The organism is Ochrobactrum chromiisoli (assembly GCF_026241335.1).
In the GTDB taxonomy this organism is placed as follows: Bacteria; Pseudomonadota; Alphaproteobacteria; order Rhizobiales; family Rhizobiaceae; genus Brucella; species Brucella chromiisoli.
In genome coordinates, this window is record NZ_JAPHAV010000016.1 from 1 (window position 1) to 57,671 (window position 57,671).

A 57,671-nucleotide genomic window follows, 5' to 3' on the forward strand; every position below is an offset into this window, starting at 1 on the left:
GATGCCCCCGGACATTGCGCAGGTAAAGAAAACAAAGACCAAAGCCCCAGTTCTTCTTCGCCCTCGTTAGCCCGATCAGCAGATCGGCGATCTGCTCGTTCTCTTCGTTCAGCTTGGCGCTGTAACGGTAGCAGGTCTCGCTGACACCAAAGGTACGGCAGGCCAGTGCAATGCTGACCCCGCGTAGCGCCACGGCTTTCCTGGCCATCTCTCGGCGTTGAGATGACCGCGTCATTTTTTTCCTAGAGCCTCTTTTAAAAGCTCTGTCTGCATGCTCATCTCGGCATACATCTTCTTGAGCCGACGGTTCTCATCCTCAAGAGCCTTCATCTGGCTGATCATCGACGCATCCATGCCGCCATACTTGGCGCGCCACTTGTAGAATGAAGCGTTGCTCATTCCATGTTCGCGACATAGCTCCGGTACTGGAACACCACCTTCTGCCTGACGCAGGATCGCAAGAATCTGCGGTTCGCTAAATCTGCTTATCTTCATCAACAATCTCCTCGATAATAATGCCGAGAAAATTCTACTTTTAAAGCCTATTAATTGCCGGGGGGATTACCTGTGGACCTGGCTGCGACTGAGACCAAGCAGCGCCGCTGCATCCACCACGCGAAGGTGATTATCTCTGATTTGCTGAACAATCTTCAGCCGGTCGAGTTCTTTCTGCGACATCGAAATCAAACAAGACATGGCAACTCTCTAAAAACTGATACGTATGAAGAGCTGCCAGTCTTCCTTTCCTAGTGCGATTTGAAAAGGGCACGAGCTCCAAAAATGTCGCATCTCTAAATTGCCCATGTGTCGCATCTGTATATTGCCATTATACACGCCGGCGGCATAATTGTTATTATGGAACAGGACTTTGTGGCGACGTTGATGAAACAAATTTTTTCAGACTAATTCCTGCCATTAAAACATACGGCGGGATTCCCAGTGAATAGTGACCACAATTCAATCGTAAAACTTTCGGCTGTACGCCCGCGCTATTTAGTCGTTCCAACAGAGTAATGGATAGTTGCGGCAACACAACCTTATCTCTTTTTGCCAAAATAAACTGAAGGTTCAAATCAGGGCGGGCAAGACTGTATGCATAATTTCCCAGATCAAGCGGTGCCCAAGCCATCCTTAGATGAGTTAGGTCAATCGATGCCTCTAGGCTCTCGCGTATGGTTCGCGTTGCTCGGCCGGTCCACACCATATCGGCCAAACTCCCAGCTGTGAGAAACAGAGAGGCTTTCGATACGTTGATATCATGAGCCGCGACTAATCCTGCGACCCATGAACCTAGACTCATTCCGAGCACCGAGATTTCTTGATAACCTTCGCTTTTCAGCCATCGAATGAGTTTCTGTCCATCCCAAACGGCCTGTCGGATCGATTGGATTGTTCGTCCAAGATTTGCGCTTAGCATATGATCAGCATAGTCTGATCCCGGACGGCTTCTCTCAAAATGATAAGGCATAGCGATCTCGACAACCGTAATTCCTCTCTTCGAGAAATACTTTGCGATTTGTCGATTACGCGATGTTGCATTCCAATGGTGAAAGATCACCATGACTTTGTTGCGTGAGCCACTATCGGTTATCTTAGCCGTTACCAGATTATTTTGCTCAACGTCAGTTGATATGTCTGATGTAAATTTTAGGAAATCCCCTAGCCTGTCAAAATGATTATCGATGCTATTTGGTGCCCTATAGAATGATGGAGTGACAGCGGTCTGTTCAGCAAGCTTACAAAATTGATCGATGCTGTGAACGCTGGCAGCATTAGGAAATGCGCGTTCTGCATCAAGAATGACTGCAGTCGTCTTTTTCGCTTCTTCTCCGCGTCGTGCCCGCTGTTCATCCCACCGGTCGAGCCAATTATGAAACACTTTGATTTCTTCCCTCACTCATGCGACGCGGCCCAAAGGTTGGATCAAAAAGGCCATAAATAGCAATTAGCAGTCCTAAAAACATCAGAACCGAGAAGCCGGTGAAGGCGTCAACCGACAAATAGCTTACAAGTAAAAGCATTACTACCGCAGTCATCTTCAACAAAGGCACTTGGTACTGACTTCCCGCTCGCGCACGGATCAATCCATAAAAATAGACAAAGCAGGTTGATAATACGATAAGTAAGCTGCTGAAATGCGTAGGCATTCTATAGCTAATAAAGCTTCGCACATCGGCGCGCTCGGACAAAGCTGACATCAGATCGTTTATTACCCAAGCCACCACACTCGTGCCATTTGAGGCAAGATAGGAGCTCTGTAGTTTCATCACGGTCGCGATCGAAATTCCTAAAACTGAGCAGCGAAAAACCCAACGCATGACCCAGAAAGCGGCTTTGTTTAAGTCGCTATCATGTCCAGCATGTGTCTGTGTTTTTGAAGCTTCGCTCAGTTTCCCAAAATCATTTATGACGGAATAAAGCAAAATGAGACCGGCGAAAAAGAGATAAAACGAAAGACACATATAAAGATAAGCAAATAATGTAAAAGCGATCGCAACAGGTATCGTCAATACTTCAGGTCGTATTATGGCGATAGTGTCCCAATCAGTTGCGTAATTGGCGCCCCCATTCATTAGGGGTACCAAACAAACGCCGATCCACTGAAACACACCAGCAAATAGCAGACAAATTAGGAATACCGCCCAAAAAGAACCTGATGAGGCCTCTATAATTTGCCACCAAGCACACTTGCTGTCCTCGTGTGCGTCATCTAGAAACCGCCTGCGTTCTTCGTACTTCCACGTATTTACGAGCTCAAAGACGAAGGCCAGAAATAGCGGAAGGAACACCATTAACACAAGTGTCCAGTTCGCCGTCCAAAGAAAGCCGACCTGCTTGATGACGCCATCGGACCGGGTGAATTTAACGTTGTGAATGCCGATGATGTACGACAGGAACCCAAGAGCGGACATTCCAGCAAAAACCAAAGCAGGCAAATTAAGAGGAGACCCTTCGCTAAAAAGCTTCTCCGTTCGTCTGGCAAGTGTTGATCGCTGAATTTGGTTATCGCCCGTGATTGGCGTTTTTACTAGTGCGGGGGCGATATCGGTGACGTCCTGGGTAAACTCGGTCGCTGTAATGACTTCCGCTTTTTTCAGCTCGCGCCTTCTTGCAACTAACCGCGATTGTGCAGCGCTGAGCTCAATAACCCATGCGCTTGTTGCAGACTTATCACCGCAACTTAAAACCCTCGCCAGCAGTCCGATATTGGTAGTGCTAATTCCCTTTTCATTTTCCTGAAACCAGATCTGTACCGTTCGAAGATCAACGCCCATTCGCTTGGGATCGACAAGGGTAATTGCCTCGGCAAGAAGTTCGGGCGACCATGGACCTGCTGGAAAATCGTCCGCGCTCACCCGGCGACCAGCACCTGACGCGACGATACGTTTGAATAATTCCTTTAAATCACTCCCATCATTTGGGGGTGCGAGAAAAAACTTTCCGTTTTTTATCAATATCTTATCGACTCAAATTTCGTTTCTCTTCGTAGTGTTTCGTATCCTAACGCACGTTATCCGATAATCAATATCTTTATCGGTTAGATTTTGGGATGACAGTTTTGCAATGAAAGCGCTTTGAGGAGGCGAAAAACGGAACGATGGTCGGCTCATCATAAGGATCTAGTGAATATCCTCATTCGATCTACCATCATTCGCATCCGCTTAAATATTTGCATTTCAAAGCGTCCCTTATCTTCTGAAAATTATTTTTGGAGGTAAATATGGTTTTCATTGGTGATGAGGTGAACTGGCGGGATAGAGATGGCGCGGATGAGTCATGCGACGCTAGCCCGACCACACGGCTGCTTGAACTATCCACATTGACTGGAGACCCACGCAAGTTGGTCGATTATGAGCCGCGAGATGTTGATGACGCTATAGGAAAATTGGTCTACCTCGCGGCCTACATTATCTCCGGGCGGATAACGCTCACAGAATGCGAAGTGGCGGCTGTTCTGAAAAGCGTCGATAAGAAAATCTGATTGCAATAGAAGCCCGGGCTTCTGTTGTTTCCGGTGAGCCGCAATCCATTCGCTGGGTGATTGATCTTTGGCAAATTCAACCATCCTTTGCTTCAGCTTGGGTTGGAATATCGAGTTTGGCGCTCAGCGCCGGCTCTTCGGGGACAAGACAACCTGACGGGTTTTCTTTGATGACTGCAACGATATTGCCCTTTGCAACTGCTTTTACGTTGCTCGAAGCTTTGGAGACCGTGAACTAGGTACCGCCCACACGACTGCTATGGCGACACTAACTGCCAGTACGAGTAATGCGTTCTGATTCATTGGAGTTCCTTAAAGTTTCAAGTTGAACCAAAAACGCCCCTTAAAACCTTGATAATCGGGAATGTCAAAAAAGTAGGGGTCTTTTCGCATTGGACGAGCAATGGAGACAACCTTTCGACAACTATTTCCGCGATCCGAGTTGCCAATGTCTCGATATTGAATATCCTTGTACTGCTGAAGTTCTTTGTTCTGTTCCCTGATCTTGTTGGTGCAGGTGTTGATTGTCTTTTCGCAGCGGTTGGACAGCATTGCGCCGCGATCACTCATGTTGCTGGCTTCCTTGAAACCAGATGGGCAATCCTCGTGAGGCTGATATCCAGGTTTGCCAGACTTAGCTTCATGGCAAATGGGCCATGAGAAGCCCGGTTTTGCCATGGCCTTGATCAACTTGGTCATTGGCGGCACGCAATAAGGGACACCATGCCACGAAGGGTTTGATGATGCTGCGCACAAAAGGACTTGGCAGCCCCAAGATGGCGTCCCTCCCGTGTCCTGCGCAATTGCAGCGGATGGCATCACGGCGATAGTGCCAAGGCCAGCGAGTGCAAACAGAAACTGCTTCATTTCAGGTCATCCTCCTGTTGTAGGTGTTGAAACCAACCCGGTAGGCAACACGTCTCGCGCGTGTAAGGGGGACCGTATGACGAGATCTCCGGCCGCGTAGCTGCATAGGGCGATAAGTGTGAACGCAGAAAACCAGTAAATTCCAACGCGATAGACCAAGAGCTGATTTGGAATATCGTGGCATACCGCTGGACAGGCAGAGACGCCGATCAAGAACGCATCGAACGACATTTGCCGTTGTTCGTGGAAAAACAACGATACGGTGAGGAAAAGGGCCTCGATTGTGCCGTGGACCAACCAGATTTTCAACGACAGGATGATAAGCGAAAACAATAGCACGATGGCCAGCAACAAGCAGGCCATGGGATCGCGCGCAAAATTGAGCGCAATATGAGCGATCTCCGCCAACTATCGGTCTGTCCTTCTTGGTTTTCTGCGCGCGTCGGCAAACGGGGGAGAGATCTCGCTTTTGCGCTCTAAGAGCAGGTTGAAATCCGCGATTGGCTGACGATCGAGCGTTTTGTCGACGGCCTTGCGCCGCCACTCATTCATATCCAGAACGTAAGCTCCCCACATGCCATATCGCGCCGACATGGCGGCACGCTGATAGCCTAGATATTGAGGGTGGCTGAGGTAGGGTGAATCCACCCTCGCCCAACCCACGCGAAGCATTTCGAGAGCCAGGTCGCGTCCCCGTGATGTGCATCTCGCTCGTGCCATGCCCTCAGCATCATAGCCGACAACAGCGCAGGAGACGGCGGACGCTCCGATCGTTCTTTTGAGCCAAGCTTTTGCAATGGGGCCACAGGGTACAGGCGGCGGTGCTTTGGTGACGTCCCTGTTAGTCCATTTCGGATCAAGCGCCCATTGAGGCAACTCACACGCGTCAATATCCGCGAGCCGAACTCGTTGGGCATAAGTGGGAAACCAGAGGGTCCGACCATCAAATACTGCGACACGCCCCTTGAAAATTGGAAGCGGTGCCGGCTGGCCAGGTTGAACCGATACGCTGGCAGCTGGCGCGCTTTGAAGAGCATCAGCTGCGAATGCTGGTGTCGATGCGAGGGCAAATGACATTGCTACGATCAGATATTTCATTGTTGGGAATTCCTCGTCCGTTCGTTTGCCGATTTGCTCAACAGGATGGCAGGATGCTGAACGTCTTCGAATTGCCATAGGCCTGCCCGCTTCTCACGAGCTTCATGTTCCGCCACTGCGTATGCTGGATAGTAGGGAAGACCGTCAGCCTTCAGCGCGGCAAAGGCATAACCGCTCATTATAAACATCGTCGCCAGATCGAGGCGATTGCCGCCGATTGTGGCGTAGCAAATGACATAAGAAGTATCGGCAGTTTGCGCTACGGCAGCGCACACCGGTTTGGTGTCTTTGATATAAGCGGCGAATACGGCAAGCGACGCCTCACCGCAGTCCTTCTTTCTTCCGGTCGTATCAGTGAAAGCAGTTCCTCGAAGGCATGTTTGAACACCATAGAGACGATAGCGCTGACCTTCAAAGACCCACGTATCGCCAGATTCCAAAGTAACGCCCTGCTGGAGGTCAAAATATCCCTCTGGCGCAGCAATTGCCATTGGCGAGAATAGGGCCAGACCTAGCGTTATAAGCGCGTGCTTCATTGGCCTTTCACCCGCGGATCGGCCCACATTCCATAAGAGCCGTCTTCTCCGATCTTCTGCGCCTTCTCCAGATCCGGACGCTCCAGCTTCCCATCTTTCGTTTTTGCGATGCGGAGCGCGCCGAGAGATAGCATCTGCTCCTCAAGCATATCAACCGTGTCTAGGCTTCCGGGATAATTGTAATAGCCGTAGCACGTTACATTTTGTTTGGGTGCGCTCTCTTCACTTACAAATGCCCGACAAAAGAGAACCTTCGGCGACTGCAACATGATCTGCAGCTGCTGCTTGGCGTAGTCAGTGCAAGAACCAGCAAAATCATCCTTGCGATTGACCATTTCACCTTTGCAGGCTTCTAGCCCGTACAGATTCAGAAGGGTCTTATCATCAACCCTAAATTCGGTCGGTGAAGTTGCCTTATAGCCCGAGGCGGATGCAAACCCCTTCCGAGCCGTAACTTTTCCGTCTCCGTCATAATACTCAATGACAAGCACGGTCTTACCCGGCGATGCCAGCGACTTGATGTAATCCTTGTTGATTGCAGGCGCGGCGATTGCGGCTGTTGCCAACATACAACTGCTCATTGCGATTGCGATGGTTCTCTTCATTTTCTAGCCCTTACCGTATTGCTTATTCGTTTTCCCTGTTCATAGGGGGTTTATGATTTGCAAAAAAGCATGTATCACTTAGCCAAATCGGTATTATATTCTTGCGAACTTAATCTGTTTTCGTTGGAACCTCAACAGCGTTTTTGAGGCCTGCGACAGGCGCTAAAGGGCTAGAATGGAAAAGTTATCAATCAACGCGCTATTGCTAAGCACCACACTGTTCGCCCCGATTGGGATTACCGCCGCCTACGCAGATGAAACAGGCAAAATTGCGCCTTTTTCCCAAAATAGCGACAGCAATTCCACGACCCAGAACCCATCCGGTTCGCCTTCGGGTGTGACAGTATTCAACCGCCGCTGGGCAAGCGAGAGCAAAGGTTTTGTCGTGGGTACTGATGGCGTCGCTTCCGCTGAGGATAAAAGTGAAGGCGATACTAGAATGATTAACCATATTGGTAGTACGTTGAGCACCTTTATATCCACTGTCTCACCAGATGATATTACCAAATCGGACACATTATATCAGAGTAGAGATATCCTTTTTGGTCATTTACCTCTCAACAAAAAGGCCCCTGTGAATCCCGAATGCGGCCCCTCCCCGCTAACACCAAAGGAAATCAAAGCTCTGGTCGAACAGGCTGCTCGCCGACATCAAGTTGATGCTTTGTTTGCTACCGCCATTACTTGGGCAGAAAGCCAATTCGATCGTTCCCGCAACTCAGACAAAGGCGCACGCGGGCCTATGCAACTCATGCCGGGAACCGCTGAGCGCTTCGGCGTCCTCGACGTCTGTGATCCGGCGTCAAATATTGAAGGCGGCGTTAAGTATCTCCGGGTGCTTTTGGACGAGTTCCAAAACCCCCTGCTTGTTGCGGCTGCTTATAACGCAGGCGAAGGCCGCATCTATGAGTACGGCGGCGTTCCTCCGTTTAAGGAAACCGTCGGATACGTCGCAAAGGTCGTCAATTACCAGCTTGGCGTAACTATGCCAGCGCCGAAGAAGAAGCTTGGTGGCGGCGGTCAGAGATCCTCGCCGGTGGTAGCGAGTAAAACTCAATCCGGGGTCATTGAAGTCAAGAAATCCGGCACCTTCGTTGGTGGCGTGATGCATTTTTAAGGAGAGAAGGATGATCAACGCACAGAATAAGGTTTGGCATATCAGCGCTTCAAAGCTGGCAATTTTCCTTGGGTTGCTTGCTGCCGCGCAAATTGTCAGTGCGGATTTGGCATTAGCACAGTCAGGTGGCGTTAGTGGTGCCTTCGCGCCGGTTCAGACAGTATTTCAAGCTATCGTTGATTTCATTAGCGGCCCTATTGGTCGTCTGTTTGCAATCATCGCCGTGATGGCGCTTGGCTTCCTCGCATTTGCTGGCCGACTGTCCTGGTTTCTCGCTGGCGGTGTAATCCTCGGCATTGGGTTGGTCTTCGGCGCTCCTTCGATAGTCGACGAATTAATCAGCACGGTCGGAAACTAGCGATGGCTGAATATGAGGATGTAAAGCCGCAACTGACCCCGTTGGTAATCGGGCTGACCCGATCTCCAACTATGTGGGGCGTTCCGTATATGGCGGTCGTCGTTGTTATCGGCATTACAATCATAGCATGGCTGGTCAGCAAGTCGTTCTGGACGCTGCTTCTGGCTCCGATCAGCTATGTGGTTCTGTTCTCCCTTTGCGCCTGGGACAACAAAATTCTCGAAGTTCTCGACGTCACGGCGCGAAAAACGTCCCGCACACGCAACAAGTCCTTTTGGGGAACGAACTCGTACGGACCATAGCAAATGTTGAAAATCGTCAGAGAAGAACTTGGATTTGGCAAAGTCGCTCACAATGAGCGGCCTATGGCAACACATATCCCGTATCTACGCCACATGTCCGATACTGTGATTGGCTTGGAAAACGGCGCTCTCATGTCGGTTATAAAACTCGACGGCCTCTTTTTTCAAACCGAAGATCAGGCCGAACTTAATATGCGTTCTAATGTTCAGAATACGATCATTCGAGCGCTTGGATCGAGCCGCTTTTCTGTCTGGTCGACAGTAATTCGCAGACAGATTGAGTCTGAAATTGGTGGCGCTTTCGATGACCCGTTTTGCGATCAACTAAACAGCCGGTATATGAGCCAGTTGCGCCATAAACGCATGTTCGCCAACGAAATTTACCTCTCCATCGTGCGAACCAATATGCGCGGCGCCCTCGGCCTCAGCGACGTGGTAAGCCGTGCTTTCACGCGATCCGGCGGGGCTGAGGTTCGAGATCAGCAAACGCGGGAAATAGTGACCGAGCTCGAAGAGCTCGTCGCCAATATGACCCGTGAGCTGCAAAAGTATGGCGCACGTGAGCTTGGTATCACCTATCGCGATGGGGAGCCATATTCTGAACCGTGCGAATTCATCAACACAATCCTTACCTGCGGTGTACCGCGCAAAATGCGACTGCCGCGGATGGGGATTCGAAATTACGTCGGAACATCACGCCTGCATTTCGGCAAGCGAGCAATGCAAACACAAGCTGCTGTCGATGAAGACAATCGCTTTGGCGCAATGCTCTCCATAAAGGAATATCCGCCGTACACCGGTCCGGGAATGCTGGACGGTCTGCTACAGGTAAATCACGAGTTTATACTGACGCAAAGCTTCACAATCTCGGACAAGCCGATTGCGCAAGAGCGTATTACCCGGCTTCAGCGCCAGATTGCCGCGTCGGATGAATCCGGCAGCGCGGTCGAAAGCGATATCGACTTTGCTCTGAACAGTCTCATGAACCAGGAGGCTGTTTTTGGCATTCACCATTTCTCTTTGCTTTGCCTGTCACGCGACCTTGACGGTTTGAGCAAGGCAGTTTCCGAACTCGGTAGCTGCCTGACAGATATGAACATCAACTGGCTGCGGGAGGATATGAATCTTGAAGCGTCCTTCTGGGCGCAATTGCCAGGCAACCACAGCTATCGTGCGCGTAAGGCCATGCTGTCATCGGCTAATTTCTCCGGCCTGTCATCGATGCATAATTTCGCGACCGGGCAATCGAACAATCTTCATTGGGGCTTGCCGATCACGATACTCGAAACCACCTCGCAAACACCATACTGGTTCAATTTTCACCGTCGCGATATTGGCCATTTTTTGGTCACCGGGCCAACTGGCTCCGGCAAGACCGTCGGTCTGACATTCTTGCTGGCCCAGGCAATGCGTGTCAGTCCAACGCCGAAAGCTGTCTTTTTTGACAAAGATAGAGGTGCCGAGATCTTCGTGCGTGCAATGGGAGGAGCTTACGAAGTCCTCTCACCGGGAACACCCACTGGTTTCAACCCGCTTCAGCTGGAAAACTCCGGCCCTAATCGTGATTTTCTGCTCCGCCTTTTGAAATCGATGTTGCGGTCAAGCGATCACCGCGACTTCAGCCAGGAGGACGCAGATACGCTGGAACGGGCGATTGCCCGTATCATGGAAGAGCCTGCAGCACAGCGCAACTTGCCAAACCTGTCGGGCTTGCTGGTGGGACGTTCGCGTGCGGACGCGAACGACTTAGCGTCAAGGCTACGTCCTTGGATCGACGGCGAAAAAGCATGGCTCTTCAACGCTCAGCATGATGTGCTGTCGTTTTCGGGTCGCAGTGTTTTCGGCTTCGATATGACGAGCATCCTCGGCAACGAGGATATTCGGACGCCCGCGCTGATGTACCTCTATCACCGTCTCGATGAGCTCCTGAACGGCGATCCAGTCATGTTCTTCATGGATGAGGGCTGGCAGCTGCTTATGGACGAAACATTCAGTCATTTCATCATCGACAAGATGAAAACCATTCGTAAGCTCAACGGCATTGTCGGCTTCGGAACGCAGTCAGCCGCCGATATTGCCAAAGCCAAAGCGTCTCACACCCTCATCGAGCAGTCGGCCACGAATATTCATTTCCCGAACCCACGGGCGGATGAAGAGAGCTACATCAAGCGCTTTGGATTGAGCGTTAAAGAATTCAATTTCATCAAAAACACCCCGCCTGAAAAGCGCACCTTCCTCGTCAAACACGGGAATGACTCGGTCATTGCCCGTCTCGATCTCTCAAACATGCCAGATCTCGTCAAAGTGCTGTCTGGTCGAAAAGAGACCGTCGAGGAATGTGCAGCCCTGCGGGAACGATATGGCGATGAGCCTGAAAACTGGTTGGCTGAATTCTGCGGATGGGAGAGGAATGATGCATAAGAAGTCTGCATTATGCATATTTTTGGCGTCAGCAACCATGCCATTGTCGGCGTGGGCTGGTGGCGTTCCTGTCATTGACGGATCTAATTTGTCCGAACGAACGGTCCGGGATCAAAAAACATCGGAAATCGAAAAAACGACTAGAGACAGATTTTCACTCAACAAAAGTGTGACATGTGCCGTCTACCGACCGGGGCGCAAGGACGATCCCGTTGCTGCCGCCAAAGCCAATCCGGAAATCTCCGGATTGGTCAAACGGGTAGCACACGAGGAAGGCGTGGATGAGAACCTATTTCTGGGGCTCGTTTATCAGGAAAGCCGCTTTAATCCATGCGCAAAATCAGGCGTGGGCGCTATCGGTTTGGCACAGTTGATGCCGGATACTGCCAAAGAACTAGGCGTAAATCCGCATAATATTGAACAGAACCTACGCGGTGGCGCCCGGTATTTAAAACAGCAGCTCAAGCGATATAACGGCAACGCTAACCACGCTCTTGCCGCCTACAATGCTGGTGCGGGCAACGTGAATAAATACGGCGGCATTCCACCCTTCAAAGAAACGCAGGGGTACGTCCGAAATATCACGCAAAAATGGACACCGGCTTTCGGCGGTTCAAAAGACCTGCCCATGAACTACGGCGGCGGTGACACCGCATATTCCGGTATGCGGGATTCGACCATCATTTCGATGGCAACGATGCAAGCAACACAGGAAAGTTCCGCCAACGTCGCCTCATGGCTCTCGCAGCTCGGCGGTGTGCAGTCCGACACCATTCAAGACAGCTGGGATCACAACTCTGCCGCTCGAAACGCGAACCTCGAAATGGTCAATCAGGCGATTTTGCTGGGCAATTCGTTTGCCGACCTGCTCAACAGCCGCAATACAGTTTCAGCCAGTGGCATTTCGGGCGCATCTCAATCGGCTTCGTTCAAGAAGAAAGACGACAAGCCGCGAGAAACGACCGGCGTCTGCGATCCCCGTACCGGCCTCGAATGGAATGCTGAAGAAAAAGCCTGCGTTCAAAAGCGTGAACGCGAGGCGAACATCAAACTGAACCTTGATCCTCAATAAGGGAGATAAACATGAAACGACTGATCATTTCGGCGTCAGCGATTGCCGTGGCTCTAGCATCGTTCGCTCCCACTGTAGCTTATACTGCAGGTGGCGTGCCTGTAATCGATGAATCAAATTATAAAGTGGCCAAGCAAACATCCGAAACAACGGAAAAAATCCTTGGGACAAACAACGAAATTCTCACAACCGTTGAGGAGACATTGAAGGCCGTTACCGGTGATCGTGGCGGAGATGCGAACCAGATGCAAAACCTGGCCGTTGGTAATGGCTTTAGCGTATCGTCAATGCCCTCTTTCGACAGCCTTATGTCCGGCGGAGTGCCAAATTTTGGCAGTATGGGCGGTGACATCGCCAAGGTAGCGTCCACTTTCATCAAGGGGCTTCAGCTCGTTAAGAACTTGTCGGGGCAAGCAAATAGCAGCTTCAGCGGAGACAAGTCCTATGAACAGATGGTCAACACTGTGCTTGGTGTCGCCGCACTCGTAAATGGTTCGCAACAGGCAGTAACGACGCGCCGAAGCGCTTTTGAACAGGCCGGGCAGAGTATCGGTCAGGCAAAGGACATTAAAGGTTCCATCGACCAAAACACACAGCTGCAAGTCCAAGCAGGACTGACCATCAATGAACTGATCGGCGTGATGAACGGTGCCGTGTCGTCATTACAGGCCGATAATCAGCGCCGCCTCACTGACATTTCCAATTCCAAGAAGGTGTTGACGTACAGTGCAAACTAACATCGCTAACAACTTCCTGAAGTGTTTTATCTTTGCCGCCATTGCAGCCGGCGTTGCCGGCTGCGGAACGGTCAAGGAAAAGACTGCTCCTTGCAAACGTCCCGCAAATCTCACGTCATTTGCCGAAGACATTCGGCAAGACTGTGGACCTATGGCCTTTGTTAATGGCGATCCAGCGACCGCCATTACCGCGATTAATTCGATAGCGACGGAATAATCGGGGGCCGCTATGCATGATTTCTTGAGCGATCTTTTGGAGAGAATTGATAATTCCGGCGAGAATTTTTCATCGCAGGCTTACAATATTATTGGCTCTGAAATCACGCCGCTGCTCAAGGTGATGTTCATCGCCTATGTTGGATATTACGGTATCCAAGTAATAATGGGGACTTCGCGGATTAGTGTGGCTGAAATTGTTACACGCGTATTCCGCATGGTCTTCATTCTGGCATTGATCAGCAACTGGGGATATTTCAACGATTCTTTCTACAAGTGGCTGAACAATACTCCTGAAGATGTAGGTCGCGCCATCCTGACCGCCACCGGGACGGGAATTACCGAACCGACAAATGGACTTTCCATGATCTGGAAGACTGCAAACGAGGCGGCTTCCGCGTTTGCCGAGCAATCGGGCTATTTTTCCGTTTTGCCTTCTATGGTTGGCTTTCTCATCATGGCCTGCGTGGCAATCTTCATCGCAGTTGCCCTCGCAATTCTCGTATTAGCCAAGGTGATGTTATGGGTTCTGATCGGAACCGCACCGATTTTTATCGCCTGCATGTTGTTTGAACAATCGCGCAGCCTTGGGCAGGCGTGGTTCCAACAAGTTCTTCTATACGCACTGATCCCGTTATTCGTGTTTGTCGTCGCCGCTTTCCTTATCGCTGCAATGGACCCTGAACTGACGAAGGTATCCGCTGCTGCCACGGAGCGACGCCTTACGCTGAGTGATATTTCAGCCTTCCTTCTTCTTTGTTTCGCAGGCGCTTTCGTCCTGTTGAACATCCAGGTCCTTGCTCAAGGCATTGCAGGAGGGTTGGCCGTTGGTATTGGCGCTGCCGCAACACGGATTGCTCGCATGACCGGTGTCACCGCTCCAATGCAGATTGCGCGAGCTGGCTTCAAGGGGATCGGTGCGAGCTATCGCGGCGGACGGTCGCTTTACAATCGTTTTGGAGGCGGCGGCGATGGGGGGTCGATTTCCCCGACAAGCCAGGGCGCAAAAGAAGCAATACAAAACCGAATAAGCAGCAACAGCCTGCCTCGCTGATGCTGCAGGTTCATAAGATGTCAAAGGCCAGATCATGACTAATTCCAAAGAAGCTGCATTGAGAAGTTATTTTCAGGACGGTGATCGTTGGGAGAACGAAATCGTCCGGAAAGCAAAACGTTCAAAAGCCGTGGCATGGTTCGTAACCATCATATTCGGGCTGGTCGCGCTTTTCGCATTGCTCGCACTCGTTATGCTGGTTCCGCTAAAATCTTTCGAGCCTGTGATTGTCGTCGTAGACAAGGCTACCGGCTACATCGAAACCAAAAGCGGACTGACAAAAGCGCAAAATCTGACGGATTCACGCGCAATTACACAAGCCAACGTCGTTCGGTATATCAGGACACGCGAAGGCTATGATCCTTACGCGATAGACACAAACTTTGGCACGGCGGCACTATTGTCGACAGGTGATGCCGCTCGCGAATTGCAAGAGCAATACAGCACTGCCAATCCGAACAATCCGGCCAAGGTCTATGGGAAAAACAAGCGTGTGCTTGTCGATGTGAAGTCTGTCACCTTCCCCAACGATTCAACCGCTCTTGTTCGTTTCTCAACCACTGAGAAGTCCGATACCGATGTCATCACCAAACACTACATAGCTGTCGTGCGCTATCGCTACACGGACGAACCCACCACCAATGAATGGCGGTTTGAAAATCCCCTCGGCTTCCAGGTTTACAATTACCGGCGTGATCAGGAAACCGTCACGGAAGGGAGCAAGGGATGAAAAACCGCTTGCTTCTTGCGGCGACATTGTCCGCCGCCATCCTTTCGCACGCCCACGCAGCACAGACGCCAAGGGCTGGATCGCTCGATTCACGTGTGACCAGTGTCGTCTACCAGCCTAATAATGTCGTCAAAATCTCCGCGACGTATGGCATATCGACAATGATCATCTTCGATGAGGATGAAAAGTTTGAGACGATTTCTCTCGGCGATACAGAGAGCTGGCAGGTTGCTCCAACCGAAAAAGGCAACATTTTGTTTGTGAAGCCAACGGCTAAAAACGTCGTTACAAACATGAACGTTGTCACGACCAAGCGTATCTATTTTTTGGAACTGCACGATTATGCGCCCGATGCGGGCAGACAAGTCTTTGGCGTCCAATTCACCTATCCTGAAAAGGATCTAAATTCCGCGATGCGCAAAGAGGCTGAATATCGCGCTGCCAACCCGAATATCTCTAAAATCGACAAGGCTAACGTCAATATCGACTATTCCTTTACGGGAGATACGAAACTCAAACCCTCAATGGTTTTCGATGACGGCAAGAAAACCTTCTTCAAATTCACTGGTCGGACGCCAGCAATCTTTGCAGTAAACAGCGATTTTTCAGAAACACTGCGTAACTTCCGCAAGGAAGGCGAATATCTGGTCGTGGATGGAACGGCAACTCAATACACGCTGCGCGACGGTGATCAGTGGATCTGCATCTTCAACCTTAGAAAGCCAGATTTTGGCGCATCCGATCCCGACATCATGGGTCCTGCGCCTGATCAAGTGGCAACCAAGCGGAGAAGGAGCGGCAACTGATGAAACAGTCTCCCGAACTGGAAGCACTGGCGTCTGCCGATGACGCCGGAGTCAGCAACAAGAATGCAAAGCGGAATCAGACGGCCGCTATGGGGGTATTTCTGCTTGCAGGTGTAGCTATGGCTTATTTTGTTCTCAAACAACCTTCGGAGAAACCGCGCGATCTCGTGCGCGGTGACGAGGAGTTCAGCACCACATCGTTCAGACCGCCGTCTTTCGTGCGCGACCAGGGTCAGCCTCCTACAGCAATCGAGCCCAACATCATCAATATCCCGCCACCGCCACCGGAGCCGGAGAAAGTCGACACCACGACATTTAATGTCCCTCCCCCGCCTCCGCCGACAGTCGCGGTGAAGGAACCCGATCAGGCACCCACGCCGGAGATCGTTGAAGAATTTCCAGACCGGTTCAAATCAAAACTGATTGAGATGGATCAAGCGCGATCAGGCGGAGCAAATGGGGGACTTGGTGGCGATAGTGGCGAAGGAACACCGACTGTTGCTGGCGAAGACAGAAACAGCAAGTTTCTGGCGACGGCCTCGGCAATGGCCGACCGTAATGCCAAGGCTACGAAAATCAAGCGCATCGACGCGGTTGTGCCGGAAGGAACGATGATACCCGGTATTCTCGAAACCTCGATTGTAAGCGATCTGCCAGGCCAGGTTCGCGCCATCACGTCAGAAGACGTCTACAGTTTTGATGGTCGTCGCATTCTGATTCCGACCGGCACCCGCCTCATTGGTGAATATCAAAGCGACGTCATGACGGGCCAGACCCGCGTTTTCGTAGTCTGGACCCGCTTGCTTAGGGATGATGGTGTAAGCGTGCGCCTGAACTCCGTGGGAACTGACAGCCTTGGCCGTTCCGGCCTGACCGGCATCGTCGACAAAAAATGGCGTGAACGGTTCGGCGCGTCCATCATGTTATCTGTGGTGGGCGCCGGCGCTAGCTATCTGACTGGTTTCGGCAGCGGGGAAGCCTTCGGTCGTAACAACGATGATGCGAAACGGGGTGAAGAACTAGCCCGCGAAACCATCGCCGAAACATTCTCTCAAATGGCAAATACCGCTCTGAGCGAGAACTTGCGTATCAAACCAACAATCAGCGTCCATCAAGGCGAACGTATCTTCATATTCGTGCGTCAGGACCTCGATTTTTCGGCCATGTACGACGATCCCGTAACAGAAGCGATGAAGGAAATTCAACGTGAACGCAGGGGCAAATAGTGCGGCAGCAGCCACACAAAGCAGATATTACTTTTTAGATCGAGCACTTGAGCCACTGCGGCCATTTCTCAACGATCCAAAGGTCGTGGAAATAGCCGTCAACAAACCAGGTCACGTCTATATCGAGCGACTTGGTGCCGATCACATGGAGTTCCACGAGGTTCATGCGCTTTCATCGGCGGAAATTCAGAATATCGGTGAGCGCGTTGCGGGTGCGACTGATCAGTTCATCAGTAAATCCGCGCCAATCCTGAGCGCAGCGCTTCCGACTGGCGAGCGCATTCAGGTGGTTCTTCCACCTGCTGCACCGGATGGCGGCTCGATATCGATCCGCAGGCAGGTCGTTAGCAATTTCAGCTTGGAAGAATACAGGGATAGCGGTTCGCTGGACAAGGTTTCCGTGGCTGTTGGTGGGCTTAGTGATATTGACCGACTGCTGATCGAGCATCTGAAGCAAAACAGAATTTTCGATTTTCTCAACACGGCCATTACGCAACGGGTTTCGATCCTGATTAGCGGCGGCACATCATCGGGAAAGACAACCTTTCTGAATGCCTGCCTGAAATCTATCCATCCAAGGGAACGGATAGTCACGCTGGAAGACACCCGCGAGCTGTTACCGCCCCAGGAGAACCGCGTTCATCTGGTAGCCTCGAAAGGCGGACAGGGCACGGCTGACGTTACAATTCAGCACTTGCTTGAATCGTCCCTTCGTATGCGTCCTGACCGGTTATTCGTTGGCGAGATCCGTGGTGCTGAAGCGTTTTCATTTCTTCGCGCCATCAACACCGGTCATCCAGGTTCTATGTCGACCGTTCATGCCGATACTCCGCAAGGAGCATACGAACAGCTCGCCATGATGATGCAACAAGCCGGGCTATCGGGCGGCTACTCGAAGCATGACCTCATGTCGTACATTCGAATGGTCATCCCCATTGTCATCCAGTTGCGCCGAGACGGCGGAAAACGAGGCGTATCGGAGATATTTTTTGCGCGAAACGAGGAGCCATGAGCAAGGGATACAAAGCGGTTTATCTAATATTCTGTGCTGGCATCGCATTCTTGGACTGGACCTTGGCTTACGGAGTCGTACTCGGAGTCATTTATAAAGACAGCCGAATTTTGAATATTACCATCACCGAGAATCCTTTTGCTCCGCTTCAGCAAGTCTGGGCCTATGCGTCCAACTCAACTTTGCAGCGCGTTGCCATCGGGGCCCTATTGCCTGCCATCGCAGCCGCGGTCTTTGCGGGCTATCTTGGTCTCAGGGCTCACGAAAACCCCTTGGGCGATGCAGCTTTTCAGGACGTCATGGGTCTTCGTCGCGGCAAATGGTTCCGCAAGAAAGGGCACATATTCGGTCGTTTCGGCCGAAATGTGCTGCGAGCGGCCGACAGTCGCCATCATCTGATAATCGGCCCAACACGATCAGGAAAGGGAGCGGGTTATGTCATTCCAAACGCTCTCATGCATGAAGGGTCAATGATCGTATCCGACTTGAAGGGCGAAATTTTCAAAGCGACAGCAGGGTATCGCAAGAAGAACGGTAGCCAGGTCTTCCTCTTCGCCCCCGGCTCCGAAACGACAAATCGTTATAATCCACTCGATTTTGTGCGCCCCGAGCGCGGTAATCGCACCACGGATATACAAAATATCGCCAGCATTCTCGTCCCTGAGAATCTAGGCTCTGAAAATTCAGTTTGGCAGGGCTTGGCACAACAAGTCGTAGCCGGGATTATCAGCTATGTTCTGGAGAGCCCCTATTATCACGGACGGCGCAACCTCAGCGAAGTCGTTTCCTTCGTGAACAGTGGTGTTGATCTTCAGGCGCAGATCAAGTTCATCAAGGAAAAAGAGCCTAACCTTTCAAAATATACGGTCGAAAGCTTTAACGCATTTCTTGCTTTGTCAGAGCGGGCGGCAGCATCTGCGCTACTGGATATCCAGAACGCGTTTAGACCCTTCCGAAATGAACGTATTGTAGCCGCGACAGAAATAACCGACATGGATATTAGCGCCATGAAACGGCGGTCTATCTCGATTTATCTCGCACCAAATATTACCGATATAACGATCCTGCGCCCACTTCTCACTTTGTTCGTGCAGCAGGTCATGAACATTCTGACTCTGGAACACGATCCCAATTCCCTTCCCGTTTATTTTTTGCTGGATGAATTTCGACAGCTTAAAAAGATGGATGAGATTATGACGAAGCTTCCCTATGTGGCGGGTTATAATATCAAGCTTGCAATCATCATTCAGGATCTCAAAAACCTTGATGAGATTTATGGCGAGACTTCGCGTCATTCCCTGCTTGGCAATTGTGGTTATCAGCTGGTGCTCGGTGCCAACGACCAAGCCACCGCAGAATATGCATCCCGTGCACTTGGTAAAAAAACAATCCGCTACAAATCGGAATCCCGCACCATCGAGATCCTCGGTTTACCCCGCCGTACAAAAGTAGAGCAAATCCGCGAGCGCGATTTGATGATGCCGCAAGAAGTACGACAAATGCCAGAAAACAAGATGATCTTACTCGTCGAAGGACAACGACCGATCTATGGCGACAAGCTGAGATTTTTCAATACCCAACCCTTCAAAGCCGCTGAAGCTTATTCGCAATCGCACGTCCCTGATGTGCCGATGATCGAGTATCTGCCCAATCAGCCGGTTCCGGCTCTGACAGACGAATATGCGAATGGCGGGCAACAGCCCGTTGAGCAGACCATACTCCCTCTACCCTCCCGATCTCAAAAGCATGAGGAAACTCCGCATCAAGCGGGTGCAAACAATGCTCCGTCAATTCCTAACGCTGATGACAGGAAAAAAACAAATAGCAGGACGGTTGATCTGAGCGTCAAATTACCTTCACCAGGCAGTGACACGAAGTCGGCAACTCCTCCCGCTGATATCCATGATCGGATTGAAGTAGTCGAAGCGCAGCTTAAACCGAGCGCAGAACGATTATTGAAGGCTGTGAACGAAAAAGTCGAAGCCTCGGGCGCATCGCCTCGAAAGCGGAAAAGTTATCTAGACATATTCAATGCTACTGTGCCAGACCCGGAAGATATTGGGCTGATGACCAATGTCACATTGTGAAAATAACTGCAGCACTCGAAAGAGGTGTTGAGTGAGACTCAGCAATCGCGCCGAGCTCAGCAGCACAATTGGGTATAACTTGCCTCGACGCTTCTGACCGGCCAAATTGAAAAAGCTGCCACTCAATTGGTCGCCGAATTCCGGCAGCTTTGCGCCTTAATCCTGCCGTTCGAATGACAACTTAGATTTGCCAAAAGCCGACATTGCTTATGGAGCAGCCGAGCCCCAACCGATTACTTCGGCGTATATGTTCGAATCCCGCGCGGTCCGCCAGTCAACTTATTGGAATCATTCTCTGATTCTATTTCGACCGCTGAAACGGCGCAGGACTGCGGGTTTTCGGGCCAAAGCTGTTGACTGCGCTACTTGGCCAAAACACTGATTTCCTTCTCTCTCCGCTGATATTCTCCAGACCTCCTGACTGTGCGGATTTAGTACGGAGGTGTAAGTCATTGTAAATGCGTCTTCATTTTCTTTGGTTTATCCGTACTTTTGTACGAGATAGCGGAGGGAGAAAGAACCTGCGGTCAAACTTTGCTAAAACGACTTCCACGGGCCACACATCACCATCGGTCAGTGCGGCATGCCCCCATGCCATCAGCGGATAAACTTCCCAATAGTCGGTCACAGTCGTGCAAGCGAAAGCAGGCATCAATTCCGGTTCAATCCGTGTTCGCCGCGCGTCAGAAGAATCCGTTTCCAGAATGCTTCACGCCCGAGGACGACTTCGTCGGGCGTTGGCGCGGGACGGGCTTCCAGCAAAGCGAAGCGGAACGCCTTGCGGCAATATTCCAGCGTCGGATCGTTCACGAGGGCGCGAAGCTCCACATTCCCGCCGTGGCCGCTGGTGACATAGGCACACCAACGCGACCAGATCCCCTGATCTCCATAAGCTGACCCGATGTAGCGCTTGCCCGTTGTGATATCCGAGATTAGATAAATGCCCTTGATGCTGGAAAGCGCCGCACGCCAATCGGGTCGAGAGTTGCGCACAAGCGATTCAAGTTCCTCAAAGGACAGATCGATGTCCTCGAAGCCAGGAAAGGACCGCCCGGAATAGGGTTCGCGCAAAATTTCCTGCACCTCCAGGTCGGAATAGTGATTCTCAAACTTCACCCGCGTTGCTCGCTGGCGATAGGCTGAACCCAATTTCAGCCGCCCGAGGAAGCCTTCACCTTCCTCGATAAGTTCGACCTCGTAGCGATCGCTGTGCCGTGTAACGACGCGGAACACCCCGCCAAACAGCCAAATGTCCGGCTCGTGATAGAACTGAACGAGCGAGAAAATGAAGGGCCGATTGAAATCATCCCGTGCAGGTCGATATTCTTGCCAGCCCTGCCATTCCTGTTTGTCGCGCGCCCACACTTCAAGCGGTTGGTTCTCGCCATTCCAGCGGGCGAAGTGCAGCTTGTAGTGCTCGGGCGAGGCAATCGGCCAGATATCCGCAAGCCGGATCATCGGGTAACCTCCCGCAAAATGACCTCCGCCTGCGCCAGAACCATCTGCACGGCTTCCTGCTCCAGATCGGGTGGGTAACCGTATTTCTTGAGGATCCGCTTCACCAGAACCCGCATACGGGCACGGGCACTGACCTTGTGCTGCCAGTCAACGGTAGCCGAGCCGCGCATCTGCTGGACCAGTTCGGTGGCAATGATTCGAAGCTGCTCGCTACCCATCGCCTCGACTGCGCTCTCATTTTCAGCGAGCGCATCATAGAAGGCAAGCTCCTCCGGCGACAGGCCATGCTCCTCGCCACGGGCAGCCGACGCCTTGATATCCCTCGCCAGCGCGATCAGTTCCTGGATCATCTCGACAGTTGAGATGGCATTGGCATGATAGCGCGCAACGGCCTCTTCAAGCCGTCGTGAGAAGGACTTGGTTTCCACTACATTCGCGCGGGACCGGCTCCTGATCTCGCCATTGAGAAGCTTCTTCAAAGCTTCCAGCGCCAGGTTTTTCTTGTCCATCTGCTGAATTTCAGCGAGGAACTCGTCCGACAGGATCGACAGGTCGGGCGACTGAATACCGGCAGCCTTCAGGATATCAACGATCTCGGCATTCGCCACCGCCTGGTTGAGCAATTGCTCTACCGCCAGCGATTTTGCCTGGTCGGACATCTTGCCGGTCCCTGTGGTCTTGACCAGCGCTGCGCGTACCGCCTGAAAGAAGCCGACCTCATCGCGAATGGCGCGAGCAGCATCGCTCGCCGAGGCCAGCGAATAAGCCTTACTCAGTTCCAGCACTGCATCCTGATAGCGGCGATGCGCCTTCTTCTTGTCTTCCACCTTCTCGGTTCTGGCGGCTTCGCGCTCCTGCCATCTCAGGATCCAGTCAATGGCATCAGCAAGTGCAGCCAAGCGCTGCTGAGGCTGGCCAGTGATGCCGAGGTTATAATCGTGACCGTGGAACATGCCGCGTACGACCTCATACTTTTCCATCAAGACAGCAATGGCCTCTTCCTCATCGATGCCGGTCTTGTCCTGGTCGGACCTGGTGTATTGGCCGAGTGCATTCTTCAGGTTCTGGGCAATGCCAATATAGTCAACAATCAGGCCGCCGGGTTTGTCGCGAAACACACGGTTGACCCGAGCGATAGCCTGCATCAGCCCATGACCGCGCATTGGCTTGTCTATGTACATCGTGTGCATGCATGGTGCATCGAAGCCCGTCAGCCACATGTCGCGCACGATCACCAACTTGAGTGGATCATCGGGATCACGCATGCGTTTGGCCAGATCATCGCGGCGCTTCTTGTTGCCGATATGCAGCTGCCAGGCGAGTGGATCGGCCGCCGATCCGGTCATCACAATCTTGATCGCACCCTTGTCGTCATCTTCCGAATGCCAGTCCGGACGCAGCTTGATAATCTGGTTGTAAAGGTCGACGCAGATGCGACGGCTCATGCACACGGCCATGGCTTTCCCGTTCATACCTGTGATGCGGGCTTCGAGGTGCTCGACCAGATCGGCAGCAATCAGCGACAGGCGCTTTTCTGCGCCGACCAGCCGCTCCACGGCGGTCCATTTGGCTTTCTGTTTTTCTTGCTCCGTGGCTTCATCGTCTTCGAGGATCGCCTCGATTTCAGCATCGATGCGAGGTTTCTCGTCCTCGTCCAGTTCGATTCGTGCCAGCCTGCTCTCGTAGAAAATGGGCACCGTCGCTCCATCCTCGACGGCCCGGCTGATGTCGTAGACATCGATATATTCGCCGAAGATCGCCGGCGTATTGACATCGTCGGCTTCGATCGGCGTGCCGGTAAAGCCGATGAAAGATGCGTTCGGCATCGCCTGGCGGATATAATGCGCATAGCCATAGCGACGCTGCCCAGTTGTCCTGTCGAGTTTTGCATCAAACCCGTACTGGCTGCGATGCGCCTCATCTGCCATGACGATGACATTGCGCCGAGCGGTCAGTTCGGAGAAGTTCTCCTCACCTGCCTCAGGCGAAAATTTTTGCACTGTGGTGAATATCACGCCGCCGGATGCACGATTGAGAAGCTGGTGTAAATCATCGCGACTGCCTGCTTGCTCTGGTGTCTGCCGGATCAGGTCACGACACAGGCCAAAGGTAGAGAATAGTTGGTCGTCCAGATCGTTGCGATCTGTCAGAACCACCAGTGTCGGGTTCTCCAGTTCCCTTGAGCGGACGATCAGGCCACCGAAGAACGCCATCAACAGGCTTTTGCCCGACCCTTGTGTATGCCAGATCACGCCAATCTTGCGGTCACCTTCCGGGCTTGCGGCTTCGATGGCTGCTGCCAGTGCTTTTCTGGCACCATGGAACTGGTGATAGCCGGCAATGATCTTGAATGGCCCGGCGCCCTTGTCACCAAACACGATGAAATCGCGCAGCAAGGCAAGGAAACGGCTCTTGTTGAACACACCACGCAGCAAGGTTTCCATCTCGCGGGGCCCATGCGGCTTTAACTCATCAGCGCTCGGCCGCTACCAGATCGTCCGCACCACGCTGCGGACGATCGCCAAGACGCTCAAGCTTCCGCCGTCGGCACTGTTTGATGCCGAGATGCAGGACCGATGCGCCTGCTACCTCCTCGGCCTGCGTGGCATCGACAAGTATCTGGCGGGGCGGCTCTCGGAAGATACGCTGATCAACAATCTTGCCCATGAATGGGCTTCGCTCCCCACCGCGATGGGCAAGGGTGCTTATGCCGGCCAGAACGCAGCTGTCGGTCCGGATCGCGTGCGTAAGGTGTTGGCCAAGGTCCGGCAACGTCATGGTGCCAGCCAGCCGGCGCGCGAGATTGTGGTTGAGAAGGAAGTCGACAAGCCCGTCGTTCCCGTCAGCGTCGAAGCTGAAATCCGCAAGCGCACCGATCAGTGGAGCTGGATTACCACCATCTTCGGTAGTGGTGGGGCAGGCCTTGCCGCACTCGCCGGTATGGACTGGCAGACCGTCACCGCCATCGGCGCGCTTGCACTCGGCGGGCTTATCATTGCACTGCTGCTACGGCGGCAGATCGTGTGCGCTGTGCAGGATGTGAGGAGAATGATCGAAGGGTGACATGATCAGCGGCTAATGCTTCGAACCCTACTCTATGACAATCCGATTGCCGGTTGTCGAGTATAGCCGCGAGTTCCAGGAGCGTGCAGCCGACGAGCTCGATCTGCTGCCAAAGGGGTCGGCTATCGCCGAACTGCTCGCCGACTACAGCGTCATGTGGGATCAGGCCCGCGCGTGCAAAGGACGGTGATCTGCGATCTGATCGCCGGCCGCGATATGGTCGAAGACGCGAAAGCAGATCGCCGGATAAGGCGGCGATGGCCGATAATGCCCCGCAGTCAGACGGAGGGGCGGCTGCTCGCCAAGGGTGCCCGTGCGGGCGCCGGCCGATGCTCCGGGCTCGCTTGCTCGAAGTCGCCGAGAATCGGGCAGTCGGGCCGGTGGTCGCCCGCGCAGGCGTCGGCCAGCGTCGTGAGCGTGGCGACCATGTCCTCCATCTCGGCGATTTGATGCCGAAGCTCTTTTGTTCTGGCCGACCGCGGCTCGGTGCCTGGCCGGCAGCTGGCGCCGGAGCGAACCCCGGCGCCGATCGCTCAGCGGGTCGGGCCGCCGTAGACGATGCCGTTCGGGCGATCGCCGACCGGCACTGTCTTGACCACTTCCTGGCTCCCCACGTCGATGATCGACACGGTATCGTCGGCAATGTTGGTCACGAACACGAATGCCCCGTCGGTCGATGCCGAGACGCCATGGGCGCCGCCGCCGGTGGTGAGGGTCTTCACTACCTGACCGGTCGCGGTGTCGATCACGGACACGGTGTTGTTAGGCTCCGCGTCGGTGCCCTGGTTGGCCACATAGACGTAGGCTCCATCAGCGGTCGCGAACATCTGGATCGGGTTCGGCCCCACCTCGATCCTGTTCGTTACTTGGCGGGTTGAGGTGTCGATGACCGCCACACGGTTTTCGTCGCGAAGCGAGACATAGACCTGATCGCCGGAGGGCGTGAACCCGACCTGGACCGGCGCGGTTCCGACCGGAATGCGTGCCACCTCGGACAGCGCCTGCGTGTCGATGACGGACACGGACCCATCCTCGACATTGGCCACGTAGAGCTGGGTCTCGTCCGGGCTGAGCCGCAGGCCGTGCGGATAGTCCCCCGTCGCGATACGCCCGATGACCTCGGCCTTTGCGAGATCGACCACGGCGATCTCGTCGCCGCCGGCCAGCGAGACAAAAGCGCGCCCCTGCCGGTCGGCGACCACATGGGCCGGGTGCGAGCCCACCGCGACGGTCGCCTTGGGCGCGGCGATGTTCTGCGGATCGAGAATGACCAGCAGACCCTCGGCCGCAGCTTCCTCGCCGTTTCCGTGGCCGTCGGATTCGTGATCCCCCTCGGTGGCAGGATCTCCGACTGCCAGCAACAGCTTCCCATCGGGCGTCAGATCGACGTTGTGGGGCCCGACCGGGATCGAAACGGTGTCGACCGATCCGGTGCCGAGATCGATGGCGCTGATGGAATTGCCGCCCTCATTGGCAGCGTAGACGGTTCCCCTTGTCTGGCCGAGGGCTGCCGGTGCCTCGCCAGCGTTCGTCTCCAGCCAAGCCTGCATTTCAGCGATCTCGCCTTCCTGCGCCGCGATGATCTGGTCCGCCCACGCCTTGGTCTGCGGATCGTCCCCGTATTGCTGGACGATCCTGGCCATGTCGATCGCGCCCTGATGATGCGGGATCATGCCCCGGACGAAGGCGACATCGGGATCGTCGGCCATGACGCCGTCCATCATCAGCCCGTGCGTCTCGTTCATCGCGTCGACATAGGCCTGCGTGAAGTCGGGAAGGTTACTGCTCGCCCGGGCCGCTTCCGCTTGCGCGGGCGGGCTTGCTGGGTGGTGGGTGTCATGCCCGGACTGGGCGAGGGCGGCGCCTGGCAGGCCTGCCAGGATGCTGACGGAAAGGGCGATTGCGGTTCGGTTCATTGATTTCATCCTTTGGTACGGGAGCGCCGGTCCAGATTCGCGGACGCGGGTCTCCGATATGTTCGCGTGGTCTTTCGGGGTCGCGCCGGAGCAGCCGGAGACATCTTCGTTCTCGCGGCGATCCCTGCGCCTCACGCCGCGATGAGACGTGGCGGCCTCAGGATTCCTTCAGGGGACCGATCGCGCGGGTCAGGGTGCATCAACGTGAAAGCTTCGCCGTTCGCGGCCGGGCCGAGCGTCGGCGGCTCGACGAGAACGGCGGCGGTCAGACAGGTCTGGCAGCAGTCCGCCAGATTTGGACTACCGTCATCACTCACGCAGCCTGCGAATCGATCTGCGCCATGTTCGTCCGGCATGTGATGGCGGGCGCAGTGGCTGGCCGTGGCAGCAGTCTGTTCCTGGTGGATGGCGTGTCCGGCGGGACTGGCGTGTGCCGGGACCTGCAGAACCAGGGCGCTGATGGCAAGCAGCAGGATGCAGATCGCAAACTGGCGCAATCCGCCGCATCTTGCCCTGCCAGCAACTCGCGCGCTCCCGTTCATGCGCCACCTTCCTTCCCGGTGGCACGCGAGGCCCGTGCGATGTCACGTTCACGTCGCGCGCCACCCGACACAGCAAGACCGCCCCGCTGACGGAGGCAAGCCGCCTCGGCCAGGTGCTGTTTCGGATCATTGGCAAGGTGGCCGGTCATGTGGAGACGCCTGACTCAGATTTCCTGCGCGCCGAGAAAACGCCCGAAGGGTTGGATAGTCGGGCCGAACAGGAACACTTCATACGGCTCGGGATCGACGCCCGGAAAATCCATGCCGGGCGAGCCGGCAGGCATTCCGGGAACGGCCAACCCTGTCGCATCCGGTCGTTCGGCCAGAAGGCGGCGGATCGCCGCGGCAGGCACATGGCCCTCGACCACATAGCCGCCCACCTCGGCGGTGTGGCAGGAGGCCAGTTCGGCTGGCACGCCGAGCCGCTGCTTGAGGCTGTCCATATCGGTGGATTCCACAACCCGCACCGGGAACCCCGCAGCCTCGATATGCGCGACCCAGCCATCGCAGCAGCCGCAGGACGGATCCTTGGTGACGTTCACCAGAGGCAGCGCTTCGGCATGCCCCCGGCCGATTGTAGACAACAGCAGGGGAAGTGCGCCGGCAGCGGCCAGAATGGCGCGCCGGCTGATGCGGTGATCGTTTCTCATCGTCAAACCTCGCTTCATGGATTCATTGTCTCCCCGTCACGGTCCATGTGCGGCGCACAATGCGGTGAGCAGCGAATCGAAGGCCGCGGCACCGCCATCACAGCTTCACCTTCCGCAAACGCGCGGCATTGGCGATGACACTGACCGAGGACAGCGCCATGGCGGCCGCCGCGATGATCGGCGACAGCAGGATGCCGAAGAACGGGTAGAGCACGCCCGCCGCGACCGGCACGCCTAGGGCGTTGTAGATGAAGGCGAAGAACAGGTTCTGGCGGATGTTCCCCATGACCGCTTCCGACAGCCGCCTCGCCCGCACGATACCTATAAGATCGCCCTTCAGCAGCGTGACGCCCGCGCTTTCCATCGCCACGTCGGTGCCGGTGCCCATGGCGATGCCAACATCCGCGGCAGCCAGCGCCGGCGCGTCGTTCACCCCGTCGCCCGCCATCGCCACCACCTCGCCCGCCGCCTTGTGCCGCTGCACAACCGCGCTTTTCTGATCGGGCAGAACCTCCGCCTCGACCTCGTCGATGCCGAGCTGGCGCGCGACCGCCCTGGCCGTCGTCCAGTTGTCGCCGGTCAGCATGACCACGCGGATACCTTGCGCCTTCAGCGCGGCCAGCGCCTCGGGCGTTGTGGGCTTGACCGGATCGGCGATGGCGAAGATCGCCGCCACCTGCCCGTCCACCCCCATGAAGATCGCCGTTGCCCCGTCCTCGCGCAGCCGGTCGGCCTCATCGGCCAGCGGCGCGACATCGACGCCCTGCTCGGCGAGGAACTTCGCATTGCCAAGGGGAATGCGCTTGCCCTCGACCACCCCGAGCGCGCCCTTGCCGGTGGGGGAGTCGAAATCCGCGACCGGCGCGAGTTCGAGCCCTCGCTCCTCTGCCGCCCGCACGATGGCCAGCGCCAGCGGATGCTCGCTCGCCCGCTCCACGCTGGCAGCAAGCCGCAGCGCCTCGTCTTCGGTGAAGCCAGGGGCGGGAACGATGGCGGTGACGGCGGGCCGGCCCTCGGTCAGCGTCCCGGTCTTGTCGACGATGATGGTGTCGACCTTCTCCATATGCTCCAGCGCCTCGGCATTCTTGATCAGCACGCCGGCCTGCGCGCCACGTCCGACGCCGACCATGATCGACATCGGCGTGGCCAGCCCGAGCGCGCAGGGGCAGGCGATGATCAGGACCGAAACCGCCGCAATGAGACCGAAGGAGAAGCGCGGCTCCGGACCCCATATCGACCAGGCGACGAAGGCAAGCACCGCGACCAGGATCACCGCCGGCACGAACCAGCCCGACACCTGATCGGCGAGGCGCTGGATCGGCGCGCGGCTGCGCTGCGCCTCGGCGACGAGCTGGACGATCTGCGACAGCATGGTGTCGCGGCCGACCTTCTTCGCCTCGATCACCAGCGCGCCGGACTGGTTCATGGTGCCGCCGATAGCCTTGGCACCAACCTCCTTGGTCACCGGCATCGACTCGCCCGTCACCATCGATTCATCGACGGCGCTGCGGCCCTCGATCACCTCGCCATCGACCGGCACCTTCTCGCCGGGCCGCACCCGTAGGCGGTCGCCGACATGGACGCTGTCGAGCTGTACCTCCTCCTCGGTCCCGTCGTCACGAATGATCCGCGCGGTCTTGGGCGCGAGGTCGAGCAGCGCGCGGATCGCGCCGCTGGTGCTCTCTCTCGCACGCAGTTCCAGAACCTGGCCGAGTAGGACAAGGACGGTGATGACCGCCGCCGCCTCGAAATAGACCGCCACCGACCCGTCATGCTGCCGGAACTGGTCAGGAAAGATGCCGGGCGCGAGCGTCGCCACCATGCTGTAGATCCAGGCAGCTCCGGTGCCCATCGCGATCAGCGTGAACATGTTGAGGCTGCGGTTGACGAGCGATTGCCAGCCACGCTGGAAGAATGGCCAACCGGCCCACAGCACCACAGGCGTCGCCAGCAGCATCTGGATCCAGTTCGAGGTCCGCTGGCTGATGAGGTGGTCCAGACCAAGAAGATGGCCGCCCATCTCCAGCACGAACACCGGCAGCGTCAGCACCAGGCCGATCCAGAACCGGCGCGTCATGTCGATCAGTTCCTCGTTCGGCCCGGCCTCCAGGCTGACCAGCACCGGCTCCAGCGCCATGCCGCAGATCGGGCAGGAGCCGGGGCCGACCTGCCGGATCTCGGGATGCATCGGGCAGGTGTAGATCGTCCCCTCGGGCACCGGCTCGGCCCGTTCCGTCGCGGCGGCAGGGTCGAGATAGCGTTCCGGGTCGGCCAGGAACTTCTCCCGGCACCCGGCCGAGCAGAAGTAATAGGGCCGACCCGCGTGCTCGGCCTTGTGCGCGGTCTTGTGGGGATCGACCATCATGCCGCAGACCGGGTCCTTGACCTTGTGGGCACTGTCCGCTGCGACAGCCGCGTGCCCCTGCTCATGGCCGTGGGCCGCATGATCGTGGTGCTGATGATCGTGTTCAGTATTGTTGGTCATTTTTACGCCTCCTCGGCGTCTCGTCCTCGGCCTTGCGTTCGCCGTTCTGCGCTTTCCAATCGCTAGACGGTCAAGAGGTGACTGGAAGCTGGAAAAGTATCGCCGTTTAGTGATTCCCATGGAAATTTCGAACGTTGGTCTGTTCTGGCGCGGCATGTGACCGCATGATGTCAATGTCGGCTGCAGTCTCCTCGCCATCGAGGCAGTATTCCTCCACCTGCAACGTCGAGAAGTAGATGTTGAATCGCTCGCGCAGGAGATGGTTCGCCTGCCGCAGCACCCGCTCGCCGTCTTTCCAGTTCCGAACGCAGATGTGGCTCGAGAAGACATTGCGCCCGGATGTCAGGCTCCAGGCATGGACGTGATGCACATCCGTCACCCCCTCCAATTGCCGGATGGCCGTGATTGCGGCCTCCAGATCCAGGTCTTCCGGCGTGCCCTGAAGCAGGATGTGCAATGCCTCACGCAGAATGCCCCAGGAAGCCCAGAGCAGGACGAGCCCGAAGGCCATGCCAAGCAGGGGATCAATGGCGAGGAAGCCCGTAAATCGGATCACCAGCGCCGAGATGATGATGAGGAAGCTTCCGACGAAGGTCTGGAGGATGTGCCAGTAGGCGCCGCGCATGTTCAGGTTGCCCTTCTGGCGTTCGTACAGCAGCCAGAGCGCGACAAGCTCGGTGGCGATCCCGCCGGCAGCGGCAAACAGCATCGGTGTCGTGGCCAGTTCGATCGGCTCCATGAGACGCATCGCGCCCATCCACAGCACGAAAAGAGCCATCGCGACGAGAAACAGGCCGTTGAAAAGGGCGCCGAGGATCTCGGCCCGGACATAACCGAAGGTACGTGCCGGGCTGGATTTCCGTTCAGTCAAGCGAAGCGCGACCAGTGCGATGAGCACGCCGCCCACGGCAGAGAAGGTGTGGAAGGCATCGGAGATGACAGCGACGGAGCCCGTCCAGATGCCGATTCCCAGCTCGACTACAAAGTAAAGGCCGGTGAGCCAGCCCGAGATGACAAGCGCCTTGCGATCGCCGCCCGCGGGCATGTGACCGGCATGGCCGCCGTGAGACATCGACATGAGTCCGCCTCCTTGTTGCTGAGGGAGAACGCCGGCATCCGACGTCCTCTGCCTGGCCTATGCGCTGACCGCGAATTCGGTCATCATGCCGGTCTCAAGATGCGGCATGTGGTGGCAATGCAGCATCCAGCGCGCGGCCTCGCCGGCGTCGAGCGCGATATCGACCATCGACATCGGCGGCACATATACCGTGTCGCGCAGCGCGCCCCGGACTGCACGTCCGTTCAGTCCGACGACCTGGAACACATGCCCGTGCAAATGCATCGGGTGGCCCATCATCGACATGTTGTGGAATGACAGCACGATCCGCTCACCGCTCTGCGCGGTCACCGGGCGATGCTGGCCCCAGACGGCGCCGTTGATCGTCCACACATAGGGCTGCATCGAGCCGCCCAGCATCACCATGTGGCTGCGGTCCACCGGCCGATCCGGCAAAGCGCCCGCGGCGATCAGACGCGTCTCCTGCGCAAGGTCGCTGTCGAAGGCAGGCGCTTCGGCCTCCGCCATGGTGTCGATGCGCCGTATTTCGGCGCCCTGCGTGGCAAGGATCAGCCCGGTCCGCTCTCGCGCGCCTTCCCGCAGCGCGAGGATCGGCCAGGCGCCGCCCTCCTGCGGCAGGTCGATCTCGAGGTCGAGCCGTTGGCCCATGGCCAAGCCGAACCGCGTGCCGGGGACGGGCTGAACGGCATGGCCATCGACCGCGACGAGCCGGGCCTGCGCTTCGCCAGTCTCGATCCAGAACACCGTTGCCGCGGCGGCGTTGATCACCCGCAGGCGGATGCGCCCGCCGCGCTCAACCTGCACCACCTCGGGATCCGAAAGCGTGCGGTCGTTGGCAAGATAGGCGTCCCAGTCGTAGTCGTTGAGGTCCATCGCCATGCCGTCCATGGCGCCCATTCCCGTCATGCCACCCATGGCGCCGTGATCCATGCCACCCATCGGCATGTTCCCCATCGCGCCGTGGTCCATGGCCGCCATGCCGCCCATGACCGCGCCGTGGCCGCCTCCATGACCGCCGGCGGTCCCGTGGCCGCCAAGGATCTCGGCCATCACCTCCTCGGGTGCCTTGAACGAGAAATCATGCAGGAACAGCACCACCTCCTGCCGGTCGGCGGCGACATCCTCGGCGCTGCGCACGATCAGCGGCGCGGCCAGAAGGCGCATCTCATGCAGCGGCACATGCGCGTGCATCCAGTAGGTGCCGGGCAGCGGCGCGAAGTCATAGGCGCGAGTCTCGCCGGGGGCGAGCATCGGCAAAGGCATGTCGGGCACGCCATCCTGTGCGTTGGGCGGGATCTGGCCGTGCCAGTGGATCAGCGTGTCAGTATCGAGATCGTTGCGCAGATCCACCCGGAACCGCGCGCCGGGATCGAGTGTCAGCCCCTGTCCGGCTGGCCCGGCAAGACCCCAGACGGTGGCGGCGCGACCGTCGATGTCGAGCGTCCGGGTGGCGGCGTGCAGCGACAGCGGGGCGGCGCCCTGCGCTGCCGCGATCCGGGGCAGATGCGCATAGGCCAGCATGGCGGCGCCAGCGGCAAGAAAGCCGCGTCGTGAAAGGGTATTCATGGTCGTCTCCTCGGGACAGCTCGTCCCGTTCATCAAAACCGACAGGACGCCGCGGGCCTCGGCCCGGACGCGCGATCAGAGGAGACGGTGCTTGGGAGGTCGTTCGTTCAGTCCAGGTGCCCGACCGGCAAGCACTGCACCGGTGGGCAGGTCATGGCTGGCAGGCGCGTAATCGCTGCCAGAGCTGTCGCTCGGGGAGGTCAGGAAGACCGAAAGACCGGCGCAAAGCAGCTCACAGCTTCCGGTGTCGATCGATCCGCAGTGCTGTTCGCCATCACAGGAATGTTCGCTGCCGGCCGCAACCTGCATCATCTCGCCGACATGCATCGAGTGATCCGGCTCTGCGCTCAAGCGCGCCGCATGCGCGGAGGTCACCGTCGTCATGACGGCGATCGCGAGTACGGCAAGCATAGTGACGAGGCGCGAGAACATGCCGGAAAGATAGGCGCTGGTCACGGGAATGTCAATTGCCTCCGGCGTCGCGCCTCTGGCAGAAATTCATCCTCGGCATGTAGCCAATAGAAATTCCTCGCCACCAATCATGCAACTCATGCGAAAAGAACTCCGTAATATCTTGTGGCCCGGGTTGCTCGTCGGAGGCCTGGTCATGGCGGTCTTCGCTGGCAGGCACTATGCCCAGACCGCATCCAACGCCGCGTCATCTGCAGAAGTCATCGAACAGGGCCGGCAGATCTATGCGGACCAATGTGCGTCCTGCCACGGTGCGCAGCTCGAGGGGCAGCCGGACTGGAAGACGCCCCTTCCGTCCGGGCGTCTCCCGGCGCCACCACACGATGCCGACGACCACACGTGGCACCATCCCGATGACATCCTGTTCCGGATCGTCAAGGAGGGCACGGCCGCCATCGTCGGGGGCGGCTATAAGAGCGACATGCCGGGCTTTGCCGTCCTCAGCGACGCAGAGATCCAGGCTGCGCTCGCCTATATCAAGAGCACCTGGCCGGAGCGCGAGCGGACCTACCAGGAGAATGTGTCGCAAGCACGCTGAGCGCTGATGGCACCTTCGGGATGGAGCTTCGCTGCAGGCCGGAGCTGCCCGTGCGACCGGCTGCTCAGTTTTCCGAGGCCCACCCGGTGACAGTTGTGGCTGCCGGACAGAAGCGGCATATTTGGATCAACCCGATGGCGACACCTTTGGGAGCGATGTTCGTGGGATTATTCATGGATTACTTGGCCTTTGAAGCGCGCCCGATCATGGCGCAGCGTCGGGTTTTCCCTCAATGAACAATCCCGGCTCCAGTTCATCGAAGCGGGTTCAAGACCGCACGGAGCGGCTCAACAAGAACTGCTTCTGCGTTACACTGGACCTTCCATCGCTGCGCGAGGCGCTGGAGCAGGAGGCAGGTGAGCCGGCGTTCTTCGAGACGTTCATCGGCCCCAAGACCCACCTGTTCTCGCACGTGCCGGTGTTCCTTTCGGCCACCACCGTCAATGAGATGCGCGCGATCGCAGTGGCTGTGGAGACCACCGCCCAACTCGAGGCATACAAGACCGCGGTCCTCTCCTGGGCGCCGGAAATCGCGTGGGGGGATCACGGCCCGCTCGGGGCATTGATGGGCTACGACTTTCATCTCGGCGAAGACGGCCCCCGGTTGATCGAAATCAACACCAACGCCGGCGGCGCGTTTCTCAATGCCTTTCTTGCACGAGCGCAGCGCGCGTGCTGCGCCGAAATGGATATCCCCCCGGCGCTGCCATCGTTCGAGGACGCGGCGTTTCGCATGTTCCAGAACGAATGGATTCGGCAGCGGGGAACGGGCACGCCACAACGCATCGCCATCATCGATGACAATCCGCCGGAACAGTACCTTTATCCCGAGTTCGTGCTCGCGCGGCAAGTTTTGGCGGCACGAGGGGTAGACGCGGTCATCGCCGACGCCGGTCACCTTAGCTACGACGATGGTCGGCTCAGCGTCGACGGAAAGACGATCGATCTCGTTTACAATCGGGTCACCGATTTCGCCTTTGATCAGCCCGAGCACAAGGCATTGCAGGAATCCTACCGTGATGGCGCGGTTGTCGTAACGCCGAATCCGCACAACCACGCGCTCCTTGCCGACAAGCGCAACCTTTCGCTTCTTTCGAATTCCGCGACACTTGAGGCATGGGGAGTCGACCCGGGGATTCGGGCCGGGCTTGCTGCCGTTCCACGCACCGTTTTGGTCAATCCCGACAACGCTGATGCACTTTGGAAATCCCGCAAGGACCTGTTCTTCAAGCCGACAGGAGGACATGGTGGCAAGGCGGTATATCGTAGCGACAAGCTGACGAAAGGAGTCTGGGCGGAGATCGCGGGAGGCGGATACGTTGCCCAGACGCTGGTCCGCCCCAGCGAGCGCATGATCAAGATCGACGAGACACCCCAGAGGCGCAAAATGGACGTGCGACTGTATACCTATGATGGGCAGGTGCTTCTGGTGGCCGCGCGCCTTTATCAAGGCCAGACCACAAATTTCAGGACGCTAGGGGGTGGGTTCGCGCCGGTGTTCGTGATCTGAAGCGAGAGCTGTTGGGATCTTGTATAATGAAATCAATCCCTTAAGGTGGAGAAGGTTGGACGTCAGACCCATCCCCTCCGCCAAACACCGCCGATTGCCCTCTATAGTGCGATAATGCCGCCGATCACCGCATTACATCGGATGAGATAGCAAACCGCCGTTTCTACGCCACAGCCCAATATATCTTGACCGCCCATGGCGGCTTGCGGCCCCGACTCCGTCGTGCATCTCATCCAGAATGAACGGCAGGTTGCGGGTGGGAACGGAGCCCTTCGAAACGACCTCTAGAGGGTCGAAAGCACTCATTCTAAACGTGGTGAAATTGCAGAATTAGAGAATGTCGCTCGACTTTGGCCGGTCCATGCGTTTTCCGTGACCGTCTAGAGCCTACGTCGATATGCGACAGCGATCTGACCTTTGAACTTCTCGCTTGTAATTGTGTACCACTATAACTTACCAAGTCACACGCGAGGAAGGATGACATGGCATCATACTCATTCTTATGGGTAAAACTATGCGGCGTTCTAACTTGTCAATTGACAATTTAATATGGCGGAGTATATATTTTGCCTAGAAAGAGGCACACGTCGAAGGAAATAGAAGGCGTCCTCCAGGAGCTCGAAAAGCTCGGGTGGAAGCTGATCGAGGGAAAAGGGCATTGTTGGGGTATCCTGCGTTGCCCTGCCAATGATCAGGATTGTCGCTGTGGCGAGTTTTGCCAGATGTCGGTCTGGTCGACACCCAAAAACCCTCAGCAACACGCTAAGAAGCTCCGCCAGAAAGCCCTTGCTTGCGTGCAACTAAAGAAAAATGACGAAGGAAATGTCGATGGCTGAGGAATTCGAATTCGAGTTAGTTTTCGCGCTCCCTGACGGGGAACACGATCCATTTGTGTTGTCCGACGCCATCTTCGAAGCTGGCTTCGGGGACGCCCTGGTGGGCACTGGTACGCCCGGCTTGCTCGGTGTCGAGTTAGAAGCGGAAGGCGATGACGCTGAGAACGTAATTCTTAATGCAGCACGGGCGCTGATCAAAGCGCTTCCCGAAGGCACGACCCTTCACGAGGTTCGACCTGACCTGGTAAGCCTGGCTGACGTCGCTGAGAAGCTTGAAGTGCAGCGGCAGGCGCTCCAGCAACGAAAAATGCCTCTTCCTGTCGCAGGCGGACTCTACCGGATCGATGAGATCGTTAAGGTTGTGACAGAAGCATCTAAGCCCCAGGAGGGCCGTCGGCGCCCACGCTTCAATATTGACGCAGCATCCAAGTGGTTTCGCGCTGGCGACGCGGCGCGGCGGGTGAATGCCCTCCTGACTATGAAAGAGATCGACCCTTTAACGATCGAGTTGAGGCCACGTCAGGAACGCTAGGGGAGCTCCACAGTCCACCGCCTACAACGGCCGGCTATAGGGTCGGCATTTATGCATTAGATATATTAAAGACATTGAGTTTTACACTCGGGCATCGGATTCGACTTAGCACGTTTATTCCCGCCCCATAATGTAGTTTGCTCCTGTAACTGACCCCAGACCCGCTTAAATCTCAATCCCACTTCAAACATTCCGAGCAGCAAAAGTACCCGTCTGATTAAATATTCTTTGCCGTCAAAACGGCAGAAATCCTCCAAGGAAACTGATCATATCGGTTATCCACGCGATGGCTGCATTGAACCAGCTTCTTAGGACAGTAGCTACGTACACGATCGCAACCAAACCAAGGACGAGCCAGAACAGAACCGCAAAGAATTTTGCAAAAGCATCGTCAGCCTTCGGATCGGGGGGTGAATTATAAATGTAATCGGGTCGCATGGTCATCTAACGCTCGTGTTCGTCGCGGTCCTTCTTTTCCTGTTGCTCTTGCTCTAGTTCCTGCAATCGTGCAACCTGTTGTTGCGGAGGATCTGTACGGGCAGTCTCTCCGTCCCGAACGACGGCCTTTGTTTCCATACTAGCCCGATTATCGAGTTGTTTGGAACCTTCAACTTTCTCGTCGGTCCGATCCCGTTCTTCAAGCAAGTTCGCTTCCCATGCCCGGCGATCGACCATTTGTTCGACGCGATGCTTCTGTCCGTCGATCTCCTGTATGACGGTTTTCATGACGCGTTCCGTACCAGTGGACCGCAAATGAATTTCATCGCCGATATCGGCGCCGGCGCGATGCAATGCATCTGGTAATCCGACACCCCAGACCGTGCGACTGCCGTTGGCAGTTTCAATAACAACGAACGGCGAAGGCTCGTTCTTCTCATCATCCTGATAGGCCTTCTCGCCTGTCTCGACGAGGATGCCCTGAACGCCCTCCTTATAGTCGATTGTCTTGGAGTGCGGCGCTCCGGAATTATCTGCATTCTGTTGCTCTCTATCGACCTTGATCGACCGATCCGAACCTGCAGATTGCTCCTGATCCCGGTGAGCCGCCTCCAGCGCCCTGCCCTCGATCGGAACAATTTCATTGCGCAAATAGGACTGCTCGCGACGCGCCAGATCTTGCCAATCCAGTTCCGTCGGCTGATAACCCTTCACCGAAATTCCGTGCGCCTGGCCCTCCAGCCAAGTTTCACGGCGGAACTCCTTGCTCCCCGTTATCTCGATGCTCGTCCAGCCTCGATGCGCTGCTGTTTCGATCATCAATCGAACGCCCTGAGCATCGAACGATTTTGCGCGCAGCTTCTCTCCATTGTCCTGGAACACTTCGCGCTCACCCTTTGAATCGGCAAAGACTCGCTGCGTCCCCCCGTGATCCTCACGAATATAATATCGCCTCGTGATTTCAATCGGAAATGAACGGTCCATTTCAGCCCGGTAGGATGCTGCCGCCGCTTTCTCTTCTTCATCTGCGCCGAAACGCGGGTTGCTGGCATTATCATCCGATGGCAAACCCTGCTCTGCTTCCGCAATAATATGAACCGGCTTGGCAATTTCGGAATCGGGTTCGCGAGCAATCTGCATCGACGAGCTATCCGGCTCGCTTTCTTGCGATGGTGTTTCAACGGTCAATCCACACTGTTCCGTCAATTCCATATGCTCGCGCATTAGATTGACATGTTCGCGCGTATACTGCGCTACCTGATCCAGATCGGCTTTGTCTTCCAGACCGAGATTGCGGCCAAGTCGGAACAAAGCTGTTTCAACTTCTTTCTCATATGCCTCAAAATCGCTTCTCGACATTTCGCGCATTTTTTCACCCTCCAAAATGATGTTTTGCAACTTTACCAAATTGGAACGGTATTGCGACCCGAAATCCGCATGAACGATATTAGAATTATTTACGTCCGCTTGAAGCGAAATAGTTGATTCTATTACATCTCTTTGTTGCATAGCATATGCAGAAATCTGACGATCGCCGCTTGCCATTGCGAGTTTCTCCCAACTCTGAGTTACCTTTACGGTATATTCACGGCTGCGCGCACTTCGCGCCACGCTATGACGACCCGACCGCTTGGCGTCATAACGCGACTGAGCTGCCGCACTCGTCCCCTCATGTTCCGTTCGTCCCTCGCGATTAACCGGCCGAACCTGATTGCGCGTATAGGCTGGAGCATTTGCAAACTCGCGCCTGTCGGTCATTTCCATAGCGACGCCGTGCTCGCGCGCCTTTTCAGCCATAAGTTCGCGCCACTGGCGAAAAACCTGTGGCGAGGTCTCGACCCGATCACCGGCATCCGAACGCATAGCGATAATGGCATGTGCATGGATATGCGGTCGCTTTCCGCCCTGCCCCATCTCTTTCGGGTCGCTGAACGGATCATGCATCGCAAATATGTAGCGGTGTCCTTCGAACTGCGCGGCCAGAAAATCCCGAACAGCACCTTCAAAAGCCTGAACGTTGGTGCCAGCTTTGGCAGACATAATGACATGCATCACATCCCTGCCCCTACGGCTGTGCAACTCCCGACGCCACTGCTTTTGCACCAGGTTGCCTGCGGAGCGCGCATCAGAGACAACACGCCCCTTACCATCGCGAACATCACCCTTATGATCCTCGACCAGATTTCTCAGCTTGGCAGCGCCATATTCCACGCCATTACCATACCCGGTAAAACGGAACCGCGCCCTCGCCAGATCAGACGCTGCGCTTTTGATATAACGCCTCTGAATAATGTCCGCCGCCTTCGGGTCGCCGGTCAACCGCTCCCCTTCCGCGCTGCGCAAGACCACCATGCCGTCAACTTTTAAAATTCCATGCGATGGCTGCGAAACAGCATAAGCGAAGCTGCGATTGCCGAAAGCGCTCGCCAGGCTATCGCGCACGAGCTGGTGCAAAGCTTCTTCTGTTGCGAAACCGCTAGCTTCGATCGACACTCGGAACGTACCGATATCCCTGCTCTCGGCTCGATTTTGAAACACTGGCTCCCATTCGCCACGCAACCGGGCCAGTTCCTCACGTCCCTCCAGCCGCTCACCGTTTTCCTTTTCGACGCTAATCTCACCATTGCGGGCAACATAATTCACCATTGCGCCAAGACGCGCACCGCCACCATACGACGCCAACTTGACCACCGCAGGCTGACTGCCTGTTGCAACCGCGGCCAAACGTGTTTCCATCGGCCTCGCTGACGCAACGGGCTTACTTGCAGAGCCTCCAAAGAACTGGATCCTCTGTGCCCTTGAGGATCCCGTGCGCATTTTCGGCACCAAGCCGCCACTTGCTGCAGCGGCGCCACCTGCGATCTGTAATTCGCGCAATCTCCGGCGCATTTCTTCCTCGGCGCTGCTTGCAGCACTCGAACCCAGCGAAAGCTCATGCAGCAACGCCGCTCGGCGCTGCTCCCATTCACTTTCAAAAGCTCCGAGAAAGAACTCCATTGACCGCTAATCCTTGCTACGATGTTTGTATCCTGACCGCTTCGTGATGCGGCGCAACTCGCTGAGGACGCCTACCTGCATCTTCTGAACATCACCGACCACCATACGGATCTCGCTATCCGAAACCGATTTGCCGCTATTCAGTGCTCGAGCGACCTGATTAAGATTGATGCCAATCATGCGCATATCCTCAAGCATGAGGGACAAAAGCGCTCTGTCTTCATCATTGAAGATGGGCTTTACCCCTGCGCCTTGCAGCAACACGGCCTTGAAAAATGCGCTCATCGTCATATCAGCCGCCTTCGCGGCGTCGTCGATCGCGTCATATTCGTCCGCCGAGACACGGCTATGAATGGTTTGCGGCTTGGGTTTAACGCCCCCCATACCCTCATTAATTGCTTCATTCATAGGCGTTGTTAGCTCCAATTCAGCGCAGCAATCGACAATCGCGGACGTGTTTCGCGATTGCTTAGCAAAAATGTAGCACATTTTTCCGTATCCTGCCGACCCATCTACAAGGGGAGCCATCCAATATTCGTCTAACTTGGCCTCGCTCCGCTTACCTTACGCCGGGGTGCAGCCTCGGCGCTGCAAAGAAATTACGCTCACCAAGGTTCACCACCAGAACGCTTTATTCGCCTTTGTGTACCCCTCGTACTCGCCAGCAAGGGACGCTTCGCTCTTCGCCCTTGCCGGACTACGAGCGGGCGGCACGAACGGCTTTTGCGCGGCTCCGGGGTTCACACTCCATTGGGAGAAACATGTTCCCAAACTCCAGTTATCGAGTGATGTGATTATTTGATATGAACACATGGTGTGTCACATGCTACCAATCGTATTGTCACATCGTGTGAAACTATCTTATCTTCACATGCATTCTCGCGCCCTGTTGGCAGCATTGCCGGCGCTTCAGGCAATAATCGACACCAAGAAAACCAGCATATCCAGGTACAGGAGGGCCATCGTGACACTTCGAATATCTTCGGTAAGCGGCAAAGGTGGAGCCGGGAAGACGACCGCGGTCATTTTGACTGCAGGTGAACTCGCACTCAAAAATCGACGGGTATTGCTCATTGATGCCGATCCACGACAGAACTTAGCCGAGTGGTGGAAGCGGTGCGAAGCAAAGGACAACGTACCGGCATCGATCTCGCTCGCGACCGCACTTCGTCAGAACAATATAGAGAAATTAATGGCGTCACAGGAGGGCAACTATGACGCCATACTGATCGACGCGCCGGGCGTCGATAGTGTTGTGATGGATACGATAATCGACCATTCAGATATCGTCATCACACCCATTCAGCCCGCCCAAGACGAGATTAAAGCAGTTGGTGAGGCCGCGGAGGCAATTGCGACACGAACGGACCTTCTTGACCGTAGTATTCCTCAAGCGGTTCTTCGAACACGCATCACGATCGTCAATCGGCATCTCGAAGCATACCGGATCATTCGCCCTTTCGTCCAAAATCTGAGCGAACACGGTTATAATTCCGTGTTGCTCGATACAGAGTTGATCGAGCGCAACTGCTATCGAGAAATCCGCAGCGGTCTTGGCACGCTACAAATGCTCGAACCGAGTGAACCGGTTCTCAAGGCCAGAGCGGAGGTGAATGCATTCGTCGAGGAGTTGGAGAAACTTAAAGTGGCGCACCAAGGGGAGACTATCGATGGCTAAGGGAAAAATCTCTCTTTCTGATTTCCCGGTGGCGGAACGTCGAAAACGTTCTATTGATCTGGACAAAGTCACTGCCTCTCCCCCGCCGATTTCGCACACGCACGACGAAGACGCTGCAAGAATTGGAAATGAATCGGCGCCCGCGACATCAAGACAGAATAAGCAGGCTAAACCTCTCGAGACAACACCGGCACAACACCGGGCAAATGCAATTGAAAATGCGAACCGCCGGGAAGACTCCCGTAACCGACTGCGTGAGCTTCGCAAATCCCGTGAGCGTGAAAGTAAGCATTTCGTCAACGTCTCGCTTGATTATGAAACCAAGCGTCGACTTGAGAATGCAGCACACGACAACGGTCTCAAAATGACCGTCATACTCCGCGACGCAATTGATCAATATCTTAAAGATAACGGATACTGATCATGCTTGGTCGAAGTTTTCTCATCGGCATTGCGGTCGGAATTGCCGTTGGGATCTATATCGCTCCATCGCTGCGCACCAATCTAGATCTTCATACCGACGAACAGAAGGTCGCTAGTCTGGCAAAGCAAAGCTACGATGCCATTTGGCCTGATGACGAAACAGCCAGGACGGAGTTATTTCGATTGTCGAACTGGAATTGCGCCGATTACGGCCGTTCTTCCAAAGTGTCAGTCCTGCGTTGCATTCCAATCAAAGAGCAGACTGTTGCATGCGAATTGTCTGCTACGCTAAGCTGGCTGAATGAGCCCAAAGCTATCGAAGCCGTCTTCGAGGGGGTGGCCAATGATTGGCGCCTTGTGGCGGTGAAATCCAGATAACCGATGTGACGACGATCGGCATTGGAATCCCAAACGCTAGCGCCGAATGCGCCCTCCTCCTTCATTTCAATATAAAACGCGCGCTGAAAACAGGCGAACACGAACTCTGAAGTGCTGCTATTTCTGAAAAATATGGTAATGATCGCCGTTGTGGCACGGCAGGTAAAAGGGGTTCCAGCGTGAGTAGTGAGTCATTGGATTTCGCAAATGAGCATTCTTTGGAAAGGACCAATGATCCTGAGATCGATAAACCAGTCTTCAGGCGTTCAGGTTTTAACGGAATAAGCACGTTTGAAGAAATAGATCAGCGACTTGCAAAATACCTGCGCGACGCACGTGAAAAAGCGGGCCTCAAACAAGCCGATTTTGCACCACTCATGGGACTGTCTACGCCAGTTTATGGTCGTTATGAGCGGGCATTTTCAAAACTCCACGTCACTCGCATGATCCATATCTGTGAAGTGCTGAACGTTATGCCCATCGATATGCTTTACGAAGCAGCACCCCATTTGTGGGGTAATAATGAGGAAGAAGCCAGGGATCGCGTCGAACTTGCGAAACTCGTGGCAGATCTCCCGCACAGCACTACGCGTGACTTGCTTTCGTTGGTTAAAAAAATGGCAGACCTACAAAGCCAGGTCGATGCCAAACCCCAAAGCACGGATTCAACGAAATAGTCGAAGCCAGCGATGGCTATTGCGAATAGCCGACAATTGCTCGAAATGCACGATCTGAAGCGTGTCTCCCGAAAGTGGGAACCGGTTTCGGGATAGAGACATGCGTAAAAACAAAAGCTTAAAGCGTATCGTGTGAATATGATTAAACGCGACACGCTTTAAGAACCAATCATCGATTGGCTGATCAGGTGCACTGTTGTATTGCCAGACTTAATATGATACTAAATTTCGCACTAAATTGGATACGGAACTTGTCATGCAACGTGTGGAAGCAAATATAGCGGTTAGTGTTTCGGATCTCAAAAAAAGTCCGTCCGCAGTTATGGACGAGGCTAATGGCGAGACCGTCGCCGTTCTTAATCATAATCGAATTATGGCTTATATGGTTCCCGCTGACGTCTATGAAGACATGCTCGAGAAGCTGGACGATATTCGCCTTACTGAGATAATCAGGAAACGAGCCGACGAAAAAGGAATTTCGGTCGATATCGATGCCTTATAAGCTTGAATTCCTGCCCTCAGCACTCAAAGAATGGAATAAACTCGGCTCAACAATCCAAGAGCAATTAAAGAAAAAACTGCGTGAACGTTTGGAAACGCCGCGGGTCGTTAGCGCCTCACTTCACGGTATGCCTGACCATTACAAGATAAAATTACGTCAATTAGGCTATCGGCTGGTTTATTCCGTCAACGACGACACTGTAACGGTGTTGGTCGTGGCAGTTGGAAAACGTGAGCGTGGAGATGTTTATAATACCGCTCGCTCCAGAACACAGTAGTATCTCATAATCTTGTTATTTCTGTCAGATCCGATGCGGCAGAAAAGGCCTGTTTGACACGGAGGTCGCTTACGCGACCTCCGATCCGTGTATCGATGTAAGCCCATGCAGATAATCGGCAATCGCCTGAGCTTTGGCTGCTGCGGTGATAATGGCGCGTTTGTCCGCCTTCATGACGGACATCCAGCTTTCAAGGTAAGCGGCTGTGTTTTCGCGAGGATCATGGGATACACCCAGGTCAGCGCAAAGGAATGCTGCGGACAGTTCTGCGACCAGCTCTTCGAGCGCATAAGCGTTGGTGCCGAAGCGGCCCGACATATCACGATCAAGGCGATGTTTTGCGCCTGACCAATGACCATTATGCCGATATCGGCATAATGGTCATAATGCCGTAACCCGGATTATGCCGCATGGCGTCCTCTGAAGGCTCATTTTCCCGGCATCGGCCATGCGGCTTTTTCGGCATAATCGAAGGACCTAACGCTCCAGTTCTGACAGCGTGGTACGTTATCTTGGCCCTTATTGAGCGCACTTCGTGACTATTCGGAAGGCATGCCAAAAAAGGAGACCACCAATGTACAATGATCCAGTCCAATGGACGCGCATCCGGCGTCGGGTAGCGGAAGGTGAAACCATCAGAGGGGTGTCGAGAACAGAGAAAATCAGCCGCAGAACAGTCCGAAAAATGCTGCAAAGTGACAGGCCCTCACAATACTTGCGCCCGAGGCGATTGACGTCGGTTAGCAACTTCGAGCGTCTGATCGATGCTATGCTCGCTGAGGACGAAGCTCGGCCACAATGCCATCGTCGAAGCGTCGCCGACATCTTCCGCTCTGTCCGGGATCATCATGGCTACGGTGGCAGTTACGGTTCTATCCGTCGATATTGTTGCAGCGTGCAACTGCACCAGATTAATTTTGTGGTTCGGCCTCTGGGCGATATCGGATCGATTAATAGCTTAAGTATTGAAAGAGAATCACGTACTTACCGTCTTGATCCCAGTGCGATGCAGGGATCAATCAAAATAAAGCTGCGCCTTCATCGCGACCGCCGGTCAGAGCAAGCCGCTGAAGTGGAGAATTGGATTGATCGGCTGCGCGCAGACCGCGTGGAACTGCCCTTGCGTGGGAACCCTAACACCAACGACCGGCTTCTTCGCAGTATTCACGATCCGCGAAATCGGCAGCGTAATCGCGCCATCGTAGCATTGGCGCACGAACAAGGCTTCCCCACGAGGCAAATCAGCGCTTGCCTAGGCGTAAGCCGGAATACTTGTCGCCGTTATCTGCGAATATATCGAGAAGGGGGCGTCGAACGGCTTTTTGCTCCAATGACGAGAGGGCCGCGAAAATCTGAAAATGACGATTTGAAGACGGCAGTCTTCCGTACCTTACATGAGCCGCCGAAAGATCACGGAATGAACCGGACGTCTTGGATCATGCGTGATCTCCGGGCAGCATTGATATCCCAAGGGCATCCAGTCTGCTTGCAGATTCTGCGCCAGATCATTCATGATGCAGGCTGGAAGTGGCGAAAAGCTAGAATCGCCCTCACATCTCAAGACCCGGATTATCGTGAAAAGCTCGCAGCGGTCCAAGCGATCTTGTCCAATCTGGCATCAGATGAAGCTTTCTTCTCGATCGACGAGTTCGGCCCCTTTGCCGTCAAGATGAAGCCGGGGTTGATGCTCGATCCGCCTGGTCCCCATCGGATCGTGCCACAATGGCAGAAATCCAAGGGATGCATGATCATGACGGCAGCCCTTGAACTGAGCGGCAATCAGGTCACACACTTCTACAGCGACAAGAAAAACACAGCCGAGATAATCCGCATGATGGATGTTCTTCTCGAAAGGTATGCGACCCGTCGAACCTTGTATCTGTCATGGGATGCGGCATCGTGGCACGTCTCCAAGAAGCTTAATCAACGGATCAATGAACATAACGCAACTGCCAGCGCATTGGGTCTTCCGCGCGTTGAGACAGCGCCACTCCCATCCGGAGCCCAGTTCCTTAATGTTATCGAGTCCGTGTTCAGTGGCATGGCGCGAGCCGTAATCCACAACAGCAACTACCTATCGGTGGAGGATGCGCGCACTGCGATTGATCGCTATTTTGCCGACCGCAATCAGCACTTCTTGGATAACCCCAAACGGGCCGGTAAACGCATCTGGGGTGACGAACGCGTGCCCTCAATCTTCACCGACAGCAACAACTGCAAGGATCCTTGTTGGCGGTAAGGCTATCAGTGGCCAGCCACGAATATTGAACTGTTCCGCATTTTGCTGGCCACATTTAACCTAGAAGTGATCAATGACCTTGCAGTTATGACGCTCGTAAGGCCCGAATCTTACTCCAGCAACATGGAGTACGAAGAATATGCCTCAATATTTGCAGACCTGCATCGAGCCCTATCTGGACTCGTTCGCCGAGAGTTTTGCGGCGGAGAATTACACGCCCGCCACGATCAACGCCTATCGATTGATTCTTCGGAAGGTGGGCCACGAGATGGATGCTGAGGGTATCAACCCTTCGGCGTTGACCCCCGACATGGCTGAGCAGGTGGGCCGTAAGGTGCAGCGCAAGAGTGTAGGTACAGCGTTGCCGTATAAGTTGGCCCGTCGGTTTGCCCAGCATCTAATCGATATCGGCGTAGCTCGACCGATACCGTTGACCGAAGCACAGGCCGCACGCGCAGCATTACTGGAGAACTTCGAGACCTATCTTGTCAAACAGCGTGGACTCAGTCCGCGGAGCATCCCCCACACGATAGGCTTTGCGCGCCGCTTTCTCGACTATCGCTTCGGCGAGACGATCCTCGATCTTGGCAGCCTGCGTCCTGCCGACGTGATCGGCTTCATAGAGCATGTGCTGATCAGCGCCCGTCGCGATAAGACGGTCGCCACCCATGTCCGTATCTTCTTTCAATATCTATTCGGCTGCGGGGCTACGGCGACCAATCTAGCGCTGAGTGTGCCGAAGACGGCGAAGGGCGTCTGGGGCGCGCGACTGCCACGACACCTGTCTCCCGATGGCGTTGAGGCGGTGCTGACTTGCGTGCGCGACAATCCCAGACATGGCGCGCGGGACTATGCGATGCTGCTGCTAATGGCCCGGCTCGGCTTGCGTGCGGCCGAGGTCATTGCGATCCAACTCGACGATATCGACTGGCGCTCGGGCGAGCTTACGGTGCGCGGCAAAGGCAAGCTGCACGATCGCGTGCCGGTGACCATGGAGGTCGGTGACGCGTTGAGCCGCTATCTTCGCGAGGAGCGAGGACCGACGACGTGCCGCACGATGTTCGTTTCCCATCGCGCGCCGCATCGTCCGTTCAAGGATGGGCAGATAGTCAACGCCATCCTCAAGGATGCCCTGAAAGCCACCGGCCAGAAGCCGTCGACACCCTATGTGGGATCGCACCTTTTGCGTCATAGCCTTGCGACCCAGCTCGTGAACAATGGCGCGTCACTCGACGAAGTGGGCGACGTGCTGCGGCACCGATCCCGATCATCGACAATGATATATGCACGACTCGACATCGATGGACTGCGGTCAGTCGCGCAGCCTTGGCCGGCAGCGGGAGGTGTGCAATGAGCCTCACCTCTCAGCTCGACAGCTATCTCAGGGTTCGCCGCAGTCTTGGCTACAATCTTGGCACCACCGAGCGCATCCTGCGCCGCTTCACCCGGTTCGCCGACCGCGAGGGCGCCGTTCATATCGGCGCCGCGTTGTTCCTACGCTGGCACGCCACGCTGGCCGAAGGAGGTCTCTCGACCCGAGCGGCGAGGCTCGGTGCCGTGCGTCTGTTCGCGCAGTGGCTGAGCAGCTTCGATCCGGAGCATCAAGCTCCACCGCGCGGTCTGGTGCAGGGTAGCTTCAACCGGTCGCGCCCACATATCTACACTGACGCCGAGATCGTATCTATTATCGCAGCGGCCACGGCGCTGCCATCGATCTATGGCCTGCGCGGATTGACCTGCTCGACGTTGTTCGGGCTGATCGCGGTAACCGGCTTGAGGATAAACGAGGCGCTGGCGCTAGATCGTGACGACCTCGACTGCGATCATGGCATATTGCGTGTCCGTCAGGGTAAGCTCGGCAAAGAGCGGTTGCTGCCACTCGATCCCAGCGTCATCACGAAGCTGATCGACTACCTTGCCGAACGTGATAGGTTGATTGGGCATCCGGTCAAGCCTCTGTTCGCCACCGACAAGGCAACGAGGCTCTCCGACTGCTCGGCCCGTTACAACTTTGCGCGGGCTTGCCAGCAGATCGGGCTCCGAAACCATCAGCCATATTGCAAGCATGGCCGGGGACCGCGCATCCACGATCTTCGCCATAGCTTCGCGGTTAAGACGCTGATCGGCTGGTACCGCACTGGCAAAGACCCGGCGCGTGAGATGATCCGGCTGACCACATATCTGGGCCACAGCAATCCTTCCAATACGTACTGGTATCTGGAAGCGGTCCCCGAGCTGCTTGATCTGGCGATGACGCGAGCGAGCGATAATGGCAGGGAGGCAGTCCGATGAGCGCTGTTGCCTTGCCCGCGCTGATCCAGCGCTTCTTCACCGACCGGCTGTGCATCCAGATGGAGGCGAGCCCACATACGGTTGCGGGCTACCGCGACACGTTCCGCCTGCTGCTCCGATACGCGAGCGCCCACCACAGAAAGCCACCGGTCAAACTCACGGTAGAGGATATTGACGCCGATCTGGTCGCCGACTTCCTCGTCCATACTGAGACGGCGCGGGGCAATAGCGCTCGCAGCCGCAACACCCGGCTCGCCGCGATCCGATCGTTCTACCGCTACGTCGCGATGAGCGATCCAACCTGGCTTCTGCACTGTCAGCGCATCCTCGCGATGCCGAACAAACGCTATGTGAAGCGCGCGGTGACGTTCCTTGACGCCGACGAGATCACCGCGCTGTTGGCAGCTCCTGATCGCCGGACATGGGCGGGGCGGCGCGACCATGCACTGCTTCTGCTCGCGGTTCAGACTGGCCTTAGGGCATCCGAACTGGTCGGTCTCACACACGGCGATTTGGTACTCGGGAGCTGTGCGCACATCCGCTGTATGGGCAAAGGTCGCAAGGAGCGCTCTACTCCGATTCGCCGCGAGACGGCCAAGGTGCTGGCGGCGTGGATCGGCGATGATAAAAGTGAGAGCAGGCCGCTGTTCCCGTCGATCCGGGGCGAGCGGCTGAGCCGCGACGCGCTCGAACATCTGGTCCGCAAGCACTGCCTCAAGGCATCGCGCGTATGTCCGAGTATAGGCTCCAAGCGGGTCACACCCCATACATTGCGCCACAGCACGGCTATGGATCTGCTCCACCACGGCGTCGACCAAGCGGTAATCGCACTCTGGCTCGGTCACGAGAACGTCGAGACTACGCAGGTCTACATCCATGCCGACATGAGGTTGAAGGAGAAAGCGCTCGCCCTCGTGGCCGCCCCTGCCACTCCATTGAGCCGCTTCCGGCCCGATGATCAGCTTCTCGCGTTCCTGGAAAGGCTCTGATTATGCCGAATTGCCGCGCGGCAGATGCTAGATGTGCCAATCTCTAGCGGACGCCACGCGGCATAATCCGGGTTACGGCATTATGACCAATTTCGTGAAGAAGCGACGAGTACAGGTGGACGTCGCTTAAAAAACGCTCCCGGTCGGGCATGAGAATGTCGTCAGGTCTAGGACGATAGCAAGCCTTCGTGCCGCCGTAGTGAATGATAGCTCCGGTCTGGCTAACAAAGGTGTCGACGGTTTCATTGTGCGGCACGGGCACCGTCGGCATCGGTTCGGCCGGGCTGTAATATTCGGTAGGCAGGTGTTCGATCTGCTCTAGTAGGGTAGGCTGGCGGCGCCTCAATGAGGACGCGGCTCAGCCCCCCTCCGAACCGGACGTGCACCTTTCAGCGCATCCGGCTCTCCACGACTACGTGTTCCATCACGTTGTTGATCGAGTTGGCCACCAGCATGAACGGAGCGATGACAGGGTTTGCACAGCACGATGCGTTTGCGCAGTCGTGCTGCCGGCATGTACCGGGTGAGCCCTGCTTTCTCCATTTCCGCGATCTTTCTGACATGATGGATTTCGCAGGGCAGATCATCTCGACCGCACCGTGCACATTTCTGCGCGTTGAGGCGTTCGACCATTTCGGTCCTGCTGAACACGAACTTTGATGATTGTGGGCGATCGATATCGCTCCATTTTCGCGGTTCGCGCTCTAAGTCCTTCAATTGCCAGATTTTGATCTCTCGGGTTTTCTCTCCAACTTGGAAGCGAACGAAGAAGTCTTGCCCTCTACGCATCTTGGAGAAGATTTCCCTCGCAGACGTTTTGTGCTTTGCCGCGATGGTTTTAACGCAGCTCATCAAGGCAAAGTATCCGCCCTTGTTGAGCTTACGTTTCACATCATCTGCTAGCGCATAATAGTTTGCGAAACCTCTCCATTCGGCATTGTAGGCCATGACAATTTCGACGTCACTCGCCCATGTCAAAGCGGGGCGTTGGCGGGGACGGAAGGCGTCATAGTCCCCCCATCCTTTGCCATTGACGAACCGGACCACTTTTTCCCTTGGTACATTTAGCTTCAAACGATCTGCCAACCCTCGCCGCAGCACGGGACGACCATAAAAGATCGCCTTGTGCGGATTACGATTGGTCGATGTCCTGACATCATATCCAAGAAACCGCGCTCCATCCGAAGCCTTGTGGATACCGCTCTTTTCGTCCGACACGCTCAATTTCAGGTTTTCGGAGAGGAATGTCCTGACCTCGGCCATGATCTGTCGCGCATCGTCCTTACTACCAATGATGCCGATAAGGAAGTCATCAGCATAACGGCAGTAGCGGAGCCTCTTGTAATTCGGATCGAATGCATCGGTGGCCGGAACGGTTAGCCGTTCCGCTTTCAGCCGACTGATCTCCTCCAGCTTGGATTTGATCTCTGCATCATCCTCGTCTCGATTCAGACGAAGCTGATCCACTTGCTTACGGAGCCGCGTCAGACGATTCATGATCCGTCGGCCTTCGACCGATGGAGCACGGTTCCCGCCCCTATGGTAGGCTGCGATCTTCGATTCCATGTACTCGTCGAGTTCATGGAGGTAGATGTTGGCCAATATAGGAGAGACGATTCCGCCCTGAGGGGTGCCGCTGTAGGTTCGGTGATAAACCCAATCCTCTAGATAACCTGCCTTCAACATCCCACGGATTAAGCCGATGAAGCGGCTGTCGTGGATACGTTTCTCAAGCAGGCCGATGAGGATGTCGTGATCAATGTTGTCGAAGTATCCGACCACATCGACATCGACCAGCCATTTCACCCCTGTCCAAACTGCTCGAATATTTTCCAGTGCAGTGTGACAAGATCGGTTCGGTCTGAATCCATGAGAGTGCTGCGAGAACAGCGGCTCATAGATTTGCTCCAAGAGGATTCGAACAACCTCCTGAACCAAGCGGTCTTCCGTCGTCGGCACACCAAGCGGCCTTTTCTTGCCGTTGGCTTTGGGAATGTACACCCGACGTACTGGTTGCGGACGATAGGTCCCATTCGCCAGCCGTTCGATGATCGAACGTATCTTTTCCGACGTGAAGCCGTCAAAGGTCTGCCCATCAACTCCCGGCGTCATCGCACCCTTATTCTGTGCGATTTTATGGTAGGCTTGCTCCCAAAGGAGCGGAGCTTTCATAAGGCGATAGAGCCCATTGACCCGCCGACCCGATCTAACAATGATCGGGAGCGATCCAACAGCCCTTTTGATAGTATCTGGCAGCATTAGCACACCTCTTCCCAAGGTTTTGGATCGTAGTCGCTGCCGTCCTTCCCCTGATCCGCAGAACTTTCACTTAAGTTGCCCTAAGCTTATATTCTCGACCATCCGATGATTTCGGCTGTCCCGGTCATTACTCCGGGCATTTGAGTACTATGACGGCTCCGTACCCATACAGGTCGTCGGAGAACCGATGCCTGCTTAGGGCATCCCGTAATTACGAAAGCGGGAGATACGATGTGGTTAGGTGCCCCGTTCGTTCACTTACCCCTCCGATGGAGGATGCGCCGAATGGGCTGGCTTTCCCGATATCGGGGTTGGAGGACCTCAACGCCCTGTCCTCTGTCCATTCGGTGTGTCGTGTCAGTCGTTCTACGACACCGCGCCGGTTGTAGGCCGCTGCAAACTAGGGTTCAGGCAGTATAGCTTTCACCATACACATCTTGTCCTGACCCGCCGCATCGTAAACGACTTGGATGCTTTGGGCCTTTTCCGAACATGCTACTTTCCCTCGCCCCTTTCGGAGTTACAATCGTTGCCGATCAAGGTTAGTCCGGCGGACATGAGCTATTCCAGCAAGCTCATTCACTCATCGTGACACTCCCATACTTTCGCCGTTACGGCGCACCGTTGAATACCGTGTAGCCTTTGAGATAAGGGATTGAACGGTCGTCATCGGCGTCCTGATCCTTGCGCGTAAAGGTGCCATATTTGACGACAAGCGATCCACGTTCGCCCTTCCGGACTTGACCGCCTAGATCCTTCGCCTGACGATAGGTCATCCAGGTGGTGTCCTCGTAGCCGTTCATCTGCGATGCGATCCAGAGCATAAGGACATTGATGCCGCGATAGGCCTCGCCGCTGGATCGGCGTGGGATGATGGAGGTAGGGCGGGTATTTCCGCGCCACGGCCGCACCCAAGGTTTGGTGCCGGCTTCCAGTTGTTCGATGATGAGGTTTGTGATGCGCTGATAGGTGTCGCTGACATGGTTCATAACCGTCTCCATTCGTTGGTTGACGGCAAGAAACGGAGATAGCCGAGACGAGTCCATGCACCCTTTGGGCCGCAACGGAAGAGGAGGACCGCGAAGCGGTTGCATGGGAGAGTGGCTATCGCAGCTTGTCCGTCAATCAGCCAACGAACGAGACGGCCTAGATGTCAGTCACCGGTTTCGAACGGGACCGGCCTCGGCACGGAAGGGGTGCCGTTTATCGTTCGCGGTCGTCGGAATCCCGCGCGGGCTGCTTTGGCGACGACAGCTCTGCAAGCCGGGACGGGTCCGCGGCGCTTTTCTGCTCTGGTGGCATTCGCTCAACGGCGGGACCATCTGCATTTCTGACCTGATCCGGGCGTGACAAGCGGGAGAAGTCAGAACGAGCCGTGAATGTGATTTCGGTATCATCATTGGGCAACCGCTCTGGAAGGTCGGCGCGATCGACGGCAACAATCCCGTTATCGGTAACAAGGCTGGCCACACGGATATCGTGACCGAGTACCTGACCTGAAACCTGTTCGCCCGGCCTAGCGCTGCGCACGTTGTGCTCGAAAGCATTCTCACCGCGCATTTCCAGATCGACGAATGCAGCTCTTATGGCTTCCTGTCGGTTTGGATCGATCGCGTCTTCAAAGACATACTTCATAGCTGGACTGGAGGGATCGTTGGTCGTCGCGATCGACGCTTCGATCATGCGCGGCTTGGTAATGACCGTGAAGTCAACCTCATGACCATATTCGCGACCAAGAGATGCTAGCAGCGCCTCCTGCGTCCGTCCGTTTCCTTCTCGAAACGGGTGCACATAATTCAACTCTGCCAACACTTTACCGGCGATCTCGGCGAACCGTTCGACCGACGATCCGCGCAAAATTTCGGGATTCCGGATCGGTCTAAAGGCTTCATCCAAGCCCATCTCGATACGCGAACCGTGCAGGAACGAGGTTCCGCCTTTCGACAGATTGCCAATCGGCTCCACTCTCTGGCCGTCAACTACCGGGCTTTCTTCCCGGGTATGACCGGCCCATTCATAAATATCTTGGAAAATATGACCATGAATGGCCTTCAGATGTTGCGCGTCGAAAGCGCCTTTCGGGCCGTCTCCTTCGCCAATCTCAACCATCCGGAATGCTGTCGCGCGATATTCTTCGACGCGCAGTTCCTTATGAGACCGGATTCCGAGTTTGTTGCGCAGCACGTCCCTGCGATCAGGATCGTCCGATATATTCGGATAGGTATAGGAGCCTTTGGGTTCCGTTTCAGCCATGACGAAGACCAACAAAAAGCCGCCTGCCCAAGGCAGGCGGCATCAAATTAATAAGGATGAGGTTGAACTATAGCGGTTTGCGGACAACGCGCTCTTTGTATTCGTCGCGCGTGATATCGCCAGCGACATAAGCCGTGGTTGCCGCTTCCAATAATGGATCGTAAACATAACCCTGGCGCATATTTGCGGCGCGTGCCTGATCGGTAGCCTTTTTGCGCTTGGCAACAGCTTCCGGAGATCGATCCGGACGGGGGGCATGAAAGTTCATCTTCAAAACTCCTGTTGTTGTCTACCCTAGCACAAAAAGCGCGCAAAAGCCAGAAAACAAAGGGATTTCCGCGACTTTCGATGCATTGCGCCCGGCACTTGGCCGGGCGCTGTTGGGCTATCAATTGCGCGGTTCCCACTCGAGAATGGCCTGAAGGCTTGGGTCGTCCTGTCCGCCGAAGCGACCGAGGTTGGCGTTGTAGTTCAGGCGGCGGATCGAGAGATTGCGCTTGAAGCCTTCGCCATCGGCCTTTGCCTTTTTCCAGATCCCGCCAACTTCGATATTGAAGCCACGCGGGGACTTGGCGAAAACGCGGTGCGTAGGAGCGTCCGGGTTTTCCGAGGTGAAGGGCACAACCTCAATGTCAATGTCGTCGGTAAGGGTCGAGATGCGGCCTTTGCCGGATGCGGTGTCGAGGTCTTCGCTGTCGAACTGGATGAAGTTGGTGATTTCGTTGGCCATGGTATTCACTCCTCTATGTGGTTGCGATGATCGTTCACTGGCACGGCGGTAAGCGGTGTTGCACCCTTGGGCCGGAGCGCAGCGGAGGAAGCCGAGGGCCGAAAAATTTGTCGCGCGAGGAGCCGCAGGCGGGGAAATTTTTCAGGCTTCCGGCTTTGCGGCAACCGCGTCGACGTGCGAACGAGCGTCAAAAGCAACCGAATTAGAGGTGTGCTCTATACGCCAATATGGCAATTCGCCTCGTCGGCATAGACCGTTGATACAATACCGATATTGCAACGCATGATAGCCAGATAAAGCGCATTTTCAACGGGTATCGTGTACTCATGGCAAATATGGATAACCGGAACAGTTCTCTGCACCGATCATTCGATAATGCCAATTTGGTTATACAGAGGCGGCTTTCTACGTCCGCCGCCCAAATTCCTAGCAACCGTTCGCGGGCTTCATTTTCGGCATACCCGTAATCAGCAATGTCTATGGCGTGGTTTCGCGGCAAGTAGCGCAACATCGCTTCGGCCTGCCCCGCGCGCAACATTGCGAGGCCGATATCCTTGTCTTCGAGAAGGCGCTGACCGACGGGACGGTTATAACGATCGACGTCAACGGTCCGGCAGGACACATGCTTCCCGTCGATTATTTTGCGAAGGTAGCTGCGCGCAACCAGGGCGCATGGCCACGTCTTACCGTTCAAAAGGCCGCTCTGCTCCTTTTCGCAAGCGTCGATTGCGGCAATTCGGACACGCTGTTGTCGTATGCTGATCGTATCGCCATCGATGACGCGGGCCGTTCCGGACACGGAACCCAGCCATTGTTCAACGCCAGCAAGCCCCACAGTCAGCAGCAGAGCCACCGCGCCGGCGAGAACGTAGCGAAAGATCAATGTATTTCCTCCATTCCATGACGGGCAGCAAGCCCGAAAACCGAGCGGGCAAGATGCAGTTCGCCGGCAGCCGCCCGCTCTGTCATGGCGCGCAAATAGCCGCCCGGCGAATTCACTTGCCTCTCATCGAACTTCTGCAGAGTGATCGCGATGGCAATCGCGGCGGCCTGTTCCCCCATCTGATCGACCGCGCGGCGGCGTGCATCTTCGGAAATGCCCGCCATGCGGCAAATTTGCGGGGCGAGACGGGCCAAGTCAGTCCAGGTGCGAGGGCGCGATACTCCGTAAGTGTTCAGTGCCGGTATTGCCCGTAACAGATCTTGCAGGGCCACTAACGCTTGTGGGGAGTGATGCGGTTGATTGACCTGGCTCGAATTGCGCCCCAAGCTTTTCTCGAGAGCTTTCTTACCGGCGAAGCCGGTTTTAGGCAAACTGAGTTGTTCGGCGTGTGCCGAACGCATTTCATGTTTACTATATTCAAGGGAATAGGGGGTTTGTATTGTGTTTGTGCATGTCGTTTTCGACATATGGGCGTGTCGAAACTTCGTCTCTAGCGGAAGGCTGCTCGCGGTGAGGCAGCTGCATTACTCTCTCGATGATCCATTCAATTAAGCCTGTTGCACGACGAAGAACGATGCTGGAAGCCCTGGTGGCGATGCCGACGGCATCAAGAACACGCGTGAAACGCTGCTCGATCATGGCGCGCAGCCGCGCGGGCAGATCCTCCCTAGAGGCGAGCGCGTAACGCAGATTGCGAACAGCACCGCGATAGCGGCACAGGTTCGCATTGAGTGCTTTCTTTTCCGCCTTTGCCTGTCGGACCATTCCATCGAGCTCCGCGAAGCGGGCTATCAGAACGCGCAGATCGATACCGCAAGCGTCGGCAATACTGGCGTCCCCATCACGCACCGGATAGCGTTTATAGTTGCCGCTATCCTGCATGGTAATAACACCGGCATCAAACAGCCGGGACAACACACGGCTGACACGTCCCTCGGATCGCCCGATTTCGAACGCAAGCGCAGCGTTGGATTTGAACACGATCGGTCGGCCACCTTTGTCATAGCTCTCCGCTGGAGCCGTATTGATCAGTACAACAAGCAAGTGCGCCTCTGTGCCGTTGATGAGGCCAAGGCAAGGGAGTGACTGCGCAAGTCTGATCAGTTGGCCGCGTGTCACCATTCCAATTTCCGCAGTCTGAGCCAGCCGTCGAAACTCTGTTCGTTGTGGTGTCTGTTTGCGGCCAACCTGCCGGGTGGGCTGTAGGGTTTCCTCCATCTTCCTCGTCTCCTTAGTGGGGACCAGGCAAAGCTTTCCCGGTCGCCGATAAGCGTTTCTTATTGACTTTGGAAGTTGGGAGTGCGATTCTATTTTTACTGAAGGTTTGAAATTTGCACCCCGCTTCCGGATTTATTCGGGAGCGGTTTTTCTTTTTTACCCCGTCACATTCTCCTCAAAGTTTGGTATTCGACGGCAAGGAATGTTACCGATTTGGTTCATTCCGACAACCCATAAACAGACGTTCTTCCTAAAAAGTGCGCTTTATATCTCAATATATCTAGAATTAAGGACCATAATTACCCTTATGAGTCATCCAACCGGTATTTCTGTATTACCTTTTCGGTAATATGAATTAAACTTACCCGTTCTATTAGCCTAAGCCATCTCGCCTCTCTTAATGGGCCTCCGGCAACCCTACAGCGCGATATGAGAGCGCGGGTGCCTCCGGCCGGCGGCGTTCGCTACGCTCCCACCGCAAACTGCGCTCAAGAATCGTTTGAAGGT

The 57,671-nt window shown here is 55.5% G+C and carries 55 protein-coding genes and 6 pseudogenes; 30 read left to right on the forward strand and 31 right to left on the reverse strand.

The window, feature by feature from the left end; translation table 11 throughout:
* The 4 genes and pseudogenes from OPR82_RS19415 to OPR82_RS19430 all read right to left on the reverse strand — a co-directional run.
* Positions 1-495: pseudogene (locus tag OPR82_RS19415) on the reverse strand (transposase); the annotation flags it as partial.
* A 69-nt stretch (positions 496-564) separates the two neighbouring features.
* Positions 565-696, reverse strand: a pseudogene (locus OPR82_RS19420) (helix-turn-helix domain-containing protein); the annotation flags it as partial.
* Between the two features lie 157 nt (positions 697-853).
* Positions 854-1,879, reverse strand: a complete 1,026-nt coding sequence (locus OPR82_RS19425; protein WP_265986544.1) for an RcgR family putative quorum lactone hydrolase — start codon at positions 1,877-1,879, stop codon at positions 854-856.
* Positions 1,869-3,455 carry an RcgA family putative transporter gene (locus tag OPR82_RS19430; RefSeq protein ID WP_265986545.1) on the reverse strand — a complete coding sequence of 529 codons (1,587 nt, stop codon included), beginning with the start codon at positions 3,453-3,455 and terminating at the stop codon, positions 1,869-1,871. Before OPR82_RS19430 ends, OPR82_RS19425 begins: the two co-directional genes overlap by 11 nt.
* A 266-nt stretch (positions 3,456-3,721) precedes the next feature.
* Here OPR82_RS19430 and OPR82_RS19435 point away from each other — a divergent pair, with 266 nt between their 5' ends.
* A complete protein-coding gene (locus OPR82_RS19435; protein WP_265986546.1) occupies positions 3,722-3,982 on the forward strand; it encodes a hypothetical protein in 261 nt (86 codons plus the stop codon).
* A gap of 312 nt (positions 3,983-4,294) precedes the next feature.
* On the opposite strand, the gene OPR82_RS19440 is transcribed toward OPR82_RS19435, so the two are convergent.
* From OPR82_RS19440 to OPR82_RS19460, 5 genes are all read right to left on the reverse strand, one after another.
* Entirely contained in the window at positions 4,295-4,681 is a 387-nt protein-coding gene (locus OPR82_RS19440) for a hypothetical protein (protein ID WP_323054573.1), read from the reverse strand.
* 174 nt (positions 4,682-4,855) lie between these two features.
* Positions 4,856-5,257 (reverse strand): hypothetical protein, encoded by a 402-nt coding sequence (locus tag OPR82_RS19445; RefSeq protein WP_265986549.1) that lies wholly within the window; start codon positions 5,255-5,257, stop codon positions 4,856-4,858.
* Positions 5,258-5,947 (reverse strand): thermonuclease family protein, encoded by a 690-nt coding sequence (locus OPR82_RS19450; RefSeq protein ID WP_265986551.1) that lies wholly within the window; start codon positions 5,945-5,947, stop codon positions 5,258-5,260. It abuts the gene before it with no gap.
* Entirely contained in the window at positions 5,944-6,483 is a 540-nt protein-coding gene (locus tag OPR82_RS19455; RefSeq protein ID WP_265986552.1) for a thermonuclease family protein, read from the reverse strand. The genes OPR82_RS19450 and OPR82_RS19455 overlap by 4 nt, the downstream gene beginning before the upstream one ends.
* A complete protein-coding gene (locus tag OPR82_RS19460; protein WP_265986553.1) occupies positions 6,480-7,088 on the reverse strand; it encodes a hypothetical protein in 609 nt (202 codons plus the stop codon). Before OPR82_RS19460 ends, OPR82_RS19455 begins: the two co-directional genes overlap by 4 nt.
* A 175-nt stretch (positions 7,089-7,263) precedes the next feature.
* Here OPR82_RS19460 and OPR82_RS19465 point away from each other — a divergent pair, with 175 nt between their 5' ends.
* From OPR82_RS19465 to OPR82_RS19525, 13 genes are read left to right on the forward strand one after another with little or no spacing between them, the layout of a single operon-like run.
* Positions 7,264-8,205 (forward strand): lytic transglycosylase domain-containing protein, encoded by a 942-nt coding sequence (locus OPR82_RS19465; RefSeq protein WP_265986554.1) that lies wholly within the window; start codon positions 7,264-7,266, stop codon positions 8,203-8,205.
* Positions 8,206-8,215: 10 nt separating this feature from the next.
* Complete coding sequence (locus OPR82_RS19470; protein WP_265986556.1) at positions 8,216-8,563, forward strand: TrbC/VirB2 family protein; 348 nt, start codon at positions 8,216-8,218, stop codon at positions 8,561-8,563.
* 2 nt (positions 8,564-8,565) lie between these two features.
* Complete coding sequence (locus OPR82_RS19475; RefSeq protein ID WP_265986557.1) at positions 8,566-8,865, forward strand: type IV secretion system protein VirB3; 300 nt, start codon at positions 8,566-8,568, stop codon at positions 8,863-8,865.
* Between the two features lie 3 nt (positions 8,866-8,868).
* Entirely contained in the window at positions 8,869-11,286 is a 2,418-nt protein-coding gene (locus OPR82_RS19480) for a VirB4 family type IV secretion/conjugal transfer ATPase (RefSeq protein ID WP_265986558.1), read from the forward strand.
* 37 nt (positions 11,287-11,323) lie between these two features.
* Positions 11,324-12,358 (forward strand): lytic transglycosylase domain-containing protein, encoded by a 1,035-nt coding sequence (locus OPR82_RS19485; protein WP_265986606.1) that lies wholly within the window; start codon positions 11,324-11,326, stop codon positions 12,356-12,358.
* 11 nt (positions 12,359-12,369) lie between these two features.
* Complete coding sequence (locus OPR82_RS19490; RefSeq protein ID WP_265986559.1) at positions 12,370-13,095, forward strand: type IV secretion system protein; 726 nt, start codon at positions 12,370-12,372, stop codon at positions 13,093-13,095.
* A complete protein-coding gene (locus OPR82_RS19495; protein ID WP_265986560.1) occupies positions 13,085-13,312 on the forward strand; it encodes a hypothetical protein in 228 nt (75 codons plus the stop codon). Before OPR82_RS19490 ends, OPR82_RS19495 begins: the two co-directional genes overlap by 11 nt.
* Positions 13,313-13,324: 12 nt before the next feature.
* Positions 13,325-14,365, forward strand: coding sequence for a type IV secretion system protein (locus tag OPR82_RS19500; RefSeq protein WP_265986561.1), 1,041 nt, complete (start codon positions 13,325-13,327; stop codon positions 14,363-14,365).
* 34 nt (positions 14,366-14,399) lie between these two features.
* Positions 14,400-15,095, forward strand: coding sequence for a virB8 family protein (locus tag OPR82_RS19505; RefSeq protein WP_265986562.1), 696 nt, complete (start codon positions 14,400-14,402; stop codon positions 15,093-15,095).
* The gene (locus OPR82_RS19510; protein ID WP_265986563.1) at positions 15,092-15,901 is read left to right on the forward strand and encodes a TrbG/VirB9 family P-type conjugative transfer protein; all 810 of its coding nucleotides are present in this window, start codon (positions 15,092-15,094) and stop codon (positions 15,899-15,901) included. The genes OPR82_RS19505 and OPR82_RS19510 overlap by 4 nt, the downstream gene beginning before the upstream one ends.
* On the forward strand, positions 15,901-17,127 hold the full coding sequence (gene virB10 / locus OPR82_RS19515) for a type IV secretion system protein VirB10 (RefSeq protein ID WP_265986564.1): 1,227 nt from the start codon (positions 15,901-15,903) through the stop codon (positions 17,125-17,127). Before OPR82_RS19510 ends, virB10 begins: the two co-directional genes overlap by 1 nt.
* The gene (gene virB11, locus OPR82_RS19520) at positions 17,108-18,139 is read left to right on the forward strand and encodes a P-type DNA transfer ATPase VirB11 (protein WP_265986566.1); all 1,032 of its coding nucleotides are present in this window, start codon (positions 17,108-17,110) and stop codon (positions 18,137-18,139) included. Before virB10 ends, virB11 begins: the two co-directional genes overlap by 20 nt.
* A complete protein-coding gene (locus OPR82_RS19525; RefSeq protein ID WP_265986568.1) occupies positions 18,136-20,226 on the forward strand; it encodes a type IV secretory system conjugative DNA transfer family protein in 2,091 nt (696 codons plus the stop codon). Before virB11 ends, OPR82_RS19525 begins: the two co-directional genes overlap by 4 nt.
* A 651-nt stretch (positions 20,227-20,877) precedes the next feature.
* Here the strand turns inward: OPR82_RS19525 and OPR82_RS19530 are convergent.
* Together OPR82_RS19530 and OPR82_RS19535 are read right to left on the reverse strand one after the other, a co-directional pair.
* Entirely contained in the window at positions 20,878-21,684 is an 807-nt protein-coding gene (locus OPR82_RS19530; RefSeq protein ID WP_024899893.1) for a GIY-YIG nuclease family protein, read from the reverse strand.
* Complete coding sequence (locus tag OPR82_RS19535; protein WP_265986569.1) at positions 21,681-24,128, reverse strand: type I restriction endonuclease subunit R; 2,448 nt, start codon at positions 24,126-24,128, stop codon at positions 21,681-21,683. The genes OPR82_RS19530 and OPR82_RS19535 overlap by 4 nt, the downstream gene beginning before the upstream one ends.
* A gap of 121 nt (positions 24,129-24,249) precedes the next feature.
* On the opposite strand from OPR82_RS19535, the gene OPR82_RS19540 reads away from it, so the two are divergent.
* Together OPR82_RS19540 and OPR82_RS19545 are read left to right on the forward strand one after the other, a co-directional pair.
* Positions 24,250-24,747, forward strand: a complete 498-nt coding sequence (locus OPR82_RS19540; RefSeq protein ID WP_143128786.1) for a lysozyme family protein — start codon at positions 24,250-24,252, stop codon at positions 24,745-24,747.
* A 34-nt stretch (positions 24,748-24,781) separates the two neighbouring features.
* Complete coding sequence (locus tag OPR82_RS19545) at positions 24,782-24,937, forward strand: hypothetical protein (protein ID WP_265986572.1); 156 nt, start codon at positions 24,782-24,784, stop codon at positions 24,935-24,937.
* A gap of 343 nt (positions 24,938-25,280) precedes the next feature.
* Here the strand turns inward: OPR82_RS19545 and copM are convergent, their stop codons facing one another.
* The 8 genes from copM to OPR82_RS19585 form a co-directional block, all read right to left on the reverse strand.
* Positions 25,281-26,663 carry a CopM family metallochaperone gene (copM, locus tag OPR82_RS19550; RefSeq protein ID WP_024899896.1) on the reverse strand — a complete coding sequence of 461 codons (1,383 nt, stop codon included), beginning with the start codon at positions 26,661-26,663 and terminating at the stop codon, positions 25,281-25,283.
* Between the two features lie 131 nt (positions 26,664-26,794).
* Positions 26,795-27,160, reverse strand: a complete 366-nt coding sequence (locus tag OPR82_RS19555) for a hypothetical protein (protein WP_143128787.1) — start codon at positions 27,158-27,160, stop codon at positions 26,795-26,797.
* Between the two features lie 41 nt (positions 27,161-27,201).
* Positions 27,202-27,354 carry a hypothetical protein gene (locus tag OPR82_RS19560; protein ID WP_164844753.1) on the reverse strand — a complete coding sequence of 51 codons (153 nt, stop codon included), beginning with the start codon at positions 27,352-27,354 and terminating at the stop codon, positions 27,202-27,204.
* 15 nt (positions 27,355-27,369) lie between these two features.
* On the reverse strand, positions 27,370-27,873 hold the full coding sequence (locus OPR82_RS19565; RefSeq protein WP_425598729.1) for a DUF411 domain-containing protein: 504 nt from the start codon (positions 27,871-27,873) through the stop codon (positions 27,370-27,372).
* 79 nt (positions 27,874-27,952) lie between these two features.
* Positions 27,953-30,340, reverse strand: coding sequence for a heavy metal translocating P-type ATPase (locus tag OPR82_RS19570; RefSeq protein ID WP_024899899.1), 2,388 nt, complete (start codon positions 30,338-30,340; stop codon positions 27,953-27,955).
* A 106-nt stretch (positions 30,341-30,446) separates the two neighbouring features.
* Positions 30,447-31,418 carry a cation diffusion facilitator family transporter gene (locus OPR82_RS19575; protein WP_024899900.1) on the reverse strand — a complete coding sequence of 324 codons (972 nt, stop codon included), beginning with the start codon at positions 31,416-31,418 and terminating at the stop codon, positions 30,447-30,449.
* A 57-nt stretch (positions 31,419-31,475) separates the two neighbouring features.
* A complete protein-coding gene (locus tag OPR82_RS19580) occupies positions 31,476-32,984 on the reverse strand; it encodes a multicopper oxidase family protein (RefSeq protein ID WP_024899901.1) in 1,509 nt (502 codons plus the stop codon).
* A gap of 75 nt (positions 32,985-33,059) precedes the next feature.
* Positions 33,060-33,440: a hypothetical protein gene (locus tag OPR82_RS19585; protein WP_200869487.1), complete on the reverse strand. Its 381-nt coding sequence runs from the start codon at positions 33,438-33,440 to the stop codon at positions 33,060-33,062.
* Positions 33,441-33,591: 151 nt separating this feature from the next.
* On the opposite strand from OPR82_RS19585, the gene OPR82_RS19590 reads away from it, so the two are divergent.
* The 4 genes from OPR82_RS19590 to OPR82_RS19605 all read left to right on the forward strand — a co-directional run bounded on the left by OPR82_RS19590 (position 33,592) and on the right by OPR82_RS19605 (position 36,871).
* The gene (locus OPR82_RS19590) at positions 33,592-33,993 is read left to right on the forward strand and encodes a c-type cytochrome (RefSeq protein WP_161662579.1); all 402 of its coding nucleotides are present in this window, start codon (positions 33,592-33,594) and stop codon (positions 33,991-33,993) included.
* 50 nt (positions 33,994-34,043) lie between these two features.
* Complete coding sequence (locus tag OPR82_RS19595; protein ID WP_128095077.1) at positions 34,044-34,229, forward strand: hypothetical protein; 186 nt, start codon at positions 34,044-34,046, stop codon at positions 34,227-34,229.
* The gene (locus tag OPR82_RS19600; RefSeq protein ID WP_128095076.1) at positions 34,226-35,503 is read left to right on the forward strand and encodes an ATP-grasp domain-containing protein; all 1,278 of its coding nucleotides are present in this window, start codon (positions 34,226-34,228) and stop codon (positions 35,501-35,503) included. Before OPR82_RS19595 ends, OPR82_RS19600 begins: the two co-directional genes overlap by 4 nt.
* Before the next feature lie 828 nt (positions 35,504-36,331).
* Entirely contained in the window at positions 36,332-36,871 is a 540-nt protein-coding gene (locus tag OPR82_RS19605; RefSeq protein ID WP_024899907.1) for a hypothetical protein, read from the forward strand.
* A gap of 234 nt (positions 36,872-37,105) precedes the next feature.
* Here the strand turns inward: OPR82_RS19605 and OPR82_RS19610 are convergent, their stop codons facing one another.
* The 3 genes from OPR82_RS19610 to OPR82_RS19620 are packed head-to-tail and all read right to left on the reverse strand — an operon-like array spanning position 37,106 to position 40,714.
* The gene (locus tag OPR82_RS19610) at positions 37,106-37,315 is read right to left on the reverse strand and encodes a hypothetical protein (protein ID WP_094574676.1); all 210 of its coding nucleotides are present in this window, start codon (positions 37,313-37,315) and stop codon (positions 37,106-37,108) included.
* Positions 37,316-40,306, reverse strand: a complete 2,991-nt coding sequence (locus tag OPR82_RS19615) for an LPD7 domain-containing protein (RefSeq protein WP_265986580.1) — start codon at positions 40,304-40,306, stop codon at positions 37,316-37,318. It lies immediately after the preceding gene.
* Between the two features lie 6 nt (positions 40,307-40,312).
* Entirely contained in the window at positions 40,313-40,714 is a 402-nt protein-coding gene (locus OPR82_RS19620; protein WP_265986581.1) for a plasmid mobilization protein, read from the reverse strand.
* Positions 40,715-41,270: 556 nt separating this feature from the next.
* Between OPR82_RS19620 and OPR82_RS19625 the strand changes: the two genes are divergently transcribed.
* From OPR82_RS19625 to OPR82_RS19650, 6 genes are all read left to right on the forward strand, one after another.
* The gene (locus OPR82_RS19625) at positions 41,271-41,984 is read left to right on the forward strand and encodes a ParA family protein (protein WP_265986583.1); all 714 of its coding nucleotides are present in this window, start codon (positions 41,271-41,273) and stop codon (positions 41,982-41,984) included.
* Positions 41,977-42,405: a hypothetical protein gene (locus tag OPR82_RS19630; protein WP_235819113.1), complete on the forward strand. Its 429-nt coding sequence runs from the start codon at positions 41,977-41,979 to the stop codon at positions 42,403-42,405. The genes OPR82_RS19625 and OPR82_RS19630 overlap by 8 nt, the downstream gene beginning before the upstream one ends.
* A gap of 2 nt (positions 42,406-42,407) precedes the next feature.
* Positions 42,408-42,785: a hypothetical protein gene (locus OPR82_RS19635; protein ID WP_265986584.1), complete on the forward strand. Its 378-nt coding sequence runs from the start codon at positions 42,408-42,410 to the stop codon at positions 42,783-42,785.
* A gap of 179 nt (positions 42,786-42,964) precedes the next feature.
* Positions 42,965-43,462 (forward strand): helix-turn-helix domain-containing protein, encoded by a 498-nt coding sequence (locus tag OPR82_RS19640; protein WP_265986585.1) that lies wholly within the window; start codon positions 42,965-42,967, stop codon positions 43,460-43,462.
* Positions 43,463-43,718: 256 nt separating this feature from the next.
* Positions 43,719-43,964 carry a type II toxin-antitoxin system Phd/YefM family antitoxin gene (locus OPR82_RS19645; RefSeq protein ID WP_094544282.1) on the forward strand — a complete coding sequence of 82 codons (246 nt, stop codon included), beginning with the start codon at positions 43,719-43,721 and terminating at the stop codon, positions 43,962-43,964.
* Entirely contained in the window at positions 43,954-44,241 is a 288-nt protein-coding gene (locus OPR82_RS19650; protein WP_165902970.1) for a type II toxin-antitoxin system RelE family toxin, read from the forward strand. The genes OPR82_RS19645 and OPR82_RS19650 overlap by 11 nt, the downstream gene beginning before the upstream one ends.
* Before the next feature lie 69 nt (positions 44,242-44,310).
* On the opposite strand, the pseudogene OPR82_RS19655 reads toward OPR82_RS19650, so the two are convergent.
* Positions 44,311-44,595: pseudogene (locus OPR82_RS19655) on the reverse strand (zincin-like metallopeptidase domain-containing protein); the annotation flags it as partial.
* Positions 44,596-45,010: 415 nt separating this feature from the next.
* Here OPR82_RS19655 and OPR82_RS19660 point away from each other — a divergent pair.
* The 4 genes from OPR82_RS19660 (at position 45,011) to OPR82_RS19675 (ending at position 49,761) form a co-directional block, all read left to right on the forward strand.
* Complete coding sequence (locus OPR82_RS19660; RefSeq protein ID WP_265986587.1) at positions 45,011-46,480, forward strand: IS630 family transposase; 1,470 nt, start codon at positions 45,011-45,013, stop codon at positions 46,478-46,480.
* A 139-nt stretch (positions 46,481-46,619) separates the two neighbouring features.
* On the forward strand, positions 46,620-47,834 hold the full coding sequence (locus OPR82_RS19665; protein WP_024899187.1) for a tyrosine-type recombinase/integrase: 1,215 nt from the start codon (positions 46,620-46,622) through the stop codon (positions 47,832-47,834).
* The gene (locus tag OPR82_RS19670) at positions 47,831-48,772 is read left to right on the forward strand and encodes a tyrosine-type recombinase/integrase (protein WP_265986588.1); all 942 of its coding nucleotides are present in this window, start codon (positions 47,831-47,833) and stop codon (positions 48,770-48,772) included. The genes OPR82_RS19665 and OPR82_RS19670 overlap by 4 nt, the downstream gene beginning before the upstream one ends.
* Positions 48,769-49,761, forward strand: coding sequence for a tyrosine-type recombinase/integrase (locus OPR82_RS19675; RefSeq protein ID WP_024899185.1), 993 nt, complete (start codon positions 48,769-48,771; stop codon positions 49,759-49,761). Before OPR82_RS19670 ends, OPR82_RS19675 begins: the two co-directional genes overlap by 4 nt.
* A gap of 82 nt (positions 49,762-49,843) precedes the next feature.
* Here OPR82_RS19675 and OPR82_RS19680 read toward each other — a convergent pair.
* The 8 genes and pseudogenes from OPR82_RS19680 to repC all read right to left on the reverse strand — a co-directional run.
* Positions 49,844-50,083, reverse strand: a pseudogene (locus OPR82_RS19680) (zincin-like metallopeptidase domain-containing protein); the annotation flags it as partial.
* A gap of 20 nt (positions 50,084-50,103) precedes the next feature.
* Entirely contained in the window at positions 50,104-51,933 is a 1,830-nt protein-coding gene (ltrA, locus tag OPR82_RS19685; RefSeq protein WP_265986590.1) for a group II intron reverse transcriptase/maturase, read from the reverse strand.
* 710 nt (positions 51,934-52,643) lie between these two features.
* Positions 52,644-53,009 (reverse strand): annotated as a pseudogene (locus OPR82_RS19690) (ArdC-like ssDNA-binding domain-containing protein); the annotation flags it as partial.
* Between the two features lie 214 nt (positions 53,010-53,223).
* On the reverse strand, positions 53,224-54,273 hold the full coding sequence (locus OPR82_RS19695) for a Fic/DOC family protein (RefSeq protein WP_265986591.1): 1,050 nt from the start codon (positions 54,271-54,273) through the stop codon (positions 53,224-53,226).
* A gap of 67 nt (positions 54,274-54,340) precedes the next feature.
* Complete coding sequence (locus OPR82_RS19700; RefSeq protein WP_265986592.1) at positions 54,341-54,541, reverse strand: antitoxin VbhA family protein; 201 nt, start codon at positions 54,539-54,541, stop codon at positions 54,341-54,343.
* A gap of 120 nt (positions 54,542-54,661) precedes the next feature.
* Positions 54,662-55,003, reverse strand: a complete 342-nt coding sequence (locus tag OPR82_RS19705) for a DUF736 family protein (RefSeq protein WP_265986593.1) — start codon at positions 55,001-55,003, stop codon at positions 54,662-54,664.
* Between the two features lie 202 nt (positions 55,004-55,205).
* Positions 55,206-55,856, reverse strand: coding sequence for a thermonuclease family protein (locus tag OPR82_RS19710; RefSeq protein ID WP_323054574.1), 651 nt, complete (start codon positions 55,854-55,856; stop codon positions 55,206-55,208).
* 26 nt (positions 55,857-55,882) lie between these two features.
* Positions 55,883-57,164 (reverse strand): annotated as a pseudogene (gene repC, locus OPR82_RS19715) (plasmid replication protein RepC).
* Positions 57,165-57,671: the final 507 nt, after the last annotated feature.

Coding starts and splice junctions, on each gene's coding strand:
- OPR82_RS19435 (WP_265986546.1), top strand. CDS start 3,722: ATGGTTTTCATTGGTGATGAGGTGAACTGGCGGGATAGAGATGGCGCG.
- OPR82_RS19440 (WP_323054573.1), bottom strand. CDS start 4,681: ATGACCAAGTTGATCAAGGCCATGGCAAAACCGGGCTTCTCATGGCCC.
- OPR82_RS19450 (WP_265986551.1), bottom strand. CDS start 5,947: ATGAAATATCTGATCGTAGCAATGTCATTTGCCCTCGCATCGACACCA.
- OPR82_RS19455 (WP_265986552.1), bottom strand. CDS start 6,483: ATGAAGCACGCGCTTATAACGCTAGGTCTGGCCCTATTCTCGCCAATG.
- OPR82_RS19460 (WP_265986553.1), bottom strand. CDS start 7,088: ATGAAGAGAACCATCGCAATCGCAATGAGCAGTTGTATGTTGGCAACA.
- OPR82_RS19465 (WP_265986554.1), top strand. CDS start 7,264: ATGGAAAAGTTATCAATCAACGCGCTATTGCTAAGCACCACACTGTTC.
- OPR82_RS19470 (WP_265986556.1), top strand. CDS start 8,216: ATGATCAACGCACAGAATAAGGTTTGGCATATCAGCGCTTCAAAGCTG.
- OPR82_RS19475 (WP_265986557.1), top strand. CDS start 8,566: ATGGCTGAATATGAGGATGTAAAGCCGCAACTGACCCCGTTGGTAATC.
- OPR82_RS19480 (WP_265986558.1), top strand. CDS start 8,869: ATGTTGAAAATCGTCAGAGAAGAACTTGGATTTGGCAAAGTCGCTCAC.
- OPR82_RS19485 (WP_265986606.1), top strand. CDS start 11,324: ATGCCATTGTCGGCGTGGGCTGGTGGCGTTCCTGTCATTGACGGATCT.
- OPR82_RS19490 (WP_265986559.1), top strand. CDS start 12,370: ATGAAACGACTGATCATTTCGGCGTCAGCGATTGCCGTGGCTCTAGCA.
- OPR82_RS19500 (WP_265986561.1), top strand. CDS start 13,325: ATGCATGATTTCTTGAGCGATCTTTTGGAGAGAATTGATAATTCCGGC.
- OPR82_RS19505 (WP_265986562.1), top strand. CDS start 14,400: ATGACTAATTCCAAAGAAGCTGCATTGAGAAGTTATTTTCAGGACGGT.
- OPR82_RS19510 (WP_265986563.1), top strand. CDS start 15,092: ATGAAAAACCGCTTGCTTCTTGCGGCGACATTGTCCGCCGCCATCCTT.
- virB10 (WP_265986564.1), top strand. CDS start 15,901: ATGAAACAGTCTCCCGAACTGGAAGCACTGGCGTCTGCCGATGACGCC.
- OPR82_RS19525 (WP_265986568.1), top strand. CDS start 18,136: ATGAGCAAGGGATACAAAGCGGTTTATCTAATATTCTGTGCTGGCATC.
- OPR82_RS19530 (WP_024899893.1), bottom strand. CDS start 21,684: ATGATCCGGCTTGCGGATATCTGGCCGATTGCCTCGCCCGAGCACTAC.
- OPR82_RS19535 (WP_265986569.1), bottom strand. CDS start 24,128: ATGGAAACCTTGCTGCGTGGTGTGTTCAACAAGAGCCGTTTCCTTGCC.
- OPR82_RS19540 (WP_143128786.1), top strand. CDS start 24,250: ATGCAGGACCGATGCGCCTGCTACCTCCTCGGCCTGCGTGGCATCGAC.
- OPR82_RS19545 (WP_265986572.1), top strand. CDS start 24,782: ATGACAATCCGATTGCCGGTTGTCGAGTATAGCCGCGAGTTCCAGGAG.
- copM (WP_024899896.1), bottom strand. CDS start 26,663: ATGAACCGAACCGCAATCGCCCTTTCCGTCAGCATCCTGGCAGGCCTG.
- OPR82_RS19560 (WP_164844753.1), bottom strand. CDS start 27,354: ATGACCGGCCACCTTGCCAATGATCCGAAACAGCACCTGGCCGAGGCG.
- OPR82_RS19565 (WP_425598729.1), bottom strand. CDS start 27,873: ATGAAGCGAGGTTTGACGATGAGAAACGATCACCGCATCAGCCGGCGC.
- OPR82_RS19570 (WP_024899899.1), bottom strand. CDS start 30,340: ATGACCAACAATACTGAACACGATCATCAGCACCACGATCATGCGGCC.
- OPR82_RS19575 (WP_024899900.1), bottom strand. CDS start 31,418: ATGTCGATGTCTCACGGCGGCCATGCCGGTCACATGCCCGCGGGCGGC.
- OPR82_RS19580 (WP_024899901.1), bottom strand. CDS start 32,984: ATGAATACCCTTTCACGACGCGGCTTTCTTGCCGCTGGCGCCGCCATG.
- OPR82_RS19590 (WP_161662579.1), top strand. CDS start 33,592: ATGGCGGTCTTCGCTGGCAGGCACTATGCCCAGACCGCATCCAACGCC.
- OPR82_RS19600 (WP_128095076.1), top strand. CDS start 34,226: ATGAACAATCCCGGCTCCAGTTCATCGAAGCGGGTTCAAGACCGCACG.
- OPR82_RS19605 (WP_024899907.1), top strand. CDS start 36,332: ATGGCTGAGGAATTCGAATTCGAGTTAGTTTTCGCGCTCCCTGACGGG.
- OPR82_RS19610 (WP_094574676.1), bottom strand. CDS start 37,315: ATGACCATGCGACCCGATTACATTTATAATTCACCCCCCGATCCGAAG.
- OPR82_RS19615 (WP_265986580.1), bottom strand. CDS start 40,306: ATGGAGTTCTTTCTCGGAGCTTTTGAAAGTGAATGGGAGCAGCGCCGA.
- OPR82_RS19620 (WP_265986581.1), bottom strand. CDS start 40,714: ATGAATGAAGCAATTAATGAGGGTATGGGGGGCGTTAAACCCAAGCCG.
- OPR82_RS19630 (WP_235819113.1), top strand. CDS start 41,977: ATGGCTAAGGGAAAAATCTCTCTTTCTGATTTCCCGGTGGCGGAACGT.
- OPR82_RS19635 (WP_265986584.1), top strand. CDS start 42,408: ATGCTTGGTCGAAGTTTTCTCATCGGCATTGCGGTCGGAATTGCCGTT.
- OPR82_RS19645 (WP_094544282.1), top strand. CDS start 43,719: ATGCAACGTGTGGAAGCAAATATAGCGGTTAGTGTTTCGGATCTCAAA.
- OPR82_RS19650 (WP_165902970.1), top strand. CDS start 43,954: ATGCCTTATAAGCTTGAATTCCTGCCCTCAGCACTCAAAGAATGGAAT.
- OPR82_RS19660 (WP_265986587.1), top strand. CDS start 45,011: ATGCTCGCTGAGGACGAAGCTCGGCCACAATGCCATCGTCGAAGCGTC.
- OPR82_RS19665 (WP_024899187.1), top strand. CDS start 46,620: ATGCCTCAATATTTGCAGACCTGCATCGAGCCCTATCTGGACTCGTTC.
- OPR82_RS19670 (WP_265986588.1), top strand. CDS start 47,831: ATGAGCCTCACCTCTCAGCTCGACAGCTATCTCAGGGTTCGCCGCAGT.
- OPR82_RS19675 (WP_024899185.1), top strand. CDS start 48,769: ATGAGCGCTGTTGCCTTGCCCGCGCTGATCCAGCGCTTCTTCACCGAC.
- ltrA (WP_265986590.1), bottom strand. CDS start 51,933: ATGAAAGCTCCGCTCCTTTGGGAGCAAGCCTACCATAAAATCGCACAG.
- OPR82_RS19695 (WP_265986591.1), bottom strand. CDS start 54,273: ATGGCTGAAACGGAACCCAAAGGCTCCTATACCTATCCGAATATATCG.
- OPR82_RS19700 (WP_265986592.1), bottom strand. CDS start 54,541: ATGAACTTTCATGCCCCCCGTCCGGATCGATCTCCGGAAGCTGTTGCC.
- OPR82_RS19705 (WP_265986593.1), bottom strand. CDS start 55,003: ATGGCCAACGAAATCACCAACTTCATCCAGTTCGACAGCGAAGACCTC.